The organism is Massilia sp. TSP1-1-2, from assembly GCF_049896185.1.
Taxonomy (GTDB): domain Bacteria; phylum Pseudomonadota; class Gammaproteobacteria; order Burkholderiales; family Burkholderiaceae_D; genus Telluria_A.
In genome coordinates, this window is sequence record NZ_JAFCTU010000004.1 from 115344 (window position 1) to 171228 (window position 55885).

At 64.1% G+C, this 55885-nt stretch carries 55 protein-coding genes and 1 pseudogene (2 of these 56 only partly in view); 31 read left to right on the forward strand and 25 right to left on the reverse strand.

All coding sequences use genetic code 11. From position 1 onward, the window contains the following. The 3 genes from ACP7BV_RS04915 to ACP7BV_RS04925 form a co-directional block, all read left to right on the forward strand. Positions 1-382, forward strand: partial view of a zinc-dependent alcohol dehydrogenase gene (locus ACP7BV_RS04915; protein WP_426102089.1) — the 3' portion only. Its footprint begins 800 nt before the window's first position; 382 of the gene's 1182 nt are visible here — the last part of the coding sequence; its start codon lies beyond the left edge, outside the window; its stop codon occupies positions 380-382. Between the two features lie 11 nt (positions 383-393). Next, complete coding sequence (locus tag ACP7BV_RS04920; protein ID WP_426102091.1) at positions 394-927, forward strand: hypothetical protein; 534 nt, start codon at positions 394-396, stop codon at positions 925-927. 67 nt (positions 928-994) lie between these two features. Next, positions 995-1693, forward strand: coding sequence for an aspartate/glutamate racemase family protein (locus ACP7BV_RS04925; protein WP_426102093.1), 699 nt, complete (start codon positions 995-997; stop codon positions 1691-1693). A gap of 18 nt (positions 1694-1711) precedes the next feature. Here the strand turns inward: ACP7BV_RS04925 and trpS are convergent, their stop codons facing one another. Beyond that, complete coding sequence (gene trpS / locus ACP7BV_RS04930) at positions 1712-2722, reverse strand: tryptophan--tRNA ligase (RefSeq protein WP_426102095.1); 1011 nt, start codon at positions 2720-2722, stop codon at positions 1712-1714. A 31-nt stretch (positions 2723-2753) separates the two neighbouring features. On the opposite strand from trpS, the gene ACP7BV_RS04935 reads away from it, so the two are divergent. Beyond that, a complete protein-coding gene (locus ACP7BV_RS04935; RefSeq protein ID WP_426102097.1) occupies positions 2754-3032 on the forward strand; it encodes a hypothetical protein in 279 nt (92 codons plus the stop codon). Positions 3033-3093: 61 nt separating this feature from the next. After that, complete coding sequence (locus ACP7BV_RS04940) at positions 3094-3507, forward strand: hypothetical protein (RefSeq protein ID WP_426102099.1); 414 nt, start codon at positions 3094-3096, stop codon at positions 3505-3507. Positions 3508-3551: 44 nt separating this feature from the next. Here the strand turns inward: ACP7BV_RS04940 and ACP7BV_RS04945 are convergent, their stop codons facing one another. The 6 genes from ACP7BV_RS04945 to ACP7BV_RS04970 all read right to left on the reverse strand — a co-directional run bounded on the left by ACP7BV_RS04945 (position 3552) and on the right by ACP7BV_RS04970 (position 9298). Next, on the reverse strand, positions 3552-4040 hold the full coding sequence (locus ACP7BV_RS04945) for a phage regulatory CII family protein (RefSeq protein WP_426102101.1): 489 nt from the start codon (positions 4038-4040) through the stop codon (positions 3552-3554). Between the two features lie 889 nt (positions 4041-4929). Further along, positions 4930-5502 carry a hypothetical protein gene (locus ACP7BV_RS04950; protein ID WP_426102103.1) on the reverse strand — a complete coding sequence of 191 codons (573 nt, stop codon included), beginning with the start codon at positions 5500-5502 and terminating at the stop codon, positions 4930-4932. Positions 5503-5597: 95 nt separating this feature from the next. After that, a complete protein-coding gene (locus ACP7BV_RS04955) occupies positions 5598-7088 on the reverse strand; it encodes an ATPase domain-containing protein (protein ID WP_426102105.1) in 1491 nt (496 codons plus the stop codon). Next, positions 7081-7578 (reverse strand): hypothetical protein, encoded by a 498-nt coding sequence (locus ACP7BV_RS04960; RefSeq protein WP_426102107.1) that lies wholly within the window; start codon positions 7576-7578, stop codon positions 7081-7083. The genes ACP7BV_RS04955 and ACP7BV_RS04960 overlap by 8 nt, the downstream gene beginning before the upstream one ends. Positions 7579-7663: 85 nt before the next feature. Continuing rightward, positions 7664-8602, reverse strand: coding sequence for a sensor histidine kinase (locus ACP7BV_RS04965; RefSeq protein ID WP_426102109.1), 939 nt, complete (start codon positions 8600-8602; stop codon positions 7664-7666). Positions 8603-8857: 255 nt separating this feature from the next. Then, positions 8858-9298 carry a hypothetical protein gene (locus ACP7BV_RS04970; protein ID WP_426102111.1) on the reverse strand — a complete coding sequence of 147 codons (441 nt, stop codon included), beginning with the start codon at positions 9296-9298 and terminating at the stop codon, positions 8858-8860. 104 nt (positions 9299-9402) lie between these two features. On the opposite strand from ACP7BV_RS04970, the gene ACP7BV_RS04975 reads away from it, so the two are divergent. Continuing rightward, positions 9403-11484 carry a putative bifunctional diguanylate cyclase/phosphodiesterase gene (locus ACP7BV_RS04975; protein WP_426102113.1) on the forward strand — a complete coding sequence of 694 codons (2082 nt, stop codon included), beginning with the start codon at positions 9403-9405 and terminating at the stop codon, positions 11482-11484. 67 nt (positions 11485-11551) lie between these two features. Here the strand turns inward: ACP7BV_RS04975 and ACP7BV_RS04980 are convergent, their stop codons facing one another. Next, positions 11552-14536: an ATP-binding protein gene (locus ACP7BV_RS04980; RefSeq protein ID WP_426102115.1), complete on the reverse strand. Its 2985-nt coding sequence runs from the start codon at positions 14534-14536 to the stop codon at positions 11552-11554. A 415-nt stretch (positions 14537-14951) separates the two neighbouring features. Between ACP7BV_RS04980 and ACP7BV_RS04985 the strand changes: the two genes are divergently transcribed. The 3 genes from ACP7BV_RS04985 (at position 14952) to ACP7BV_RS04995 (ending at position 17812) form a co-directional block, all read left to right on the forward strand. Then, positions 14952-15641 carry a response regulator gene (locus ACP7BV_RS04985; RefSeq protein ID WP_426102347.1) on the forward strand — a complete coding sequence of 230 codons (690 nt, stop codon included), beginning with the start codon at positions 14952-14954 and terminating at the stop codon, positions 15639-15641. A gap of 521 nt (positions 15642-16162) precedes the next feature. Then, positions 16163-17464 carry a hypothetical protein gene (locus ACP7BV_RS04990; RefSeq protein WP_426102117.1) on the forward strand — a complete coding sequence of 434 codons (1302 nt, stop codon included), beginning with the start codon at positions 16163-16165 and terminating at the stop codon, positions 17462-17464. Between the two features lie 24 nt (positions 17465-17488). Continuing rightward, on the forward strand, positions 17489-17812 hold the full coding sequence (locus ACP7BV_RS04995; protein WP_426102119.1) for a hypothetical protein: 324 nt from the start codon (positions 17489-17491) through the stop codon (positions 17810-17812). Between the two features lie 66 nt (positions 17813-17878). Here the strand turns inward: ACP7BV_RS04995 and ACP7BV_RS05000 are convergent, their stop codons facing one another. Then, positions 17879-18007: a hypothetical protein gene (locus ACP7BV_RS05000; RefSeq protein WP_426102121.1), complete on the reverse strand. Its 129-nt coding sequence runs from the start codon at positions 18005-18007 to the stop codon at positions 17879-17881. A 38-nt stretch (positions 18008-18045) separates the two neighbouring features. On the opposite strand from ACP7BV_RS05000, the gene ACP7BV_RS05005 reads away from it, so the two are divergent. Then, on the forward strand, positions 18046-18510 hold the full coding sequence (locus tag ACP7BV_RS05005; RefSeq protein WP_426102123.1) for a S8 family serine peptidase: 465 nt from the start codon (positions 18046-18048) through the stop codon (positions 18508-18510). Beyond that, entirely contained in the window at positions 18507-19550 is a 1044-nt protein-coding gene (locus ACP7BV_RS05010) for a S8 family serine peptidase (protein ID WP_426102125.1), read from the forward strand. Before ACP7BV_RS05005 ends, ACP7BV_RS05010 begins: the two co-directional genes overlap by 4 nt. Before the next feature lie 110 nt (positions 19551-19660). Here ACP7BV_RS05010 and ACP7BV_RS05015 read toward each other — a convergent pair whose 3' ends face one another. From ACP7BV_RS05015 to ACP7BV_RS05025, 3 genes are all read right to left on the reverse strand, one after another. Continuing rightward, positions 19661-22192, reverse strand: coding sequence for a protein kinase domain-containing protein (locus ACP7BV_RS05015; RefSeq protein WP_426102127.1), 2532 nt, complete (start codon positions 22190-22192; stop codon positions 19661-19663). A 101-nt stretch (positions 22193-22293) separates the two neighbouring features. Continuing rightward, positions 22294-23004, reverse strand: a complete 711-nt coding sequence (locus tag ACP7BV_RS05020; protein ID WP_426102129.1) for a hypothetical protein — start codon at positions 23002-23004, stop codon at positions 22294-22296. 148 nt (positions 23005-23152) lie between these two features. Continuing rightward, a complete protein-coding gene (locus ACP7BV_RS05025; RefSeq protein ID WP_426102131.1) occupies positions 23153-23503 on the reverse strand; it encodes a hypothetical protein in 351 nt (116 codons plus the stop codon). 184 nt (positions 23504-23687) lie between these two features. On the opposite strand from ACP7BV_RS05025, the gene ACP7BV_RS05030 reads away from it, so the two are divergent. Beyond that, positions 23688-24215, forward strand: coding sequence for a hypothetical protein (locus tag ACP7BV_RS05030; RefSeq protein WP_426102133.1), 528 nt, complete (start codon positions 23688-23690; stop codon positions 24213-24215). 231 nt (positions 24216-24446) lie between these two features. Here the strand turns inward: ACP7BV_RS05030 and ACP7BV_RS05035 are convergent, their stop codons facing one another. From ACP7BV_RS05035 to ACP7BV_RS05055, 5 genes are all read right to left on the reverse strand, one after another. Next, complete coding sequence (locus tag ACP7BV_RS05035; protein ID WP_426102135.1) at positions 24447-24680, reverse strand: hypothetical protein; 234 nt, start codon at positions 24678-24680, stop codon at positions 24447-24449. Positions 24681-24711: 31 nt separating this feature from the next. After that, positions 24712-27075 carry a PAS domain S-box protein gene (locus ACP7BV_RS05040; protein ID WP_426102137.1) on the reverse strand — a complete coding sequence of 788 codons (2364 nt, stop codon included), beginning with the start codon at positions 27073-27075 and terminating at the stop codon, positions 24712-24714. 133 nt (positions 27076-27208) lie between these two features. Then, on the reverse strand, positions 27209-27952 hold the full coding sequence (locus ACP7BV_RS05045) for a SapC family protein (protein WP_426102139.1): 744 nt from the start codon (positions 27950-27952) through the stop codon (positions 27209-27211). A 159-nt stretch (positions 27953-28111) separates the two neighbouring features. Continuing rightward, a complete protein-coding gene (locus tag ACP7BV_RS05050; protein ID WP_426102141.1) occupies positions 28112-29500 on the reverse strand; it encodes a M16 family metallopeptidase in 1389 nt (462 codons plus the stop codon). After that, a complete protein-coding gene (locus ACP7BV_RS05055) occupies positions 29500-30813 on the reverse strand; it encodes a M16 family metallopeptidase (protein WP_426102143.1) in 1314 nt (437 codons plus the stop codon). Before ACP7BV_RS05055 ends, ACP7BV_RS05050 begins: the two co-directional genes overlap by 1 nt. Before the next feature lie 170 nt (positions 30814-30983). Between ACP7BV_RS05055 and ACP7BV_RS05060 the strand changes: the two genes are divergently transcribed. From ACP7BV_RS05060 to ACP7BV_RS05080, 5 genes are all read left to right on the forward strand, one after another. Next, positions 30984-31601 (forward strand): LysE family translocator, encoded by a 618-nt coding sequence (locus ACP7BV_RS05060; protein WP_426102145.1) that lies wholly within the window; start codon positions 30984-30986, stop codon positions 31599-31601. A gap of 109 nt (positions 31602-31710) precedes the next feature. Then, complete coding sequence (locus tag ACP7BV_RS05065; RefSeq protein WP_426102149.1) at positions 31711-32712, forward strand: hypothetical protein; 1002 nt, start codon at positions 31711-31713, stop codon at positions 32710-32712. Between the two features lie 136 nt (positions 32713-32848). Then, the gene (gene kaiC, locus ACP7BV_RS05070; protein WP_426102151.1) at positions 32849-34459 is read left to right on the forward strand and encodes a circadian clock protein KaiC; all 1611 of its coding nucleotides are present in this window, start codon (positions 32849-32851) and stop codon (positions 34457-34459) included. Beyond that, positions 34456-34803 carry a circadian clock KaiB family protein gene (locus ACP7BV_RS05075; protein ID WP_426102153.1) on the forward strand — a complete coding sequence of 116 codons (348 nt, stop codon included), beginning with the start codon at positions 34456-34458 and terminating at the stop codon, positions 34801-34803. Before kaiC ends, ACP7BV_RS05075 begins: the two co-directional genes overlap by 4 nt. Continuing rightward, positions 34800-37121, forward strand: a complete 2322-nt coding sequence (locus ACP7BV_RS05080; protein ID WP_426102155.1) for a putative bifunctional diguanylate cyclase/phosphodiesterase — start codon at positions 34800-34802, stop codon at positions 37119-37121. The genes ACP7BV_RS05075 and ACP7BV_RS05080 overlap by 4 nt, the downstream gene beginning before the upstream one ends. A 25-nt stretch (positions 37122-37146) precedes the next feature. On the opposite strand, the gene ACP7BV_RS05085 is transcribed toward ACP7BV_RS05080, so the two are convergent. Beyond that, the gene (locus tag ACP7BV_RS05085) at positions 37147-37293 is read right to left on the reverse strand and encodes a hypothetical protein (protein WP_426102157.1); all 147 of its coding nucleotides are present in this window, start codon (positions 37291-37293) and stop codon (positions 37147-37149) included. Positions 37294-37513: 220 nt separating this feature from the next. Between ACP7BV_RS05085 and ACP7BV_RS05090 the strand changes: the two genes are divergently transcribed. The 3 genes and pseudogenes from ACP7BV_RS05090 to ACP7BV_RS05100 all read left to right on the forward strand — a co-directional run bounded on the left by ACP7BV_RS05090 (position 37514) and on the right by ACP7BV_RS05100 (position 38957). After that, complete coding sequence (locus tag ACP7BV_RS05090) at positions 37514-37702, forward strand: hypothetical protein (protein WP_426102159.1); 189 nt, start codon at positions 37514-37516, stop codon at positions 37700-37702. Positions 37703-37981: 279 nt separating this feature from the next. Beyond that, positions 37982-38470 (forward strand): annotated as a pseudogene (locus tag ACP7BV_RS05095) (alpha/beta hydrolase family protein); the annotation flags it as partial. A gap of 1 nt (position 38471) precedes the next feature. Beyond that, on the forward strand, positions 38472-38957 hold the full coding sequence (locus tag ACP7BV_RS05100) for a hypothetical protein (protein ID WP_426102353.1): 486 nt from the start codon (positions 38472-38474) through the stop codon (positions 38955-38957). On the opposite strand, the gene ACP7BV_RS05105 is transcribed toward ACP7BV_RS05100, so the two are convergent. Both ACP7BV_RS05105 and ACP7BV_RS05110 read right to left on the reverse strand, forming a co-directional pair. Beyond that, positions 38929-40230, reverse strand: coding sequence for an NCS2 family permease (locus tag ACP7BV_RS05105; RefSeq protein ID WP_426102161.1), 1302 nt, complete (start codon positions 40228-40230; stop codon positions 38929-38931). The two genes, ACP7BV_RS05100 and ACP7BV_RS05105, sit on opposite strands and share 29 nt — an antisense overlap. Before the next feature lie 37 nt (positions 40231-40267). Next, complete coding sequence (locus ACP7BV_RS05110; protein WP_426102163.1) at positions 40268-41545, reverse strand: glycerate kinase type-2 family protein; 1278 nt, start codon at positions 41543-41545, stop codon at positions 40268-40270. 100 nt (positions 41546-41645) lie between these two features. Here ACP7BV_RS05110 and ACP7BV_RS05115 point away from each other — a divergent pair, with 100 nt between their 5' ends. From ACP7BV_RS05115 to ACP7BV_RS05140, 6 genes are all read left to right on the forward strand, one after another. Beyond that, positions 41646-42563 (forward strand): LysR substrate-binding domain-containing protein, encoded by a 918-nt coding sequence (locus ACP7BV_RS05115; protein ID WP_426102165.1) that lies wholly within the window; start codon positions 41646-41648, stop codon positions 42561-42563. A gap of 257 nt (positions 42564-42820) precedes the next feature. Then, complete coding sequence (locus tag ACP7BV_RS05120; RefSeq protein WP_426102167.1) at positions 42821-43678, forward strand: c-type cytochrome; 858 nt, start codon at positions 42821-42823, stop codon at positions 43676-43678. Positions 43679-43744: 66 nt separating this feature from the next. Further along, positions 43745-45112 carry a cbb3-type cytochrome c oxidase subunit I gene (locus ACP7BV_RS05125; protein ID WP_426102169.1) on the forward strand — a complete coding sequence of 456 codons (1368 nt, stop codon included), beginning with the start codon at positions 43745-43747 and terminating at the stop codon, positions 45110-45112. 1 nt (position 45113) lies between these two features. Then, positions 45114-45938 carry a CbbQ/NirQ/NorQ/GpvN family protein gene (locus ACP7BV_RS05130; protein ID WP_426102171.1) on the forward strand — a complete coding sequence of 275 codons (825 nt, stop codon included), beginning with the start codon at positions 45114-45116 and terminating at the stop codon, positions 45936-45938. 6 nt (positions 45939-45944) lie between these two features. After that, entirely contained in the window at positions 45945-48017 is a 2073-nt protein-coding gene (locus tag ACP7BV_RS05135; protein ID WP_426102173.1) for a nitric oxide reductase activation protein NorD, read from the forward strand. Between the two features lie 50 nt (positions 48018-48067). Continuing rightward, the gene (locus ACP7BV_RS05140) at positions 48068-48451 is read left to right on the forward strand and encodes an OsmC family protein (protein WP_426102175.1); all 384 of its coding nucleotides are present in this window, start codon (positions 48068-48070) and stop codon (positions 48449-48451) included. Positions 48452-48472: 21 nt separating this feature from the next. Here the strand turns inward: ACP7BV_RS05140 and argP are convergent, their stop codons facing one another. Further along, a complete protein-coding gene (argP, locus tag ACP7BV_RS05145) occupies positions 48473-49360 on the reverse strand; it encodes an HTH-type transcriptional regulator ArgP (RefSeq protein WP_426102177.1) in 888 nt (295 codons plus the stop codon). A 116-nt stretch (positions 49361-49476) separates the two neighbouring features. On the opposite strand from argP, the gene ACP7BV_RS05150 reads away from it, so the two are divergent. Next, positions 49477-50091: a LysE/ArgO family amino acid transporter gene (locus ACP7BV_RS05150; protein ID WP_426102179.1), complete on the forward strand. Its 615-nt coding sequence runs from the start codon at positions 49477-49479 to the stop codon at positions 50089-50091. Positions 50092-50143: 52 nt separating this feature from the next. Then, entirely contained in the window at positions 50144-50890 is a 747-nt protein-coding gene (locus tag ACP7BV_RS05155) for an SDR family oxidoreductase (RefSeq protein WP_426102181.1), read from the forward strand. A 21-nt stretch (positions 50891-50911) separates the two neighbouring features. On the opposite strand, the gene ACP7BV_RS05160 is transcribed toward ACP7BV_RS05155, so the two are convergent. After that, the gene (locus ACP7BV_RS05160; protein ID WP_426102183.1) at positions 50912-51523 is read right to left on the reverse strand and encodes an RNA polymerase sigma factor; all 612 of its coding nucleotides are present in this window, start codon (positions 51521-51523) and stop codon (positions 50912-50914) included. Between the two features lie 234 nt (positions 51524-51757). After that, positions 51758-52393 carry a transporter substrate-binding domain-containing protein gene (locus ACP7BV_RS05165; protein ID WP_426102185.1) on the reverse strand — a complete coding sequence of 212 codons (636 nt, stop codon included), beginning with the start codon at positions 52391-52393 and terminating at the stop codon, positions 51758-51760. Positions 52394-52565: 172 nt separating this feature from the next. On the opposite strand from ACP7BV_RS05165, the gene ACP7BV_RS05170 reads away from it, so the two are divergent. Beyond that, positions 52566-53387 (forward strand): class II glutamine amidotransferase, encoded by an 822-nt coding sequence (locus tag ACP7BV_RS05170; RefSeq protein WP_426102187.1) that lies wholly within the window; start codon positions 52566-52568, stop codon positions 53385-53387. 54 nt (positions 53388-53441) lie between these two features. Beyond that, on the forward strand, positions 53442-53660 hold the full coding sequence (locus tag ACP7BV_RS05175; RefSeq protein WP_426102189.1) for a TOBE domain-containing protein: 219 nt from the start codon (positions 53442-53444) through the stop codon (positions 53658-53660). A gap of 153 nt (positions 53661-53813) precedes the next feature. On the opposite strand, the gene ACP7BV_RS05180 is transcribed toward ACP7BV_RS05175, so the two are convergent. Next, positions 53814-54281 (reverse strand): hypothetical protein, encoded by a 468-nt coding sequence (locus ACP7BV_RS05180; protein WP_426102191.1) that lies wholly within the window; start codon positions 54279-54281, stop codon positions 53814-53816. A 289-nt stretch (positions 54282-54570) separates the two neighbouring features. Between ACP7BV_RS05180 and ACP7BV_RS05185 the strand changes: the two genes are divergently transcribed. After that, positions 54571-54891, forward strand: coding sequence for a DUF883 family protein (locus tag ACP7BV_RS05185; RefSeq protein WP_426102193.1), 321 nt, complete (start codon positions 54571-54573; stop codon positions 54889-54891). Positions 54892-55111: 220 nt separating this feature from the next. On the opposite strand, the gene ACP7BV_RS05190 is transcribed toward ACP7BV_RS05185, so the two are convergent. Beyond that, positions 55112-55885, reverse strand: the 3' portion of a protein-coding gene (locus tag ACP7BV_RS05190) for a GDSL-type esterase/lipase family protein (RefSeq protein ID WP_426102195.1). The gene runs 321 nt beyond the window's last position; 774 of the gene's 1095 nt are visible here — the last part of the coding sequence; the start codon falls outside the window, past its right edge; the stop codon is at positions 55112-55114.

Here is a 55885-nt window from a genome sequence, read left to right on the forward strand (position 1 = left end):
GAGCGGGCGTTACCTCAAGCTGCAGGCCGGCGCCGCCACCGCCCTGCACTGGGCCATCAATTCGGTGCGCAAGGGCGGCAATGTGTCCATCGTGGGCGTGTATGGCCCCACCTTCAACGCCGTGCCCATCGGCAACGCGCTCAACAAGGGACTCACGCTGCGCATGAATCAAGCCAGCGTCAAACGCCACGTACCCCGCCTCATCGAGCACATCCGCGCGGGGCGCATCGATCCCAAGCAAATCATCACGCACCGCGTGCCGCTGGAGGAAGTGGCCGACGCCTATCACATGTTCTCGAGCAAGCTCGACAACTGCATCAAGACCATCCTCGTCACTCCGCCCCTGCGCGAGACGCTGAAGGCGGGCGGCACACTGCACTAACGGAGGCTCGCATGGACAATCCCAACGCACACATCGGCCATACCCACCCCACCCGCCGTTCGCGCGCCGAACTCGAAGCCATCCCCGGCTGGGGAGCCGACCTCGACCGCAAAGACCGTCCCGGCGTGCCCATGGAGCGCACGCCCCGCGTCCATGATGGCAAGCACCGGGAGCAGCTGGAACAGCAACAGCGGAACATCGAAGTGTTCGTCTCCCCGGAGCGGCCCGGCCTGACGCCTCTTTTCGGCACCAGCGTCCCGCCCAGCGGGCTATCCGGACTGATGCGTCGTTTTGCTTACAAGTTGACCGAAAACGATATTCGCCACTGGTTGCTGCTGTTGCTGGCCGACCGCGTCAACGTGATCGAAGGTATCGGCCAGGACCTGGGACGAGGTCACCTTCCCAACCTGCTCGCGGAGATGGGCATCAAGGCCGAGTGGCAGCATAACAAGGCCGGTCTGGTGCGCAAGGCGGCCATTGTCGCCGCCATCGCGGGCGCGGGATACTACTTGCTGCAGCGGCACGACGACAGGGACGCGCGCTGAGCGTGGCAATGGCTTGCTGAAACTGCATGGTGTGTGGCCTAATACTTGTTTTCCTACGGACGGCAGCATGCAGACCAAAACGATCGGCCTGCTCGGCGGCATTGGCTGGGCTTCAACGGCGCAGTATTACCGCATCCTCAACGCCATGACGGCTGAACGCATGGGCGACGCGCACAGCGCCCGCCTCGTCGTGCTGAGCATGAACCAGTTCGACTTTACGTCGCGCGCGGGCGAGGCGTCGCCGCACGCAATCGAGCAATTTTTGATTGAACAGACGCAACGCCTCAAGGCGGCCGGCGCCGATTTTTTCCTGCTATGCGCCAACGGCGCGCACCGCTTCGCGCCGGCCGTCATTGCGCAGGCGGCACTGCCCTTCATCAGCATCGTGGACGAGACCGCCAAGCGGGTGCAGGCGTCGGGCCTGCGCAAAGTCGCTTTGCTGGGCGTGCGGCAGACCATGTCCGGAACGTTTTATCATGCCGCTTTGGCCGCGCGCGGCATCGACATCGTCACGCCCGATGCTGGCGACCAGGACAAACTGCATGAAATCATTTACGCAGAGCTCGTTCACCACCGTATCACGGCAGCCAGCCGGCGCGTTTTCCAGCAGATCATTGGCAAACTGGCCGCCGCGGGAGCGCAAGGCGTCATCTTGGGCTGCACCGAAATACCTCTGCTTATCAGCCAGGCCGACGTTGACATCCCGGTATTTGACACGACCGCCATCCATTGCGAGGCCGCGCATGCGCACGCGTTCGCGCCCTGAAATGCGCGCGGCCTGGTCTTAAAAGTAGCGCAGGCCGAGCGCCGCCCTCACCTCGTCGGCAGTCCTGGCAGCAACGTCGCGCGCCTTGAAGGTGCCATCCTTGAGCATCTGCATGACCGCACCGGGATCTTGGGCAAATGCTTCGCGGCGCGCGCGGATTGGCGCCAGCATCTCTTGCAGCACGCCTTCCAGGCGCTTTTTGACCAGGCTGTCGCCCACGCCGCCGCGCACATAGCGCTCCTTGAGTCCGGCGAGCCCTTCCTGGTCCGGGTCAAAGGCATCGAGGTAGATAAACGCGACGTTGCCCTCCAAATGGCCCGGGTCGTCCACCCGCAGATGCAGCGGATCGGTGTACACCTGCTTGACCGCCGCGCGGATCTCATCGGCGCTGGCGCCGAGGTTAATCGTATTGCCGAGCGACTTGCTCATCTTGGCCTTGCCGTCGATGCCAGGCAGGCGTCCCAGTGCAGGCACCAGGGCCTTGGCCTCGACCAGGATCTCGCGCTGCGCCAGGCGGTTGAATTTGCGGACGATCTCATTGGTTTGCTCGATCATCGGCACTTGGTCGTCGCCCACCGGCACCAGGGTTGCCTTGAAGGCGGTAATGTCGGCCGCCTGGCTGGCCGGGTAAGTCAAAAAGCCGGCGGGAATATCGCGCTCGAAACCGCGCAGGCGAATTTCTTCCTTCACCGTCGGATTGCGCTCCAGGCGCGCCACCGTCACCAGGTTCAGGTAATAAAAAGTCAGTTCGGCCAGCTCCGGTATCTGCGACTGGATCAGGATCGTGGAGATAGCGGGGTCGATGCCCACCGCCAAGTAGTCCAGCGCCACTTCGAGCACATTGCGGTGCACCTTGCCGGTGTCTTCCATATTGTCGGTCAAGGCCTGGGCATCGGCGAGCATGATGAACTGGCGATAGTCGTGCTGGTAGGCCACGCGGTTGCGCAGGCTGCCGACAAAATGGCCGAGGTGGAGCGGGCCGGTCGGGCGGTCGCCGGTCAGGATAATGGGGAGCGTGGCGCGGGTCATGGGGTACCTGTAGTCTGAGCCGGAGCCCACCGTGCAGGCGAAAAAACCGCCGCATGGTCGGGGCGGCGTTGATGAACATCTCGTGGCTATTCACTGGCTCCGCGTTAAGGGCGGCGCCACCAGTTACGGCTCGTACGATGTGGATTTTGATTCGTCATGGCCCACATGGTTTCAAATTGCTGAAGGCTTGTCAAGTGCGCAGCAGCAAGCCGCTTACTCCGCCATGCGGTCGCATCGCAGCCGGCCGGCTCGGATGCGACGGCAATTGTGGCTGCCGATTACCGCCGCAAAGCCCAAAAATCGATGCTAAGCCCATAATATTGTTTGCTATAGTGTCGGCATTATTCATTCACCCGGCAGGAGAATCGAGCATGAACGGAGCAGGCGGGACCAGCGGTGGCATCGGCAAATTTTTACTCGGCCTGATCATGATGTGCGGAGGTTTTTACCTTTTGCTCAACGGCATTGTCGTCAGTTCGAATTTCGGTCTGGGCACGCGCCTGTTCGGCTCGGGCGCGATGGGGCTGACCGGCGGCATGATCCTGATTCCCCTGATCATCGGCATCGGCATGGTGTTTTACAACGCCCGCAGCTACCTGGGCTGGCTGATTGGCATCGCCTCGTTCGGTGCCTTGGTGTTCGGCGTCATTTCCTCGGTCAGCCTGAATTTACGCACGATGACCGCGTTCGAACTGCTGGTCATCCTGACGCTTGCCTTCGGCGGCCTGGGCCTGTTTCTCAATTCGCTGCGCCCATCGCGCGCCCCCCAGCCGCAAGCGCGCTAAGCGCCAATTCCGGCGGCAACCCACCCTTTGGAACGGGGGCGGCTTTAGGGACGCGACTCGGCTTGCATCTTCAGGCGCGCGCGCCACGCGCCCATTGCCGACAGCGCCGAGTGAAACTCGCGCTCGATCAGGTCAGCTTCGGCGATCGTCACCACGCCATCTCTTAACGCGCCCGAGACCGCCTCGGCCACCGCGCCCACCTCGCTCATTACCCTGCATACCGTCTGCGACAGGTCGTCGCGTCCCACGCAGTCGGGCTGCGGCACCAGGAACGCGGCCATCCCGTGACGCATCAGCATCGCGTGCAGCGGCAAGTGCGCATCCTCCACGCCCGCCTTATGACAGTGCTCGACGATGACGGATACCTCTTCAAACGACGGGTAGTGCGACGAAATCGTCGGCGACAGCTTGTTGCGCAGCACGTTGGCGGAGATGCCGATGGTGACCGCCAGCGCTTCCAGCCCGCCCGGATAACGGCGCGCCACGGTGTACAGGGCGTCGTGCTGGTTCATGTCCATATATCTGCGAGTCATGGTGAATCTGTTCCTTTTTTACCGGTGCAGCGCACCATACGTACGGTTATTCTTCTCTCAACTTTTACTTCTACTTAAGAACAACCATGAAGTCCACTCTTTTTGCCCTGCTGCTGGCCACGCTGCTGCCCGCCATGTCCGAGGCGTCAGTTAAGGCTTCGTCGGCGCGTTCGTTCAAGAGCGGATCTTCCTCTCAAAGAGCGGTCGCGACAAGTGGCAGCGCACGCACACAACCGCAAGGCCGGCGCGCCGCCGAGCACGCATGCACTGCCCCGCCGCCAGCGCCAACTTCGATGCCGCCCCCCGCGCCCATTCTCGTGCAGCGCGCGTGAAGCGGACCAGGCTACGTCGTCACCGGCTTTCTGCTCGGGCGCGCCACGTCGAGCGCGCATGCGCACCGCAGCAGCGATTCCGCCGCCTCCCCGAACACGGCCGGGCAACGGGCCCCGTTCGTCAGCATGCTGCTGCCTCTCTTGCCCTGGCTGGCCTTGCTGGCGCTGCTGGCTTGGCTGTGCTGGCGTGTGCGGCACATCCTGCGCCGCGCCCTAGCCTCCACCAGCGCCAATTATTCCTTCAAAAGGTAGGGTCCCGGGCGCCGGCCTGGGCGAACACGACGACACGCTTTGGCGTGAGCAGTTGGCCGACACGCTGCGCCTACATGGAAGAGTTACAGAAAATTTTAGATGCGCTCAGCCGGCGTTTGGCCGATTTTGATTCCCAGGCAAAAAGAGCCGTGCAGGCGCTGGCAACGGCTAATGCCCGCAAATCCGCTCGACCAGGCGGCCGAGATCGACGCCATCCGCCAGTCAGTTCCAAACGGCGGGCGAAAGCACGCTGGAACGCTTGAAGCGGCCCGGCCGTAGCGGCGTGAGGGGGGCGTGAGGGAAGCCTATTCCGTACCGGCCGGTCCCGTCGCCTGCTTCACCGGCGCATCGAGGCGGTATACCGCCACCACCTTGAAGGCGCTCGTCTCGGTCGCCTTCTCGGTGTGGAGCTCGGTACAATCCTCGGCCACCAGGCTGCGCCAGTTGTACACGCCCAGCTTGGAAAACACGGGCGCCGCCTTGGACGTGGCGCCCAGGTCGATGGCGATCATGGCATTGCGCGGCGAACCGGTGTAGTTCACCGACAGCAGCTCAAAGCCGAAAGCGCCCAGCCACGGTTCCCACAAGGCCTTTTCGGTGCCCGCCGTGATCCGGGCGAGCATGTCGGCCAGCGTGATGCCTTTCTTGACGAGCGGGCGGATTGCCGCCAGCGACGGCGCATGGCGCGGATCTGGCGCCAGCTTGCCGGCCCCGCGGGCGGCGATCGCCTTGAGCTCCTTGATGATGGCCGCATCACGCTCCGTATAGTCGCGCATGCGGGCATACAGTTCGCCGTCCAGGAATGGATTGGCGACTTTTTCTTTCTGGGAGCGCGCCAGGGCGCGTTTGGTTGGTGCAGGCTTGTTCGGCGTGGTCATGATCTTGATGGGTAAATGGCAGGGGCGCAGTTTATCACCTTGCGGCGCCGCGCCCCGCCGCGGCGTTCCCACAGCGTTGCCTGCGCGGCTGCACCTCAGCGCGACAGGTACAAATTCTTGCGCGTGCGCGCGGCGCGCCGGCTGCGCACGGGCTGGCCCGACAGGATGCCGGAGAAGCCTGTCAAGCGCCGCCCGATGGTGATGTGCTCGCCGTTGATATCGAAAAAGCGCACGTCCTTGCTGTGCGCGCTACCGCGCACCTTGACCACGGAAACGACCCGCTTGAACTGGCCGTCCAGTTCAATGTAGCGCTGCATGATGATGGCGTCGGCCAGGAACGCATTGCCGTACGAGCTAAATTGCAGCACGGTGTAGCGGTCTTCCAGCTCGGCCGTCATGAGGACGGTGGCCCCCATCCCGGTCAGCACCGCCACCAGCCGGTACAGCGACTCGCGGAAGTTGTCGCGGAAAATGGACGACAGCGCCAGCTCAAAGCCGGACAGGGAATCGATTACCACCCGCGTCGCCTTTTTTTCCTTGATCATGGCCACCAGGTCGTGCAGGATCTCGTCAATCGACAAATCCAGCGTGCGGGTATTGATGATGCCCACCGCGCCAGACTCGACCAGCCGGTTGAGCTTTAAGCTGAGCAGCTGGTTCGGACTCTTTTCAAATGCGGCGATGACGCCCGTTTCGCCCAGGCGCGCCCCTTCGGCCAAAAATTCGGTGGTGAGTACTGTTTTGCCGGAACCGGACGGCCCCACCAGCAGCACCGAATAGCCTTGCGGCACCCCGCCGCCCATCATCTCGTTCAGCTCGGGCACGCCCAGCGACAGGCGCTTGTCGGCGCCAAAGCCGGGCCGCTCCGAGTCCGGTTCCTGCATCATTGCGCGCGGGAACACCTCGACCCCGGTGTCGTCGATGCGAAAGGTATGCGAGCCCAGCCGTTGCGAGCCACCCCGCATTTTCACCACTTGCATCTTGCGCACCATCGAATCGCCGCGCACCAGCTGCGACAGCCACACGATGCCGTCGGCCACGGTAAATACGGGTCCCGATTCAGCTTCGGGCTGCAGGTATTCGCCGATCAAGAACGTGGTCGCCTGCCAGCTCGTCATCTGCATGCCCAACTGCTGCACAAAGTACTGCAGGCCGGCAGCGCCATGGTCGTTGGACGGTGCCGACTGCGCCACCGAACGGAACGAATCGACGAACACCAGGCTCGGCTCGAACTCCTGGACTTCGTCGGCAATGCGCGCAAGCACGCGCTCAAAGTCGCCATCGACCATGTCCGAGGCCAGGTTGACGAACTTGATCGCGCTGTCGATCTTGTCGAAGTCAAAAAACTTGAATTGCTGCTGGTAGCGCAGCATTTTCAGGGGCGGCTCGCCGAGCACGGTAAAAAAGATCGCGCGCGACTGCGGGTTGGCCATGGCAAACATCATCTGGTGGGCCAGCGTGGTCTTGCCGCTGCCGGGCGTGCCGGCGATCAGGTTAAAGGAAAACTCGGGAACGCCGCCGCCCAACAGTTCATCGAAGCCTTGCACGCCGGTTGCCAAACGTTTGATTTCTACCCGCTTATCCATCGTGCTGTTCCTTGCTAATTACGCCTCCGCGCGCGCGGCCGAGTGCGGACTTCAAAATCAACTTCGTCATGTGCGATCCGACCAGCACGGTCAGGATGTCGACCAAGGTGCCAAATAATAGGATGCTGGCGGCCCGTACCCGCTCCGGTTCCTGGCCCGCAAAGCACAGCCGGAACAGTTCGAATTCCGGGTCGGCCGGACGGGCGCGCGGGTCGAATTGCATCCACGGAAAATCGCGTCCCACGCGTTTTGCGGTGCGATACAACAGCGACTCGAAGCCGTCTTCGCCGATGATATTCGACAATGCGTTGGCCAGCGTCTGGAGTAGTTCGATGCTGACATCGACGCTCCCATCCGGGCTGCCGGAAAGGACGCGTTCGATGATCGCGCGCGGTAGTTCTTCGTCTGTCGCCATAGGACCTGCAGAGGTGAGAATAAATAGGTAGTGGTCGTGCCAGCCAATGTTTGTCGAGGCGACGACCGCAATCACGCCGCTGTCGCATCATACCACTTCGTCCCAGGTTGTCGTTCCCCTGTGCGCGCTGCAGCGCCAGGGTAAACCTCATCGCAGCGCCTCATCGCGGGCCTGGCGCGCGCAGCGGCAGCACGACCGTAAACTGGCTGCCGCAGCCGGCCCCGGCACTGTCGACCCGCACCGAGCCGCCATGCAGTTGGGCGATCGAACGCACCAGCGTCAGGCCGATGCCCAGCCCACCCGACCAGGCGTGGGTGCGCTCGTCGCGGCCCTGCTCGAACAGATCAAAAATATGCGGCTGGTCTTCGCGGGCGATGCCTTTTCCCTGGTCGCGCACGGCCACCGCCACGCCGTCCCCGTGCAGCGAGGCGGCCACCACGATGGCCTGGCGCGGCGCCGAAAATTTGCTCGCGTTAAGCAGCAGGTTGGAGAACAACTGCGCCAGTCGCACCGGGTCGCCCTCGAGCGCCAGCGGCGCGGCCGGCAGTTCAACCTGCACTGCTTGCTCGCGCGCGGTCAACGCACTGTGCGCAATGTCGATCGCCCCCTCGATCACCTCGTGCAGCTTGAGCGGGCAAGTGCGCAGCGAAATCTTGCCGGTCGCAATACGGGAGGCGTCGAGCAAGTCGTCGACCAGGCGCACCAGGTGCGCCGCCTGGCGCTCCACGATGGCCAGCAACCTGGGCAGGCGCGGGTGATCGATGACCAGCGTGCGCATGACGCTGTTGGCCACGGCAATGGATGCCATGGGATTGCGCAGCTCATGGGCCAGCATCGACAAAAACTCCGTCTGGCGCTGCGCTGCGGCCTCGGTCGCGGCGCGCGCGTGGTCGGCGTCGCAAGCCGAGCGCACCAGGCGCTCGTTAGCCTGGCGCAGCAAGTTCAGTTCAACGTGCGCGTCGGTCAGATGCTGCTCTTCGTTCAGCAGGCGCCGGTTAAGTTCGGCCAGCACGCCCTTCAGAACCTGGTTTTCAAGGTGCAAGGCCGCGATCGCGTGCTGTGCGTCGAGCGGACCGGCTGCTGCCGCTATCTCATCCATGTTATCCCTGTCCCCTTTGCGCGGGATGCGTGCGAACCGCAGAAAAACCCCCGGCGACGGAGCCGGAAAGCGCGCTGTACAGCACTAACCTGGAATATGTTACTTGAAAGTTTCCTTCCAAAACTTTAATAATCGCTCGCAATTCGCCTCCAAACAACAGCGACCAACTAGCACGCCTTTGTTGCCCGAATTGACCGCAAGTTACAAGCAAGCCGGGATGAACTGACCGATAATGCGCGCGCAAGTATCCGTGCGCTAATGCTCGCTTTGCGGCAAAGGAAATTCGAAACACACACTGCTCACGGCAAGGACCGGGACCGCGTGCGTATCCCATTTCCGGCTGTAGTCGGACAGCGCGATCAAGCCTTCGATGTCGATCAGGATTTCAAACGCGGCGCCGCCCTTGAACATTTCGAGCAGCAGCGCAAAGCGCTGCGCCGACTGGTTCACCGCGACGCTGCATTGGGCGCGCTCGCCGGCGGCGGCGTAGCTGAGCGTAAACGGTTGCGGCGTGCACGCGCTGGTGATCGTCATCACCCAGCGCGCATCGTGCAGCGCTTGCGCGTCGGCCGTGTAGATCTGCGCGTCGCCCGTGGCGTGCATCTGGACGGTGATGGCCGGCGCGTGTTCGATTACCGCGCTGTGCCTGAGGGACAACTGAACCGGGCCTGTCTCGAAACTCAATCTGGTCGGCATGGCGACTTTCCTGATGGCTCGCATGGCGCGATCTTACCATCGGCGTCGGAACCGATCCTGCATTGGCGTGTCCAAGTGAGTGGCAAGCAGAAAAAGGACCGGGTATGACGCTGGCGCGCTTCATCCACGAACAGATTGATGCCATTCTCGAAGACTGGGTTGCTTTTGCACGCGAGGTTCCATCAGCCCACAACTTCGACCTTGCGGTTTTGCGTGACCACGCGGCGGGCATTTTGGCCGCCATCGCCGCCGACCTTGATCACCTCCAGAGCGACGTGCAGCAGGAACAAAAATCAAAGGGTCTGGGGCCGTTAGGGCCGGTCCCAAGTGAAGCCAAAATTCACGGCTCCAACCGGCTGCTCGACGGCTTTAGCGTCAACGATACGGTCTCCGAATTTCGGGCACTGCGCGCTAGCGTGCTACGTCGCTGGAGCGCAGCGCCCGGCGATGTCGCCGGATCAGGCTGTATCGAGCTGACACGCTTTAATGAAGCCGTCGACCAGGCATTGACCGAGTCGCTGGCCGGTTTTTCTGACGACAAGGCGCGCAGCACACGCCTGTTCGACGCGCTGCTGTCGGTCTCGCCCGACCTGAGCTTCATTGTCGGCCTTGACGGCGTGCTTATCTACGGTAACCCGGCCCTTGCGCACGCCTTTGGCTCGCCGCTCAGCGCCCTGACGGGCAAACCGTTCGCGCGCGGCGCGGGCAGCGCCGGCTTCTTCCGGGATGTGCGTCTGGCGGCGCAAACAAAAGCGCCAGCACGCGGCGAACTACTGCGCAAGCACGAAGGTCGCGACCTCGTCTACGAATACCTGCTCGCGCCGGTCGAAGACGAGCAGGGCGGGGTCGAGGCCGTGGCCGGCAGCGCGCGCGACATCACCGAGCGTAAGGCAGCCGAAGATAAAAACCGCATCAGCGCGCACTACGACAACCTGACCGCCCTGCCCAACCGTTACCTGTTCGGCGACCGGCTCGACCAGGAAATCAAGCGCGCCGGACGCATCGGCTTGCCGCTGGCGCTGCTATTCATCGACCTGGACGGCTTCAAGCAGGTGAACGACGACCTCGGCCACGAAGCGGGCGACGACTTGCTGCGCCAGAGCGCGCAGCGGATCGGTCGCTGCGTGCGCGGCACCGACACCGTGGCCCGCTATGGCGGCGACGAATTCACCGCCTTGCTTACCGACATCACCAATTTACCGCACGTGGACATCCTGGCCCAGAACATCCTCGACGAACTGGCGCGCCCGTTCACGCTCGGCACCCGCAGCGTGACCATCTCCGGCTCGATCGGCATTGCGCTCTACCCGCGCGACGCCATCACCGCCGAAGAACTGGTGCGCCATGCCGACAAGGCCATGTATGCCGTCAAGCACGACGGGCGCAGCAGTTTCGCCTTTTTTACGCCCGAGATGCGCGCTGCGGCCAACGGGCGCATGAAGCTGATCGCCGAATTGCGCCAAGCCATGCCGCTGGGCCAGTTGCGCGTGTATTACCAGCCAATTGTCGAGCTCACGCACGGCCTCATCATCGGCGCCGAAGCCCAGGTGCGCTGGCAGCATCCGGTACTGGGATTGCTCGCCGCCGAGCAGTTTTTTGGCCTGGCCGAAGAAGCCGGGCTGGCCGGCCCGATCGACGAATGGGTGCTGGCCGACGCGCTGGCCCGCGCCCAGGAATGGCGCGCGCAGCGGGGCACGCAACTGCTGGTCAGCATCAACAAGTCGCGCGTGGCCGGCTCAGGCCTGGCCGGCGGCGCCCACTGGGAAGCCATTCTCGCCACGCTGGCGCGCGCGCCCTTCCCCGTGGCCCTAGAAATTACCGAAGCGGCGCTGCTCGACACGCGCAGCATGGTTGGCCAGCTCACGGCCGCCGGCGTCCAGCTGTGCCTGGACGATTTCGGCACGGGGCGCTCGTCGATGAGCAGCCTGACCATGGTGCCGCTGACCGGGCTGAAAATCGATCCGTCGCTGGTGCACCGGCTCGACCAGGAAGCGCCGCGCGCGCTGGCCGCCGGCATTATCGTGGCCGCGCACGGCCTGGGCGTGAAAGTGATTGCCGAGTGCGTTGAAAGTGCGGGGCAAGCTGAACAGCTGCGCAGCATCAGTTGCGATTACGCGCAAGGATTCTATTTTTCCGAAGCGCTGGCGTCGGCCAAGTTCGCCGAACTGCTGAAGCGCAGCGCGTAAATGGCGCCGCAGTCCCCCGGCATCATTTTTCGAAAGAACCGTTCTGCGCCAGGGGGCCGCTGAAAAACTATGATGCCTGCAGCAGCGGCGCGGCCCGGTGCGTGATCGCCGCGAGCACCTTTTCCAGTAAGGGCAGGTTGAGTGGCTTGACAAAATAATGATCGAACCCGGCCGCCATGGCTTCGGCCCGGTCATACTCGCCTCCGTAACCCGTGTTGGCAATGAGGGTCGCGTTGGCATTGTGCGCAAACCGGCGCAGGCGGCGCGCCAGCTCGTTGCCGTCCACGCCAGGCAAACCGATGTCGAGTATATACACGTCATAAGCAGTGCTGGCAGCGCGTTCCAGCACCGCCTTGGCCGAATACTCGACGCGCACTTGGTGCCCGAACGTTTCCAGCCACATGCCAAGGATGTTGGCGGCATCGGCGTTGTCGTCGACAATGAGCATGCGCAGCGGCGCAATCGTGGCGGCCTGGCCAGGCCGCTCCGGCGCGGGGGTGCCGGCTGGCGCATCCATCGCCGGCAACAGCACCGTGAAGGCCGAGCCGCGTCCGGCCCCATCGCTCTGGGCGCGCACGGCGCCGCCATGCAGCGTCACCAGGCGCTGCACCAGCGCCAGGCCCAGTCCCAGCCCGCCCTGCGAGCGGTCCGACGAACGCTTTTCTTGCGAAAACAGCTCGAACACATGGGGCAGCAAGTCGGCATTCATGCCGACCCCGTCGTCGCGTACCGTCATGGCCACTTCGCCGCCGGCCTGCCGCACTTCGACCTGGATGTACCCCTTGGCGGGCGTGTACTTGGCCGCGTTTTGCAACAGGTTCGTCAGAATCTGGACCAGCCGCTTGCGGTCGCCCATCACCATCGCCGGCACGCCCGGGTTGTCGATCGACAGGCGGTGAGAGCGCTCCTGCATCATCGGCATGACCTGCTCCACCGCTTCGCCCACGATGCTCCAGATATCCTGGGCCGAGCGCTCCAGCGTGACCAGGCCGGAGGTGACGCGCGAGACGTCGAGCAAGTCGTTGATCAGGCTGGTCATGTGATCGGCCTGGCGCGCGATCACGGCGCCCATGCGCTGCACCTGCTTGCCGTCGCCGTGAACCATGTCGAGCAGCTGGGCGGCGGCGCGGATGGGCGCGAGCGGGTTGCGCAGCTCATGCGCGAGCATCGCCAGAAATTCATCCTTGCGCACATTGGCGTCCTGCAGCGCCTGTTGCGCGTTTTTCAAGCCCGTCACGTCGATGGCCACGCTGCGCACCGTACGCGCCACGCCGCTCTCGTCGGCGATGAATTTGCCGTGAATTTGCAGCCACAGCGGTTCGTCGACGCCGGCGCGCTTGATGCGCACCACTTCCTCGTAACTGCCGCAATGCGCTTCGGCCGCCTCCCCGGCGCGCGTGAGGCGCTCGAGGTCTTCTTCCCAGACCGACTTCCAGACGTCGCCAATGCTGGCCCAGGTGCCGCCGAATACTTCCCGCGTATTTTGCGAAAACGTGATCTGTTCGGTGACCAGGTCCCAGTCCCAGATCGCCATGCGCGCCGCGACCATGCCTTCGCCCATCCGCTCGCGCGTGGTATCGAGCGCCTCCTTGGCCAGGTGCCGTTCGGTGGTGTCGCTGCCCTCGACAAAAATGCCGGTGACGGCGCCATTGGCGTCAACGATCGGCTGGAACACGAAGTCGACATACACCAGCCTGGCCGGCTCGCTGGCGCGCGCTTGCATCAGCAGCGGCACATCGTGCGCGGCGCGCGGGGTGGCGCTGGCGTAGGCGGCGTCGAGCAGCTCGAAATAGCCCTGCCCTTCGACTTCGGGCAGCGCGTCGCGCACGGCCAGGCCGAGCAGCGCGCGCTCGCCGACCACGCTCATATAAGCGGCGTTGACGAATTCATACACATGCGCGGGGCCGCTGAGCATGGCCATGAAGCCGGGCGCCTGCTCGAACAGCGAACGCAGGCGCTCGCTTTTGGCGCTGCGCGCAAAGGTCAAGGCGCGTTCGGCCTCGCGCTGGCGCTCTTGCGCATCGGCGTGCTCCATCGCGTTCCAGATGCGCTCGGCGATATCGCGCACCAGCGGGATGTGGCTGGGCGACCATTGACACGGGGCGTCCTGGTGCAGCGTCAAGATGGCGACCAGGGCGCCCGCCTTGATCACGGGCACCTTCATGCAGGCGCGCGTTTGCAAACCGGCATACGCGGCGGCATGCGAGGCCGTGCGCGGGTCGGCTTGAACGTCGGCAATCGTGACGACCTCGGCCGCGCAGAGGGCAGCGCTCACGGCCGGGCCGTAGGCGTCGATGGCGCCGCCCACTCCCGCCAGGCTGGGCACGCGCTCGGCTTCCCATGAATGACGCGTGACAAACCGGCTGCCGCCGGCGTCAACTTCGGCGTAATCGATCTGCGACACGGGCAAATAATCGCTGAGCAAATGAAACGCGGCGCTCGCGATCGCGTCCGAGTCGGTCAGGCCGCGCAAGGTGTCGGCGATCTGCAACTGGAGCGTGCGATTGCGCTCGCTTTCTTCGCGCCGCGCAATTTCGTCGGTCAGGCGCTGGTTGATCGCTTCGAGCGCGACCCTGGCGCGGTGTTCGGCGCTGACGTCGCTGCAAATGACCAGCACGCCGCAGACGCCGCCCTCGTCGCGGATCGGGCTGTAGCCATAGTTCCACCAGACGTCTTCGCGCGCGCCGCGCCGGGTGACGGGAATGAGTTGGTCTTCGTGCCAGGTGGCCGGGCCGCCGGCCATGATAGCGTCCACTTGCGGGCCGGTCACGGACCAGATTTCACCCCAGGCTTCCCTGCCGCTCTGGCCCAGCATGCCAGGGTGGCGCTCCGGCCCCAGTGTATCGCGATAGCTCTCGTTATAGAACTGCACCAGTTGCGGCCCCCACCACACCAGCATGGGCTGGTGCGACGCCAGGATCAGGTGCAAGGTGTGCTTGAGCGTGTCGGGCCAGGCGCCGGGTGCGCCCAGCGCCGTGGCCGCCCAGTTTTTTTCGCGCATCAAGGCGCCGAGTTCACCACCCTGAGCGAGAAATTCCGGGGTTAATTTCATGTAGTTTTTTCCACCGGCGCTACTGTACTGACAACTGCCTGGGACGCCGAATCCGCAAACGCTGCTGCTTTGGCGACCCGCCCCGCTGCGCCGGGCGCGCCCACTAACCTGCTTTCCAACAGTATTGCTCCTTACCGCTCGCGTGTATGCCGGGTACCGAACACAGTGCGCGCGACGTGGGCGTTTTCACCGAAAATTGAAGAAAAGGGAGCGGGCGTACAAATTCGCTGGACATTTTTGCGGCAGTGCAGCATTATTAGGTCGTCTCCTCCAACTTCTACCAAGAATTGGATTTGCCTGCCCTTCGGGGCAGGCTTTTTTTTGCCCGTCGCATGTCGCCGCGTATCAGGCCGCCAACAGGAGCGCGGTGACAGGCGCCGTGTCGCGCCACGGCGCCCTTTGCTATCATGGTGAAATGAACAATGTGCTGCTCATCGACGACGACGTGGAACTGGTGGAGATGCTGCGCGACTACCTGACCCGGGAAGGTTTTGGGATGGGCATGGCGTACGATGGCGCAAGCGGCGCCGCGCTGGCGCTCGGCGGGCAATTTTGCATTGCCATCGTCGACGTGATGATGACGCGCATGAACGGCATTCAAACGCTGCGCCTGATCCGCGAAAAAAGCCGCTTGCCCATCCTGATGCTGACCGGGCGCGGCGACGACACCGACCGCATCCTGGGGCTGGAACTGGGCGCCGACGACTATGTCACCAAGCCGTGCACGCCACGCGAACTGACGGCGCGCATCCGCGCCATCTTGCGGCGCGCCCATCCGCCGCCGGACAACAGCAGCGGTCCGGTCACGCTGGCGGTGGGCAAGCTGCTCATGGTGCCGTCGCTGCGCCGCGCTTCCTGGAACGGCGCCATGCTCGCGCTCACCAGCACCGAATTCAACCTGCTCGAAGTGCTGGCCATGCATCCGGGCCGCCCCGTGAGCAAGAATGAACTGTCCGAGCTGGGCCTTGGCCGGCCGCTGGCGCGCTTCGACCGCAACATCGACGTTCATCTGTCGAGCCTGCGCCACAAGCTCGGCCTGCTCGACGATGGCCGCTCCTGCCTGCTCACCGTGTATCGCCAGGGCTACCAGTTGATCAGCGAGTAGCCACGCCAGTGACGAGTGCAAGCAGCTGGTCGTGCCCGGGGCCGGCGCCAAGGACGTGCTGAGCTCCGGCGGCCGCGCCTGGACCTTGGCATTACCCTGCCCGTGCCGGCCCCAAAATAAAGTCTGAACTCTGCGCCCTGCCGCGCGCCTAACTGGACACGGGCGCCGGCAAACGGGCCGGCGCCACCAGACGGGGCATGCCATGGGCGGCAAACTGCATCGCTGTGCAATAACCATGCTGCTGGCCATCCTGGCCGGCGCGCTCGCCGTCGCCCGGGGGGCGCCGGTCAGCCTACCGGCCTACGGGGTCGACGTCACGCAAAGCTCGGTGTCGGGCCTGTCGGCAGGCGCCTATATGGCGGTCCAGATGCACGTGGCGCACTCGTCGATCATGCAAGGGGTGGGCGTGTTCGCCGGCGGCCCTTACCACTGCGCCGAGGGCAATGTCTTCATCGCCCAGACGCGCTGCATGAGTCCCAACCTCTTTTTCCCGGCGCCTACGGCGGGCGACATCGCGCGCTTTGCCCAGCTCACGCGCGCGCGCCGCCGCCGGCCTGATCGACAACCCGGCCAATCTGGCGCGCCAAAAGGCCTGGATCTTCGTCGGCACCGACGACGACGTGGTGCGCCCGGCCGTGGTCGACACCCTGAGCGCCTACTACGCCAACTTCATGCCGGCCCAGAACATCGTCTACCGCCATGACATCGAGACCTTCCATAACCAGGTTGTGCTCGAAGGCGACCGCCGCGTGCAGCCTTGCGCCTACAAGAACAACGCCATCTTGCGCGACGCCTACGTCAACGACTGCGACTATGACGCCGCGGGCGAACTGTTGCAGCATATCTACGGGCCGCTCGCGCCGCGCAACGGCGGCGTGCTGTCGGGCAGCTTCATCGCATTTAACCAGAATGAATTCATCGCCGGCGCGCGCAGCGCAGGCATGGACGACAGCGGCTGGGCCTACGTGCCGGCCAGCTGCGCGCAGGGCGCGCAATGCCGGGGGCACGTGGCCTTTCACGGCTGCTTTCAGTATGCACAGTATGTCGATGACGCCTATGTGCGCAACAGCGGCCTGAATCAATGGGCCGACAGCAACAGGTTGATCGTGCTGTATCCGCAGACGGTAAGTATTGCGCTACGCAACCCGAATGGCTGCTTCGATTGGTGGGGCTATACCTCGCCCGACACTTACGACACGCGCAACGGCGTTCAGATCGCGCCCGTCAAGCGCATGCTCGACCGCCTGGCCGCGCCCCGCACGGGGGCCGGCGGCGGCGGCGCCGGCGAGGTACACCAGCTGGTCTTTGCCAGCAATGCCGCCGACGACGGCTACGTCAAGGCGCGCGCCGGCGGCGGCGCTGCCGAAACGGGCGTTTTTTCCAGCCTGGCCACTGGCCGGGGCAGCGACGGCAAATTTAATCGCGCCGTGCTCTCGTTCGACACCAGCGCCATTCCCGCCGGCGCTACGGTCGTGCGCGCCGTGCTGCGCGTAACCCATCACTGGCGCTTTGGCTACCCGTGGGACGACGCCGCGGCCGGCCCGATCACGATCGACGTGGCGCGCGGCGTCTTTGGCGCGCGCGCCAGCGCCGAGCCGGCCGACTGGGGGGTATCACCCACGGCCGCGGCAGTGGCCAGCATCGCCCGGTTCACCGGCGCCGGCCTGTCGGGTCCATTTAGCGCGGCCGGCCTGGCGGCGCTCAACCAGGGCAGCGGCGCCATCACTCAACTGCGGCTGCAATTTTCCGACAAGCAGAGCGCACCGGGCTATGTACGCATCGCCGACGGTGCGCTCGCCACGCTGAGCGTTGACTACCGCTAGCGCAACCATCACCAGGGAGCAAACATGACCGACACCACATTTTTCTGGCAGGGCGGACGCAAGATCGCGGTGCGCAAGGACGACGCCGACATCACGATCCGGGCCGCCACCGCCGAACAGGCGCAGCAGGCGGCGGCGCGCGCCGGCGTCAATCTGCTGCAAGTGCAAAGCGTGGCGCCCGGACTGGTGCGCGCCACCGTGCCCGGGCCGGAGCGCGAACGGGTCGGTCGACGCCATGCGCGCGGCCCGCCATGTCGTGCACCACGTCTACCGCGACCGCGAAAGCGGCGAGACCGAATACCTCATCACCGAGAGCTTTTTCATCAAGTTCAAGCCCGACACGCCTGACGAGCGCAGCAGTGCCTATTTGCAGGACCGGCACCTGGTGCGTGAGCGCGACCTGGGCAACCTGACTTACCTGGTGCGCGTGACCGACGCCACCGGCAGCAATCCGATCGGCGCGGCCAACGCCGCCGCGACTGACGCCGACATCGAGTACGCCGAGCCGAACATCATCCGCCCGTTGACCAGGTTCGCCTTCATTCCCGCCGACGAGCGTTTCGCCCAGCAGTGGCATTTGCATGCGCCGGCCAGCGTCGCGCCCGACCTGGTGGCCGGGGGCCGGGATTTTCGCGCCGGACGCGTGGGACAGCACGCTGGGACGGCGCGACATCGTGGTGGCCGTCGCCGACGACGGCTTCGACCTGACCCACCCCGACTTCCAGGGCCAGGACAAGGTGCGCGCGCGCCTGAACGCGGTGCTGGGCGGCGATGCCGACAATGCGTCGATCGCCTGGAACGACGACGTGCAGCCGCGCGCCGGCAACTACCATGGCACGCCCTGCCTGGGCGTGGCCGTGGCCGAAGGCAATGGCAGCGGCGTGATCGGCGTGGCGCCCGGCTGCGCGCTGGTGGCCGTGCGCTTTCCGCTGGGCGCCATGTCGGACGCCCATTTCATCGTCATGTTCGACAAGATCTCGACGCTGGCTGACGTGCTCTCGTGCTCTCGTGCTCATGGGGCGTCGGTCCCGCCGACGCCCCCATGAGCCGCGCGCTGCATGATGCCATGGCCAGGCTGGCGCGCAGTGGCGGGCGGCGCGGCAAGGGCCTGGTGTTTTGCATTGCGGCGGGCAACAGCAATTGTCCGGTGGCCGACCTGGACAATACGCTCGCCTACCGCTACCGCGACCACGACGGCGCCCTGCGCAGCTACCGCGGCCCGATCGATCGCTGGGTCGCCGCCCACCCGGACGTGATCACCGTCAGCGCCAGCACTTCGCGCAAGACGCGCGCCCCCTATTCGTCCTGGGGGCGCCAGATCAGCGTGTGCGCACCGTCCGACAACTGGGACAACCTGGGTCTGTCCACGCCGCCCGGGCGCGGCATTACTACCACCGACAACGAAGGCGCAGGTCCAGGGTCTGACTTTACGCCCGACTCGCGCTTTACGGGACGCTTTGGCGGCACCTCGAGCGCCACGCCGACGGTGGCCGGCGTGTGCGCTCTGGTGCTCTCGGCCAATGCACAACTGTCCGCGCTGCAGGTCAAGACCCTGGTGCAAGGCACGGCCGACAAGGACCTGTCGCTGGCTACCGACACCGCCGTTAACCGAGCGGGCGACTTCAACGCCGACGGCTTCAGCCTGTGGTTCGGTTACGGCAAGGTCAACGCGGCGCGCGCGGTGCGCCAGGCCTTGGCCGGCGCGGCCGACACGCGCCGCATCGACCTTGGGCAAGAGCCCAACCTGGCTATTCCCGACGCGGGCGCGCCGGTGGCCAGCGCCATCGACGTCAACGACGACGGGCGCATCGGCGACATCCGCCTGCAGGTGGACATCCGCCACACCTATATTGGCGACCTGCGTATCGAGCTCATTGCGCCCGACAACAGCGCCGTGCTGCTGCATAACCATGCCGGCGGAGCGGCGCACAACCTGGTGCGCGCCTATACGCCGCAAGACACGCCCGGCCTGCGCGCACTGCTCGGGCGCCCGATCCGTGGGCGCTGGCAGCTGAACGTGCGCGACGACGCCGGCTTCGATGTGGGACGGCTCGCCGCGTGGCGACTGGCCGCGCGCGTGACGTAGCAGCCAGTGACGTAGCAGCCAGTGACGTAGCAGCCAGTGACGTAGCGGCCAAGGACGTAGCAGCCAGTGACGTAGCAGCAAATGACGAGCCGCCAGTCACGGCACGCGCATCAGTCGTCAGGCAGCTCGCGCGCTCGTCGGCCGCTGCGTTTTTCGCGCTCGCGCTGGCGCAGCACGTCGATCATCACATTGAAGGTGCGCGCCAGGCGGCCGATCTCGTCTGCGCTGGTGACCTTGATGTTGGCGCCCTCGTAGTCGCCTTCCTTGAGCGCGTTGGCGGCCGCAGTCAGGCGCGCAATCGGGCGCACGATGCTGCGCGCGAACAGCACCGCGAGCACCAGGAACAGCACGCCGACCAGCACCACGCTGAACAAAACATTTTGGAACAGCTTGCGCAACGGCGCTTCGAACACGCGGCGCGATTCGCTCACGCCCACCACCCAGTCGTGGCCCTTGACCGGCGCAAAGCCTGCGTGTTCTTCCTCGTCCGACAGCGTCGACACGTAAGTGACGCTGCCGGGCGCCGTGGCGCCCACCAGCGTGCGCGCCAGCTGTGGCATGTGGACGCTGTCGATGTGCTCGCGCGCAAAACGCTTGTCGGCCACGATCCGCTTCTGGGTTGGCGCCGACAGCACGCCCAGGCTGCGATACAGGTTCTTTTCGTCTGGATAGTAGATCAGGATGCCGTCGCCGTCGATCATGAAGGGCACCCGGTCGGTCCCGGCGGTAATCCCCTGCAAAATGTCGGCAATGCTGCTCGCCTTGATGCGCAGGACCACCACGCCCAGCACCTTGTCGGCGCTGTCGACAATCGGATTGGCGTAAAACATGCCCCGCTTGCCGTCGCTCGCGCCGACCAGGATGCCGGTGCGCGCGGCGCGCCCCTTGACCGCCTCTTTAAAATACTCGCGAAAGCCATAGTTGTTGCCTTCGACATTGGGCCCGCTGGCCGCGAGCGCCAGGCCATCGGGGTTCATCAGGAAAATGAGGGCAACGTCGGGGTGGGTCCGGATCAGGTTGCCCATCTTGGCCAGTACCACCTGCTTGCGCGCCGCGTCCGCGCGCCGCAGGTAGTCGATGAATTCGGCCTCGGTGGCCGCGTAGTTGGCCAGGTTCTGGCTATCCTCGACCAGTTGCGCCACCTGGCCGGCGCTGCTGGCGGCAATGCGCTGCAGATTGCGCATTTCGCTGGCCGACACCGCCTTCACCGAACCGTTCAAGTTGTAGTAGGCCGTCATCAGCATCGGCAGCAGCGCGGCGAGCACCATCGCGATCGTCATCTTCAGCACCAGCGGCCAGGAGATCGGATGGGTCACCGCGCGGCCCAGCCGCACGGCGCGCCGCTTGAGCAAGCGCGGCGAGTCGAGCAAGGCGCGCCAGCTCGCGTTGCCCATGCCGATGTCGGCGTCGGTGTCGGTGTTGGTGTCGGTGTCGTCTTCACGCAGCGCGTCGCGCAGCGCCAGGCTGCCCGCGTGGGCGGCGAACAGCTGGCGCGAAAACGCTTGCAGGTTCTGCGGACGGGCCGCAGGGTCGAGCGCCAAGGCCCAGTCGACGGCGCCCAGGAACGCGCCGCTGTAGCGGCCCTGCCCCGCTTCGAGCGCGCTGACCATGGTGGCCGCGCCGCGCTCGCGCTGCGGGGCGGCGGGCGGCTTGGCCCCGGTAACCATCCAGTACAGCGTGGCGCCGAGCGCATAGATGTCGGTCCACGGCCCTTGCGCCGCACCGCCGTACTGCTCGGGCGGCGCGTAGCCGGGCGTGACGACGTCGGCCAGCGTGTCAGCTTGGCCGGCCGCCAGGCGCGCCGCGCCGAAGTCGAGCAGCACCAGGCTGCCGTCGTCCTTGCGCCAGTAGATGTTGTCGGGTTTGACGTCGCGGTGCAAAAAGCCGGCCTGGTGCACCACGGCCAAGCCGTCAAGCAAGGGCTGCAGCAGGCCGAGCAACTCGCTTTCGGCGGTGGCCCTGCACTGCGGCCACCATTGCTTGAGGCTCTGGCCGCGCTCGTATTCGAGCACCATATAAGCGGTGCGGTTGGCTTCGAAAAATCGCGCCACGCGCACGATGTTCGGGTGGCGGAAGGTGGCCAGCGTGCGCGCCTCGACCAGGAAATTATCCAGCCCGTCCTGGTACAGGGTCCCGACTTCGGGGCAGCGCGGCGACACCGACTTGTCGCCCGAGCGCTGCGCCAGTTCGCCCGGCAGGTATTCCTTGATTGCGACCTTGGCGTTCAGGTGCACGTCGGTGGCGAGGTAGGTCACGCCAAAGCCGCCCTGGCCCAGCACGGCGTCGATGCGGTACTCGGCCAGGTGAAAGCCAGGCGCGAGAACCAGGGCGGTTTCGGACGTGGCCGCTTTGCCGGGCGTGGGCTTGCGCGGGTAGAGCACGGTGGCGTCGTCGATGGCCGGGCCAGGGCGGTGCAGGACGGTGGAGTCGTCGTCCAGCGGCGCGCCGGGCATCGGCAACGGCGCCCGGCGCGGTGCAGGCGCAGGCGCAGCCAGGCTGAGCGTGTGGACCGCGCGCAAGCGCCGTTCCATGGCGACGATCTTTTCCAGGGCGGCCACGCGCCGTTCGAGGACGGCAGCGCGTGTGGCAGCCTGTGCCCGCAGCGCCTGGTCCGGTCCGTCGACTGTTTCGCTGTCCGCCATGGAGAACCTTATCAAAAAGTACAGGCGGATGCTAGCATGACGCGCTCTGCCTTTGGCGATTTTCCCGCGTCCGGCGCCAAAACTGGCGGAGCCGTTCCTCGCTATTTACCCAGTAACAGAAGGCTCTGGGTCCATTGGGGCGCCCACGCAAACAGAAAATCATGCGTCTCGAACGCGCGGTTCAGGCGCGAGATGGGCACCCGGTGCACCTCGTTCAATCCAAGCGCGAGCGTGACGGGATTCCACAGCGCCTTGTTCCTCGATTGTTTCGCGCTGCCCTTCACGCGCGCGCCATCGTCCCCGAAAATGCCGCCCGCCTCGGCCAGGGCGCGCTCCAGATCGATCCTGACCATGCCGGCAAAGGCGAGCAAGACCTGTGCACCGCTGATGCCATCGCGCGATTCCCGGGCTGGCTCGACTTTGACCGGCTGCGCTTCGGCGGCGCGCTTGCATTGCGCGGCGAGGCGCTCCAGGTCTTTCTTGAGGAAGCGCAGCTCGTGCAGCGCGCGCCGAAAGCCGGGCGGCGGCAACGTGGCGACAATCTTGTAGGCATCCTTGGTCATGGTGATCAGCACATCGTCGCTGCCCGCAGCCAGGCGGGCAATATCCTGCTCGAAAAAGATCGGCGCGGCGTACCCGCCGTTGGCGTCGCCAAACAAGGCGGCATGCGCGGCATCAAAGTCGAGCCAGACGTAGGGCGTGACGCCATGCTCGAGCAGGCGGGCCAGGCTCCACGGCGAGCCGGTCTGGTGAGCCAGCCAGGCGCTGGCCTGTTCAACGGTGGCCCGGAAAGGGAGTTCGGAAATCGTCATGGCGTGTCTTTCGCTAGGCAAACAGCCGACACTCTGCCCTAGTTGGGCCGATTTGGAAAGGGCGCGCCCCCGGGCCGGCGCTGGCAGCCGGTCGGGCTCGACGATGCCGGACCGGTCATGTCCATTCCCGGCTCGCTTTCTTCACGTCTTAGGCAAACAGGTCGATGGTGCGGCCCAGCGGCGACGACTTGGCTGCCTGGGAAACGCTGCCGGCGGACGAGGCGAGCGATGCAGCCGGCTCGGTTTTGCCCGTTGCCAGCAGCGCCTGGCGCCGTTCGCCGGCCTGGTCGGAGTGCGCGATGCGCTGTTCAACCTGGCTGATCTTGCCGCGGATGGCGTCGATTGCCGCCTTGCCCTGTGGCGTTTGGGCGGTGGCGCAATTGATGCATTCGGATAGTTGCTGCTGCAATCGCTGCAGTTGCGCCAGCAAGGCGGCAGCCACCGGGGCGACGTCGGCGATATCGGTGGCGCCAGCAGTGGATCCGGCAAGGGGCGACATGTCTTTCTTTCGGCGGGCAGTGCAAGCAAGCGCGACTGCGGTGGTTCATCTTAGCACCGGGCGCAAACGAGCGACGCGCATGCCTTTGCGGCAATCGGACGCTTTCCAATGAGCAGTGGAGCGAGGGGGTAAAAACCGGGCGATAATGGTGCGATTAGGAAACTTGGCAGCGATAGAGGATGAAATGAAATATTTAATGGCGTTTGCCGTGCTCGCGCTGGTCTCCCGGCTCGGTTTTGCCACTGGAAACGTGGCGGTGGCGCACCACAAGCTGCTGACGTGGCCGGGAATGAACCCGGTGCAGTTTGGCTGTTACGTCGAAAAGACCTTTGGCGTCAGGGACAAGCGTTTTAACTGCAGCGCCAAGCCTTACGTCGCCGGTGGCAACCCGTGCACGGCTGCCGACGCGTATGAAGAAGGTCCTGCCTTTCCGGATGCGGCTGCGGCGAAGATCCACCCCGACATCAAGACCATCGACCTGAGCTGGGAGCACGGCGACCTGCAGCAAATTTCGGTCGATTTCAAGCGCAAACTGAGCCGCAAGGAGATCGCCACGATTCTATCGTTGCCGGAAAACTTCGAAGTGCCGCAGGAAAAGATGAAGTTTATCCGCATCTACATCCAGGAATGCAGCAGCGATGGCAGTTGCCTGGGCATTCAGATGTTCGACCATCAGGGTGCGGGCGACATCGATTGCGGCGATGTGAAGTGAGGCCGGTGCATGGGGCCCGCTGACGATGGTGGTGAGAACTAAGGCCATCGGCTCTATGGGTACCCGCGTGCGCGAGTACGCTATTGTTCTCGATTTCGGTTCGCAAACTTCGCGATTTCTGTCGGGCCGACCGAAACGGGTTTTACTGCACCCTCGTGCGCGAGGACGATGTTAATGAAAATATTGGTGAAATACACAGCGCGGTCCTTGTACCATGGGACCGCAGCCACGCTACTCCGGCGTCGACGGATCGGCGTCGCCCCCCGGATGCGCCAGCGCCTGTTGCTCCAGCTCGGCGTCGGAGACCAGCGGTACGCCTTCGGCCGGCGCTATTTCTGGTGCGAACGGCTGGCCCGTCGCGCTATCTGCCGCCGGCGGCGGGTTGGCCAAATCCAGCACCGATTCAATGGCGTGTTCGATCTGGACGGTGAGGTCATCGTCTTGCGGGTGCGTATTGCTGGTCATGGTGGCGCCTTTGTTGGGGTTAGTCATTTGACTATGCCCTATTTCTGCCAAACGAGGCAACACGCGTGCATCCGCCCTGCTTTAAAGCGATTTTTTCCAGCAGCGCCAGCAATTTGCGGGTGTCGACCGGTTTGATGAAATGGTGGTCGAAACCGGCTTCGGCCGTATTGCGACGATCGCTTTCCTGGCCATAGCCAGTGATGGCGACCAGCACGCAGGCCCCTGTGCGCGGATGCTGGCGCAGGCGCCGGGCCAGCTCGTTGCCATCCATTTCAGGCAGGCCGATGTCGAGCAGGCAGGCGTCAAAGGTTTGCCGCTCGATGCATGCCAGCGCGTGGTCGGCGCCATGGACCACCGTCACCGCGTGGTCCGACGCTTCGAGCAGCATGCCGAGCATCAGGGCCGCGTCGACATTGTCGTCGACCAGCAGCACCCGCAAGGGCACGTGCTGTTTCTCGTCAAGCGGCAAGCCTTCGCAGGCTGCATCCGGCCCGCCCCGCAGCGCCAGGCGCGGCAGCGCGACGCGAAACGTACTGCCCTGCCCCGCTCCGGCGCTGTAGCAGCTCACCGAGCCGCCGTGCAGCTCGACCAGGTTCTTGACCAGCGCCAGGCCCAGGCCCAGCCCGCCGGAAGAGCGGTCCGGCGTGTGCTCGGCCTGGGTGAACAGGTCGAACACACGGGCGGCCAGCTGGCGCTCGATGCCGATGCCATTGTCGCTGACCGTCAGCAGCACCATGTCCTGGTCGACTTCGGTACGCAGCACAATGGCGCCGCCGGCCGGCGTGTACTTGGCCGCATTGTTAAGCAGGTTGGAGACGATCTGCACCAGGCGCTTGTTGTCGCCCATTACGGTCGTGACGGCCGGCGTCAGGTGCAGGGCCAGCGCGTGCTGCTTGTTGCGGATTAGCGGGCTGGCCTGTTCGACGGCGTCGGTAACGATATGGCGCATGTCGAGCGCCACCTTGTCGAGCGTGACCAGGCCGCGCGTGACGCGCGAGACATCGAGCAGGTCGTCCACCAGGTGGGTCATGTGCGACACCTGGCGGCTGATGATTTCGCTGGTCTGGCGCACCCGCGCGGCATCCGACTTGCCCAGCTTGAGCAGTTCGGCGGCAGCGCCAATCGGGGCCAGAGGATTGCGCAGCTCGTGCGCCAGCATGGCCAGGAATTCATCCTTGCGGCGGTCGGCGTCGCGCAGGTTTTCTTCGGCTTGCTTGCGCTCGCTGATGTCGGCAATCGTCCCCACCAGGTAGGCGCCGGCGTTGGGCCGCGGCTGGCTGCGCCCGTACAGCTCAACCCAGCGCACCTGGCCGTCGCGCCGAAGAATGCGCCCCTCAAACTTGAAGCGGCGGTCTTCGGCCAGCGTGACCGAGACCGCATGCTCGAAGGCGGCAATGTCGTCCGGGTGCAGGAAAGTGGCGGCAAATTGCGCGGCGTCGACCGGGCCGCTGGAAGTGGGAATGCCCAGAATCTGGTAGCCGCGTGCGTTTTCCCACGTAACATTGCCCGTTTCCGGCTCCCACGCCCACAGGCCCAGTTCGGCGGCGTCGGTTGCCACGCGCAATCGCTCGGCACTCGATTGCAGCGCTTTCTGGTTTTGCTTGCGCTCGGTGATATCGGCAAAGGTGACGACCGCGCCCGCTTGCCCGCCCTCGCCGGCCATGGGCGCCACCGCGTAAGAGACGGCAATGGCGCGCCCATCCTTGTGCCAGAACACTTCGTCCTCGATGCGCACGGCGGCGCCTTCCCGCACCGCCTTTGCCAGCCGGCATTCTTCCCACGGATAGGCGCTGCCGTCGGCATGGTGATGGTGCACCACGCTGTGCAACTGGCGCCCGATCAGTTCAGCCGGCTCATAGCCGAGCATCTGGGCACCGGCGCGGTTGATGAAGGTGCAGATATGGCCCGGCCCGATGCCATAGATGCCCTCGCTGGACGACTCGAGCAGCAGTGAAAACCGCTCATGGCTGGCGCGCAGTTCGTCATTGGCGCGGCGCACTTCGGTGACGTCGCGCGAAATCGCCAGGATTTTCTCGACCTGCCCGCCGGCACCGAGCACCGGCGTGACGATCACGTCCCACCATTTGGGCGTCGCTTTGGCGGTCGGACAGTAGGCTTCGAAGCGGCCGGTGCGCCCGGCGCGCGCGTCGGCCAGCGCAGTGCAGATGGCGCCGCTGGACGCTTGCGGCCACAGGCTTGCCCACGCCCGCCCGGCAACGCTGCTGAAATCGTCAATTTCCATCAGGCACTGACCATTTTTATTCATCGACAACACGCAGCCGTCGGGATCGAGCATCTTGACGCAATCGTTGCTGCTTTCAAAGATCGCAGTGCCGATGTCGGTCACGGTGACGGTCGCGCCGGTGTCAGCGCCGTGCGGGATGGGATCGAGCATGGAAATGGGTGTTTCCTGTAGAGCAAATGGCGTGGCGGACGGCACGCTCGTCTGTTGCGCAGATTGTACGGTATTGACGCGCCCGTTCGATTGGATGAGCCCGGCTACCGACCGTGACGAACCATGACCTGCTTCAGCTTTGCGGCGAATGGCGTTCCTCCATGCGCACGGCCAAGTGGGGAATTTGCTTGAGCGACAACAGATGGGCATGCGCCAGGGCCATGTCGCCGCTGCGCACCATGGCCAGCACGGTGGCGTCGTCAAGCGTGGCCAGCTTTTCTGCATCGATGATGACGACGCCTTCCACCACCAGCTTATTGCCATTTCGCAAGACCTCGAACGAACGCGCCGTCAGCAGGCCGAGGGTGGACAGGCGTTCGGCAAAAGCGTTGGTGTTGAGCATTTCGGCGTGAAAATGTTGCAAGAAGTCGATGGCGGCAGCCAGCAGTGGCGTTTCCTTGCCTTGCGTGTCGAACAGGGGCTGTCCTGCCGCTTCGTTCAGGCCGGCAAATGCTTCGTCGATGCAAACGGTCATCTCCGGCTCGCCGTCGCCGCCACCGCCGGACAGCACAAAGGGATAACGGCGCACAAAGGCTGGCACATAGCTGCCCGCATCCCATTTACCGGCCGCATCGACAAACAGATTTTCGGCGTTGTTCAAACCCACCATGGCGGCCAGCGTGTACGGCCCGCCATCATTGCCGACAAACACAAGCGGATAGCTTGCTGCCGCGTCGATCAGTTCCGTGCTGGCGAGCAGCAGCGAATTGGTATGCGCCGCGAAAAGGTAATTGCTCTTGCCTGTGTCGAGCTTGAGGTTGCGATGGTGTTTACGATTGAGCGCGGCCGGCCGCTGATAAAAGTTCGTCGATGACACGTTGATTTTTCTTAGACATTACGTAGATCGGAAACGACATTCTCCAAGGTAACGTGAACTAAGCCCGGAAACAACTGTTTTCCGCAAATAAGCCAGCACCAAGCGCCACGGCCACCCCGGGGTCAGTTCCCCCATTGCGATGGGAACTGGTTGGGGGGTTTATTGTGCGGGCTGGAAGCCGTCGGCGTTGATGTCGAGCTCGGTGACTTCGCCGTACTTGGCAGCCACCTTGCGGATGTCGACAGCCTTGCCGATCAAAACCATTTGCAACTTGTCGCGCGGGAAGTGCTTGTCGATCAACACCTTGGCGCGCGCCGGGGTCAGGCTGTCGACGTCTTTGCCGAAGTTGTCGATCTGCTCGCGCCCCACGTTCGAGACGTACATCTCGCCCAGCAGCGTAGCGAGCTGCTGGCTTGTTTCAAAGCGCGATGGAAACTGGCCCTTGACGTAGGCTTTGGCCGAGTCGAGCGTGGCCGCGTCGATTCCCTTGTCCCACAGCCGCTGGTACGTCTTGAGCGCAAGCGCCAGCGCCGGCTCGGTGCTGGGCGAGGCGGTAAAGCTCGAGATGCCGAACGTGCCCGTTTGCGACAGCGTGCCGAACTCGCTGCGCGCACCATAGGTCAAACCCGAATTGACGCGCAATTCGTCGTTCAGCCATGAGGTAAAGCGCCCGCCCAGCACGGTATTGAGCACTTGCAGGGGCACATAATCCGGGTCGTTGCGGGCAATGCCGGCGCCGCCGATCAAAAATGTCGTCTCGGTGGCGTCAGCTTTATTGATTAGCCATACGCGCGCCTTGTCGGCCTTGACCTTGCCGTTTTGCTGGGCGGCAGGTGCGGCGCCGCTCGCCGTCCACTGGCCAAACAGTGCGCTGATTCGCGCGCGCATCTCGGCCGTCTTGAAGTCGCCCACCACGATGATGGCGGCATTGTCGGGACGATAGTAGCGCCGCTGGAACTCCTGCACGTCCTGGCGCGTGATGGCGCTCATGCTGGCAACGGTGCCGGCCGGCGGGTTGGCGTAGGCGCCATCGCCAAACAGCATGCCCCGGTAGTACGACTTGACGACATTGCGCGGCGCTTCCTTCGCTTGCTTCAAGCCCAGTACCTTGCGTTCGCGCAGCTTGTCGAGTTCGGCGGCGTCCAGGCGCGGCTGCTGCACGATGTCGGCCAGCATCGGCAGCAAGAGCGCGGCGTCGTCGCGGGCGAAACTGGCAACCAGCGCCGATTGCTCTTCATTGCTGGCACCGCCCAGGGTGGCGCCATGAAAATCGAACACTTGGTCGATGGTCGCCTTGGCGTGTTTGCTGCTGCCAAGCAGCAAGGCGTCGCCGGCCAGGTTGGCCAGGCCGCGCTTGCCGGCATCATTGACCGCACCTGCCTTGAGCACAGCGCTCACCGCGATCAGCGGCGCTTCGTGGCGCTCCATCAGGTACACGGTCAGGCCGTTGGGCAGGCGCGTGGTCTCGAACGGGGGCAGGCGGAACTCGGCCGCGCCGGTGCCGGCGCTGGCGGCGACCAGGCTCACGGCAACTAGGTGCTTGATCATCAATCCTCCTTGGCAGCGAGCACGCCAACGGTGCGCTGCGATTTGGTCAGGTAGGTGGCGGCGACACGCTTCAGGTCGGCCACGGTCAACTTGCGGGATTGCTCGGGCGCGTCGAACATTTTTTTGTAGTCGCCAAAGAACACTTCATAGTTGCCCAGCTGCTGGGCTTTGCCGTTGATCGTTTCTTGATTGCGATAAATGCCCACCAGCTTTTGGTTTTTGACCTTCTGCAACTCGTCCTCGGTGACGCCCTTGTTGATCACCCGGGAAACTTCGTCCAGCATTGCTTTTTCAAGCTGGGCCGGCGTGACCTTGGCCCCGGCCACGGCAAACAGGTACAGCAAGCCCGGATCGAAACCGTCGATGCCGTCGGCGCCAACCGTCGTTGCCAATTGCTGGTCGACCAACGCCCTGTACAGGCGCGACGACTTGCCGTCCACCAAAATGCTTTGCAGTACGTTGAGGGCGTAATAGTCGGCGTAACCAATCGGCGGCACCTTGTAGGCAATCATCAGATTGGGCGAGGTGACCGACGCCTTGGCCACGAATACGCGCCGTTCGCCCTTTTGCGGCGGCTCGACGGTGCGCACGGGAGGCGGCAGCGCGCGCTTGGCGATCTGGCCGAAATACTTGCTTGCCAGTGCCTGCACCTGGTCGGCCTTGACGTCGCCCACCACGACGGCCACGGCGTTATTGGCGGAATAATACACATTGAAGTAGCGCTTCAAGTCGTCCAGCGTCCAGGCCTTGATGTCCGACTCGTGCCCGATCACGGGCCACGAGTACGGGTGGGCCTGGAAAGCGACGCCGTTGATTTCTTCCTGCAACAGGCGCACGTTGGAGTTTTCCAGGCCGGTGCTGCGCTCGGACAGCACCACGCCGCGCTCGCTCTCGACGACCTTGGGATCGATGGCCAGGTTGGCGATGCGGTCGCTCTCCAGCGCAAAAATGGTTTCCAGCGATGCCGCCGGGAACCAGTCCTGGTACACCGTCACATCGTTGCTGGTGTAAGCGTTGTTGCTGCCGCCCTTCGCTTCCATCACCCGGTCGAACTGCTTGGGCCCGTAGTGTTTCGAGCCGTTGAACATCATGTGCTCAAAAAAGTGCGACAGCCCCGTGGTGCCCGGCGCCTCGTTGCGCGAGCCGACTTTCCAGAACGTGTACATATTCGCATTGGGAATGGTGCTGCTAACAAGCACGATGAACTTCATCCCGTTGGGCAAGGTGAACGTCTTTACTTCGCTGGCGCTGAGCGCGTGCGCGCCACTAGCCGCACCGAGCAGCAAGACGGCGGCCATGATTTTCCACTTCATGTTCTTCCCTTCAAAAAACCTGTTTTGAATGCAATGGCAAAGAATACGGTATCCGGCAAGGGATGGATAGTGCGGGATAGTGCGGGATAGCGCGCAGCAAAACGGCGTTGGCAGGCAGATACACGGGCTGTCGCGTTACACTGGTGACAATCGGCTGCCACTTTGACACCATGAACTTGCCCACGCTCGCCCTCTTTATTCCCGCCTGCCTCGCCCTGAACATGGCGCCCGGGCCGAACAACCTGCTCTCGCTGGGCAACGCCACGCACTACGGCTTTACCCGCTCATGCGCGGCCGGCCGCGGTCGTCTGGCGGCGTTTGCACTCATGCTGCTGCTCACTTCGGCCGGGCTGTCGGTGCTCTTCAACGCCTCCGTCATGCTGTTCATGGCGATCAAGGTGCTCGGCGCGCTGTACCTGTTCTACCTTGCCTTCCAGCTATGGACCAGCCAGCCGGTGCCAACTAACGGCGTGCAGTTGCCGGCCAAGGGATTGGCGGCGCTGGCCCGGCAAGAGTTTTTTGTGGCGGCGGGCAATCCAAAGGCAATCCTGATCTTCACCGCTTTTCTGCCGCAGTTCGTCAACCCGGCCGCGCCCACCGGCATGCAGTTCGCCGTGCTCGGCGCCTTGTTCCTGCTGCTTGAATTGCTCGCCATTGCTGCCTACGCCTACATGGGCGTCTCCCTGCGCCGCTGGTTTGCCCACGCTCGCGGACAGCGCATTTTCAACCGCAGTTGCGCGGCGCTGCTGGCCGCCGCCGGCACTGGGCTGCTCGCCGCGCGCCGCTAAACGGCGCCGCTCAAGCCACCGGTTTTGCTTACCATTTTCAATTGAACCAGGCCCCAACAGGCGTATGCTGAAGTTTCACATCAGAAATACGCCTTGTTCAGGAGCCATCATGTCCGTCGATCTGTCCAAACTTGCTTCGCAAATAGCCCTGTTCAAGGGCCAAGGCGTCACGTCGCTGTTCGACAAGCCGAGTTCCTCCTGGGAATTTGACCCGCTCGGGCGCGCCGCTGGCGATGCGCGCTTTTCCAACGGACTGGGTAACGCCCTGTTCGAGCGCGGCGGCGCGTCAGATAACAGCGGCGATCCGCTTGCCGGCATGCCCTCGTTCGGCAATTTGATGGACCAGTTCAGCGCGTCGCTGCGCCAGGACCAGTTGCCAACCTCAACGACGCCCACGGCGCTCGACGCGGCCGGCAACTTCAGCCGCCCCGGCCAGAACATGGTGACGGTGCTCAACCGCGTCGAAGTGACCTTCAAGGCGCAGTTTTCGGAACTGGGGGAAATGCGCCACAGCCTGGTGAGCGAACAGGCGGCGGCCAAACAACTGGGCGCACTGGGCCCCGGCAGCAGCGCAGCCGATATCAAGGCCGAACTCACCCGTTTCGTGAGCAGCTACAACGCCGGCGTGAACCGTTTTGCGCCGGCAGTGGACAAGGGCGGCATCCTGGAAGGCAGCTGGGAAGCCGGGCGCGCCCGCTTTGCCACCCGGCGCGATATCGGCTATAGCTTGAACGGCGCCGACGTCGGCATCAAGGGCGACCTGGCCCAGCTGGGCATCACGACCGATCCCAAGACCGGCCTGGCCGCCATCGACGACGCCAGGCTCGACGGCGCCTTGACCCGTGACCGGGGCCATGTGCTGGCCTCCGTTACCGCGTTCGCCAATACCTTCGTGACGACGGTTGATTTTCTTAATGCCAAGGACCACGGCCAGCAGCGGCAAATGGCCAACCTCGACCGCGCCGTGCACTGGATTGGCGAGCACAAGGCGGCCGTGCAAAAGGAATTCGGCGCCGGCGCGGCAGCCACGCCGAACGCGGCCTTCGCCAAGGCGGCGGCCCATTATGACGAGATGGCTCGGCTCGACGGGCCACCGGTCAAGCCGGCCTGACGCGCGGCGCTGCGGCGCTGCCCGCAGTCCGTTTTTTTGCGCGGCTGTCCGAACTTCGTCTGCACCCAAAAGTCATACTTTGTCAAGGTTCCACGTTTTAAGGTGTGGTCATGTATCCAGTCGTGTTTGTTCCCAAATGCAACTAAGTAAAGCAAAGACAGGCATTATTGGCCTGGATGAACTGACCGGTGGCGGTCTGCCCAAGGGCCGTCCAACGCTCGTGTGCGGACCTGCCGGATGCGGCAAGACGCTGTTGGGAATGGAGTTTCTGGTGCGCGGTGCGCTTGAATTTGGCGAACCGGGCGTCTTTATGGCGTTCGAGGAAACCGTCGCCGACCTCACCACCAACGTCGCTTCGCTCGGGTTCGACTTGGACGACCTGGTCGCCCGGCGTATGCTGGCAGTCGATTTCGTACGCGTGGCGCGCAGCGAACTGGAACAATGCGGCGAATACGACCTCGAAGGCCTGTTCGTCCGGCTCGCTTTCGCCATCGACAGCATCGGCGCCAAGCGGGTCGTGCTGGACACGGTGGAAGCGCTGTTTCTGGGCCTGCACGACCCTGCCATCTTGCGCGCCGAGCTGCAACGCCTGTTTCGCTGGCTCAAGGACAAGGGCGTCACGGCCATTGTTACCGGCGAGCGAGGCGATCAGGCCGGCAGCTTGACGCGCCAGGGACTGGAGGAATACGTGTCCGACTGCGTCATCGTGCTCGACAACCCTGTCACCAACCTGATTTCATCGCGCCGGCTACGCGTGGTCAAGTATCGCGGTTCTACCCACGGCAATAACGAATACCCGTTCCTGATCGACAGTAACGGCATTTCGTTGCTGCCAATCACATCGCTGGGGCTGGAGCACGAGGCCAGTGTCGAACGGGTGCCCAGTGGCGTGGCAGGTCTGGACGACATGCTCGGCGGGGACGGCTATTACCGCGGCAGCAGCGTGCTGGTGTCGGGCACGGCTGGCACTGGCAAGAGCAGCTTCGCTGCCCATTTCGCCGCCGCCTGCCGTCGCGGCGCGCGCGTGCTGTACTTCGCGTTTGAAGAGTCGCCCGCCCAGATCATGCGCAACATGGCCGCAATCGGCCTGGACCTGCGCCCGGCCTTCGACGGCGCAATGCTGCGCTTCCATGCGTCGCGTCCTACCCTGACCGGGCTTGAAATGCATTTGGCTATCATGTTCCGTCAAATAGCATTGTTCGATCCGCAGGTCGTCATTGTCGATCCGCTCAACAGCTTCGTCAACGCCGGCAATGCCAACGACGTCAAGCTGATGCTGCTACGCCTGGTGGACTCGCTCAAGCGCCAGCAGATCACGGGGTTTTTTACCAGCCTGACCGCCGGCGGGAAAGCGCTTGAGCAGACCGACATCGACATTTCCTCGCTGATCGATACCTGGCTGCTGGTGCGCGACCTTGAGAGCGGCGGCGAACGCAATCGGGCACTATCGATTTTGAAATCGCGCGGCATGGCCCATTCGAATCAGATCCGCACGTTTTTCCTTACCGCCGACGGCATCGCCTTGAACGCCGACCAGCGTCAGCGCGACCAAGATATTGCCCGCATGCAGAGCGAACTGAATAGCAAAAGGGCTGCGATGGAATCGACCCTGTCCGCCATCCGCGCCGACTTCGCGCTCCAGGAGGCCGCAGCGTTAAGCGCAATCGAGCAAGAACTGGTTAGTCAGGATAACTTGGCTACCATCCACCGCCAGCGGGTCCACCTGCGCACGGACGGCCGCCCATGAACCAGATCGGCAGTGACAATGCCGGGCGCAGCGATGCCGATGCCGCCTCCGTCCCAGATGCTGACCAATGGACGCTGCGTCTGTACGTCGCCGGCCGCGGTCCGCGTTCGCTACGCGCGGTGGCAAATATTCACAAGATTTGTGCTGACAGGCTTGACGGGCGCTACCGGCTCGAAGTGATTGACCTGTATCAGCAGCCGCAGCTCGCACAGGGCGAGCAAATCGTCGCCCTGCCGTCGCTCATCAAGCGCCTGCCCCAGCCGCTGCAGATGATCATCGGCGACATGTCCAACGCGGACCATATCGTGCTTGGGCTGGGCTTGCAGGAGAGAGAAGCATTATGAAAGCAAGCAAGTCACGCTTTGGCACGCGTAAGCCAGTCGGCGCCGGGCTGGCCCTTGACGGCGTGCCCGGCGCCGGCAACGGCACCGTCCACCTGAGCGCGGGGCAGCTCAGGCAGACCGTGCGCGCCATTCGCAATGGCAAGGTCGATGCGCTGTTCGTGTCCGGACGCCAAGGCGAATGGATGTTCACGCTCAGCGGCGCCGACCACGCTTACCGCGTGCTCATTGAAGACATGTCCGAAGGGGCGCTGACGCTGACCGCCGACGGTATCGTCACGTATGCCAACCGGCGCTTCGCCGAACTGCTTGAGGTGCCGCTGCATCAAGTAATCGGTTCGCGCATCGAGGCATGGTTCGCAAGCGACAGCCACCGAGCCCTGCACGCGCTGTTGGCCGACGGCCTGGGCACCAAGCGCAGCGTTGAACTCGACCTGCTGACCGCCGCCAGGCGGCGTGTTCCGGTGATGTTATCGAGTAGCCCATTGATCCTCGAGGGCATGCCGAACGCGATCTGCATGGTCGCCACCGACCTGACCGGGCAAAAGCGCAGCGAGGCGGCGATTGAAGCGCGCCAGAGCCTGCTTAAAGCACTTGAAGAGCAGCAGCGCACCGAAGAAGACCTGCGCCAGAGTCTGGAAACCTTGCGTTTGCATGACAGCGCTTTGGGCGCCATTTCCCAAGGGGTAGTCATCACCGATCCGCAACATCGCATCACTTACGTCAACCGCGCGTTTGAAAACATGACCGGCTACACCAGCGCCGAGGTGCTGGGCCGTGCGTCGAGCATTCTCCAGGGGCCCGATACCAACGGCGAAACACTGCGCGACAAGGACGAGGCGCTGCGCACGTCGCACGCGTTTCACTGCGAGTTGCTGTGTTATCGCAAGGATGGCAGCACCTTCTGGAACGAACAGTCGATCACACCCGTGTTCGACACGGACGGCGTGGCGGCCCAGTTCGTGCGGGTGTTGCGCGATATTACCCAGCGTAAAAAAGGCGAGAATGAAATCCGCCGCCTGGCCCACTATGACCAACTGACAGGTTTGCCCAATCGCAGCCTGTTCCGCGACCAGCTGGCGCGGGAAATTAAACGCTCCACGCGCACTGGCTTGCCGATCGCGCTGTTTTTCATCGACCTCGACGGTTTCAAGGAAGTGAACGACCGGCTGGGCCACGACGCCGGCGACCAGCTGCTGCAGCTGGCCGCCCAGCGGATCAGCGTCAGCGTGCGCGAGACCGACATGGTAGCGCGCATCGGCGGCGACGAGTTCACCGTCATCCTTAGCGGCATCAATACGCTGGTCAACGTCGAACTGATCGCGCGCGAAATCATTGACGAACTGGCCAGACCCTACCTTGTTTGCGGCAAGGACATCCAGATTTCCGCCAGCGTGGGCATTACTTTGTTTCCGCAGGATGCCAACACGGCCGAAGACCTGATCAAAAATGCGGACCAGTCGATGTACGAAGCAAAAAAAGCGGGACGCGGCCAATTTAACTTTTTCACCAGCGCCATGCAGGAGGCTGCCTGGGCGCGCCTGAAGACACTCGACGCGCTGCGCTTTGCGCTGCCGCTGCGCCAATTGTCGGTGTATTACCAGCCCATTGTCGAACTCGTCAGCGGGCGCATCTTGAAGGCAGAAGCCCTGGTGCGCTGGCATCATCCGCAAAATGGTCTGGTGTTTCCCGACGAATTCATCAGTTTGGCGGAGGAAACCGGATTAATTGGCGGCATTGACGAGTGGGTGCTGGGCGAAGCGCTGGCCGATGCGAACGCATGGCGTCTGATGTTCGGCGAATCCATACAAATCAGCGTCAACCGTTCGCCAATTGAATTCATGAGCAAGGAACCGATGAAAGTACTCGACACCCATTTCGCCTCGCTTGGCTTGGCACAGATCTCGTTTGAAATTACCGAGGGCATCTTGCTGTGCGACTCGCCGTGCGTAATGGAGCGGCTCAGCAATTTAACAGCGGCCGGCGTTCAGCTAGCCATTGATGACTTCGGCACTGGCCATTCGTCGATGGCGTACCTAAAAAAATTTCATGTGAACTACCTCAAGATTGATCAGTCTTTTGTACGCGACATGACCACCAACGAAGACAGCCGCACAATCGTCGAAACGATCATCATGATGGCCCATAAGCTGGGCTTGAAAGTCATCGCCGAAGGGGTTGAAACGGCCGAGCAGCGCGACTGGCTGCGCGAGGCCACTTGCGACTTTGCGCAAGGCTATCTGTTTTCGCAAGCAGTATCGGCGCCGGAATTTGAGAAGTTGCTCAGGCAAGACAAGCTGTTGCACACGCTGCCGGCCTAAGCGACACCTCGCGACGCCGAGCGCGTCATGATCGGATGAGCGCAAGCTTGACCAGTTGCCAGCCCAGTTCGCGTCGGATTTCATCGGGCGTTGGCGGCGGCTTGGGATCGTGGGAGCGGCGTTGCAAATAGGCGCGCACTTGCTGCTTGGATGGGTGCGTCGTGTTAGCCATGACAACCCTCGCTTTCCGTTGGGTTTTGTTCAGCCTGACTGGGTCCAGGAGCACCGCCCTTGCCGCGCTCAACTTCAGTATCGAATTTCCTTCAGCACACATACTGTCCAAACGCAATATATGCCGTTTTAGTGACTGGCATGGCGCATCGTGCAAAGTGATTGAAAATGTTATTGACCGATGTTATGGTGTGCTACCTCACCATATCACAAGGATCTTTATGAAGCCCGTGCTGCACGCCCTGAAGCCACTCGCGTTGCTGTTTGCCCTGTCTGCCCTGCACGCCAATGCCCACGCAGGCGTGCTCAAGGAGCACCCCGGGAACTGGCTGGGTGAATTGAACATTCCGCAGGGCCCGACGCTAAAAAGCGGCCTCGAGATCTTCACCCGGGCCGACGGCTCGACCTAGGCCAGCTATGCAAGTCCGGACCAGGGCAGCTACGACATTCCCGTCGCCCGCATCAGCGAGGACGGCAATACCGCAGAGCTCGACCTGACTTTTGCCCAGATGACCTTGACCTGGGTTGACGATCACTTCGAGGGCGAGTGGAAGCAAGGCGGCGAAACCTATCTTGTCGACAAGCTAACGCCAGTGGCGCAGTTCCCCAACAAAACCCGGCCGCAAACGCCTGTCGCGCCCTTCCCCTACCTGGAACAAACGTTATCGATTCCAAGCAATGACGGTGTGATGCTGGGCGCCACGCTTTCTTTGCCGCGCACAAGCAAGCCGACGCTGGTGATCCTGGTGCACGGCAGCGGGCCGCAAACGCGCAACGAAGAAAACGCGGGGCACCGCACGTTTGCCGTACTGGCCGACCATCTGGCGCGCCGGGGCATCGCCGTGCTGCGCTTCGACAAACGCGGCATTTCGCGCTCCACCGGCGACTTTGCCAACCACACCCAGGCGCAACTGACCGAGGATGTGCATGCCGTCGTCGACGCGATGCGCGCGCGCAAGCAGTTCGGGAAAGTCGGCTTGATCGGGCATAGCGAAGGCCCGATGATCGCCGCCGCAATCGCTGCCGCCTACCCGCAATCGGTCGACTTCCTCGTCTCGCTGGCCGGGGTTGGACTGCCCGGCAAACAATTGATCGTCTTGCAAGACCGGCTGGCGGCCAAGGACCGGGGCGCCACTCCCGCCGAGCAGGATCGCCTGGCAGCCTACGTCGGCACGTTTTATGACATCGTCAATCGCCAACACCGACCCCGCAGCGCGGATCGCGGCGCTCAAGGCGATGCGCAGTGCCCTGCCGGCGTCGGACCAGGAATTGATCACGAAATACAAGATGACCAACGGTACGCTTTCACTCTCGATGGCAGGCGAACCGGCGCTGCGCGTGATCCTGATGGCCAATCCAGACGACAACTGGCGCGCCGTCAAGGTACCCGTGCTGGCCTTGAACGGCAGCATCGACCACCAAGTGCCGGTCGAGAGCCTGGCCGGCATTGTTGCCTCGCTCAAGGCGGGCGGCAACCGTCACGTGGAATCGGCCATACTGCCGTCGATAAACCACGCCCTGCAAACGGCGCTGACCGGCGCGGAACCCGAATATGGGACGATTGACGAAACCGTCGCGCCCGTGGTGCTGGATCGGGTCGCCGCGTTCGTCGGCAAGCAGCGCCCGGCGCGCGCACCTACCCGGCGCCCAGGTAAGCGAACTTGAACAGGAACACGGCGGCAATGACCCAGACGACCAGCCGCACTTCGCGCGCGCGCCCCGTCAGCAGCTTGAGCGCCGCGTAGGAAATGAAGCCGAACGCCACGCCCGTGGCAATTGAATAGGTGAACGGCATCGTCAGCGCGGCAATGGCGGCGGGAACGCTTTCGGTGCTGTCGCTCCAGTCGATGTCGGCCAGTTCGCGCAGCATCAGGCAAGCCACGTACAGCAGCGCGGGCGCGGTGGCATAGGCCGGCACCACGGAGGCGAGCGGCGAAATGAACAGGCAGGCCAGGAACAGCAAGGCGACCGCAACCGCAGTCAAGCCCGTACGCCCGCCCGCCTGCACGCCGGCGGCGCTTTCAATGTACGCCGTCGTGCTCGAGGTGCCCAGCACGGCCCCGGCGGCAATGGCCACGCTGTCGGCCAGCAGCGCCTTGTTCAGCCGTTCCATCTTGCCGTTGACCAGCAGGCCGGCACGGCTGGCAACACCCATCAGGGTGCCGGTCGCGTCGAACAGTTCCACCAGAAAGAACACCAGCACCACGTTGAGGATGCCGACCGACAGCGCGCCCATGATGTCGAGCTTGAACAGCGTGGCGTCGATCAGGGGAATGGGCGCCACCACGCCGTTGAACTTGTTGCCGGCAAAGAAAAAACTGAGCACCGTCACCAGCAGGATGCCGATCAAGATCGCCCCCTTGACGCGCAGTTTGTCGAGCGCGACGATGATGAAAAAGCCGGCAATGGCCAGCAAGGCGCTGGCCTGGTGCAGATCGCCCACGCCCACCAGCGTGGCCGGATTGGCCACCACGATGCCGGCGCTGCGCAGCGCGATCAGGCCCAGGAACATGCCGATGCCCACCGTGATGGCGGTGCGGATGGCGCGCGGAATGCCGTTGACGATCATTTCACGCAGTTTGAAGACGCTCACCAGAATGAACAGGCAGCCCGAAATGAACACCGCACCGAGCGCCACCTGCCACGGCAGCCCCATGCCCTTCACGACCACGTAGGCAAAATAGGCGTTCAAGCCCATGCCGGGCGCCAGCGCAATCGGGTAATTGGCATACAGGCCCATGATCAGCGTGCCCAGCGCGGCGGCCAGGCAGGTGGCGACAAATACCGCATCCTTGGGCATGCCGGCGTCGCCCAGGATCGATGGGTTGACGAAGATAATGTAAGCCATCGTCAGGAAGGTCGTCAGGCCGGCCAGCAGTTCGGTCCGCACGTCCGTGCCGTTTTCCTTCAGCTTGAAAAAATGTTCCAGTATCGACATGCCGCTCTCCTGTGCGCTCTTCTGTAGTAGGCAGAGCTTACAGCACCAGCAGCGCGCGCAGGTCGTTCACATTGGTGCGCGTGGCGCCGGTCACCACCAGGTCGCCCAGCGCAGCAAAAAAGGTGTAGGCGTCATTGTTTTCCAGCAGCGAGCGCCCATCCAGGCCGAGCGCGGCGGCGCGCTCCAGCGTATCGGGCCCGCACACGGCCCCGGCATTGTCCTCGGAGCCATCGATGCCGTCGGTGTCGCAGGCAATCGCGTACACCCCGCGCGCGCCGTCCAGGGCTAGCGCCAGGCTCAGCAAATACTCGGCGTTGCGCCCGCCGCGGCCCGTGCCGCGCACGGTCACCGTGGTTTCGCCGCCCGACAAAATCACGCACGGCCGCGCGAGTTGGAGCGCGACCGGGCGCGCGACCCGGCGCGCGAGGACGGCATGTTCGAGCGCCACCGCGCGCGCCTCGCCCTCGATCGCGTCAGACAAGATGAGGGGCGTGATGCCGGCAGCGCGCGCGAACGCGGCAGCGGCCGCCAGTGCATCCTTGGCCGCCGCGATCACCTGCACGCTATTGCGTTCAAAGCCAGGCGCGCCCGGCTTGGGCGTCTCGCCGGCACCGGATTCAAGATGCGCGCGCACCTCGGGCGGGGTAGCGATCCCGTATTCGCGCAGCACGGCCAGCGCATCGGCGCAAGTGGTCGGGTCAGGCAGCGTGGGGCCGCTGGCGATGGTGCCCGGGTCGTCGCCCGGGACATCGGAAACGAGCAGCGTGACCACGCGCGCCGGCGCGCAGGCCAGCGCCAGGCGCCCGCCCTTGATCGCCGACAGGTGCTTGCGCACGCAATTGATTGCCGCAATCGGCGCGCCGCTCTTGAGCAGCGCGCGGTTGATGGCTTGCTTGTGTTCGAGCGTGACGCCGGGCGCGGGCAGCGCCAGCAGCGACGAGCCGCCGCCCGACACCAGGCACAGCACCAGGTCATGTTCGGTCAGCGCGCCGGCCAGCGCCAGCATGCGCGCCGCCGCGTTCCTGCCTGCCGCGTCCGGCACCGGGTGGGCCGCCTCCACCACCTCGATCGTCTGGCACGGCGCGCCATGGCCGTAGCGCGTGACGACCAGGCCGGACAAGGCGCCCTGCCAGTGCAGTTCCACACTGCGCGCCATGGCGGCGGCGGCCTTGCCCGCGCCCAGCACCAGCGTGCGGCCCTGCTCGGGCGGCCGCGGTAAATGGGGCGGCAGGCAGCGCGCCGCGCCGACCGCGTCCACGGCCGCGCCAAACAAGCCTTGCAGGAATGCGCGCGCGTCTTGGGCGTTCATGTTCATGGGCCAACCTCGCAAAAAAACCTACTGTATAAACGAAGCTGCTCCCCGTCAACCTGGAATGCATGACATGGCATCGCGATTTTGTATTGTAGAATTTGCCATGTTAAAACTCAGCCTCGATGCCTTGCTCACCGTCGACACGATCGCGCGCCGCGGTTCGTTCGCCGCCGCTGCCAAGGAACTGTTCCGCGTCCCCTCGACCATTTCCTACACCGTCACCAAGCTGGAGGAAGACCTGGGCGTCAAGCTGTTTGAACGCTTCGGGCCGCGCGTGGCGCTCACCAGCGCCGGCGAAGAATTGCTCAAGGAAGGCCGCTACCTGCTCAAGGCGGCCAGCGACCTGGAAGCGCGCGTGCGGCGCGTGGCATGCGGCTGGGAAACCGAACTGACCATCGCAATCGATTCGATGCTCTCGCCCGCAGGCCTGCTGGGCGACATTGCCGCGTTCTACGACATTGCCGACCAGACCCGCCTGCGCATCGGCAAGGAAGAGCTGTCCGGCACCTGGGAAGCGCTGCTCGAGCGGCGCGCCGACCTGTTGATCGGCGCGGCGGGCGCCGGCCCGTCCGGCGGCGGTTACACTGCCGAGCCGATGGGCACGGTGTCGTTCGTCTTTGTCGTGGCCCCAGACCATCGGCTGGCGGGCGTGACCCACCCCCTCGGCAAAGCCGACCTGAGCCACCACCGCGCGATATCCGTGGCCGACTCGGCGCGCCTGCTGCAACCACGCACCGTTGGCCTGCTGTTCGGCCAGGACACGCTGGCCGTGCCCGACATGTTGACCAAATACCAGTTCCAGCGCGCCGGCATCGGCTTCGGCTTTTTACCGGAGAACTGGGTGCGCGACGACATCGCGCGCGGCCTACTGGTGGAAAAGGCGGTCGAAGAAAGCAAGCCCGATGAAACGCTGTACCTGGCGTGGCGCAGTGGCGAAACGGGCGCTGCGCTCACTTGGTGGAAGGAGCGCCTGCGGGCCGACAATCCGCTGGCGCGCATGCTGGCCTCGACGCATGTTTGAACGCCATGCGCCTTTAAGCGCGCCGTAGCGCGATCATTTTCTGTTGTTCATGCTCACCGCACGATTGAAAACGGCGCCGAAAAAAAATGCGCAAGTGATAAGCTTGACCCGGATTCTCATGGAGGTCGCATGCAACGATGGTCCGTTTCGATCAAGCTGTTTGCCTACGTGGTGGTGGCGCTGATGCTGGCAGCCATGGCCTACGCCGCCTTTACGGCCGCTAAATATTGGCCTGCAATCAGCGTGTAGCGGGCTCCATGAACAAACGTCAAGCACGCCTGTTTGCGATCGGATCGTCGCTGCTGGCCGTCGTCGCTTTCATTGGTCTGACCATCGACAGCCACCGCCAGTTCGGCAAGCTGACCAACGCGGACAAGATCACCGCCGAGGTCAGCCGGGGAAAGGATGTGTGGCACAACAACAATTGCATCAACTGCCACACCGTGTTTGGCGAAGGTGCGTACTACGCGCCTGACCTGACCAAGATCACCAAGCTGCGCGGCAACGCTTATCTGACGGCCTACATGCGCGACCCGTCCAAGTTCTACGACGAAACGCGGCACCGGCGTTTGATGCCCAAGCAAGACTTGAGCGAACGCGACATCAGCGACCTGATCGCCTTTCTCGATTGGATCAGCAATGTCGACAACCAGAACTGGCCGCCGCGCCCGCTGCTGGTCACCGGATCGACTTTCCCCGGCACCGATCTTGGCGTGGGCCAGAGCACTGCAGTGGCACAGGCCGGCGCACCGCCGGCGGCGCGGCCGGTCAAAGGCGGCGACAATCCGATTGCGCTTGGCGAACGGGTGTTTCGCAGTGCCACCCCGGCCTGCGCCGCCTGTCACTCGATCGCGCCCGGGGTGAACATGGCCGGCCCTTCGCTTGCCGGTCTGGTCGCGCGCACCGAGGCCATGCTCGCGGGCGGCGCCTACAAGGGCAAGGCGACCGACGTTGCCGGCTATATCGCCGAATCGGTGCGCAATCCCAGCGCCCACCTAATCTCCGGCGCCATGTATTCGGCCAATGGCGTCTCGTTCATGCCCGACACCTATGGCAAGTCCCTGACGCCGGGGCAGATCGAGCAGTTGACCGCTTACCTGACTTCCCTGAAATAACCCGAACCGCAAGCGCCATGGCCCCGCCATGCCGGTTGTAACCGATGCCCCTGCTGGAGTCTTGCCATGAGATACAAGTCGCAATCCGTCGCCTACTGGTATTTTGCCGTGGCCCTTGCCCTGTTCGGCTTGCAGCTGGTGTTCGGCCTGCTGTCCGCCACCAAGTACCTGGGACCGGATCCCCTGCTGTATATCCTGCCTTTCGACGTCACCAAGGTGATCCACACCAACCTCTTGATCGTCTGGGTGCTGGCCGGGTTCATGGGCGCGACCTACTGGATGGTGCCGGACGAGTCGCGCACCGAACTGCACAGCACCAAGCTGGCTTACATCCAGCTTGTTTTGTGGGTGCTGATGGGGGTAACCGCCATCATCGGTTACCTGTTTCGCTTTGGCACCGGCAACAAGCTGCTGGAACAGCCGCTGCCGCACAAGATCGTCATCGTCATCGTGATGCTGATGTTCCTCTATAACATTGGCATGACGATCCGCAAGGCGGGCCGCCTGACCACCTCCGAAGGCGTGCTGATCGGCGGCCTGGGCCTGGCCGCGCTGCTGTATCTGCCCGCCTTGCTGCACTATGAAAACTATACCGTGTCGATCTACTACCGCTGGTGGACCATCCATTTGTGGGTGGAAGGCGTATGGGAAATGATCCAGGGCGGCTTTCTGGCCTACCTGCTGATCCGGCTTTCCGGCGCCGACCGCGAAGTGATGGAAAAGTGGCTGTATGTAATCGTCGGCCTGGTGTTCATCGCCGGCGTGCTGGGTACGGCCCACCACTACTATTGGGTGGGCGTGCCGAGCTATTGGCTGCCACTGGGCGGCTTTTTCAGCGCGCTTGAACCGCTGGCGCTGATCGGCATGGCCATCTTTGCGTACTCCACCATCCGCCGTTCCGGCATGGCGCACCCCAACAAGCTGGCCCTGCACTGGACGGTGGGCAGCGCCGTGTTTACGCTGTTTGGCGCCGGCCTGCTGGGCCTGGCCCATACTTTTCCGTCAGTGAACAAGTGGACCCATGGCACCTTGATTACCGCCATGCACGGGCACGCCGCCTTTTACGGCGCGTATGCCATGATCGTGCTGGCCATGATTACCTACGCCGCGCCATCGCTCACGCGCCGCCCCGAAGAGGGCACTGCCATGGGCTACTGGTCGTTCTGGCTGCAGCTGGGCGGCATGTTCGGCATGACGCTCTCGTTTGCCACGGCGGGCATCGGCCAGGTCTACCTGGAGCGCATCATGGGCCTTGGTTTTCTCGACACCCAACTGAAAATCCAGATCCACTTCGTCATGCTGATCATCACCGGCTCCATTTTTGCCGTCGGGGTCGCCTTGTTCATCATCGATTTCTTCCGCCACGCGCCACGGTTCGAGGTGTCGACCGAACCGGAACCGGCCTTGCGTCCGGTCCAGGCCAGGGGCGCCTGACTTGAACGATCGCATCGACCCCGACCTCGACCTCGACCTCGCAGCGCGCGCCGAAGCGCCGTATTACCTGCCCAGCGGCGGCGAAGTAGCCCTGTTCGAACAGTGCCATGCGCGCCAGCTGGCCGTCATGCTCAAAGGGCCGACCGGCTGCGGCAAGACCCGCTTTGTCGAGTACATGGCCTGGCGCCTGGACCGGCCGTTGATTACCATCTCTTGCCATGACGACTTGAGCGCGAGCGACCTGGTCGGGCGCTTCCTGATCGGCGCCCAGGGCACCGAATGGCACGACGGCCCGCTCACGCGCGCAGTGCGCGAAGGGGCAATTTGCTACCTCGACGAAGTGGTGGAAGCGCGCCAGGACACGGTGGTGGTGATCCATCCGCTGAGCGACCACCGGCGCATGCTGCCGATTGACAAGACCGGCGAACTGCTGCCTGCCGCGCCCGGTTTTCAGCTGGTGGTTTCCTACAACCCGGGCTACCAGCGCATGCTCAAGGACATGAAGCCGAGCACGCGCCAGCGTTTCGTCGCACTCGACTTTGCGTTTCCATCGCAAGAGCAGGAAACGGCCATCGTCGAGCGTGAAGGCGGCGCCCCATACAGCCTGGCGCACGCGCTGGTGACACTCGGGCGGCGCCTGCGCACCCTGCAAGACCGCGGCCTGGCCGAAGTGCCCAGCACGCGCCTGCTGATTGCCGCGGCGCGCCTTGCAAGCAGCGGGATTGCCGTGCACCAGGCCTGCTACGCGGCGATCGTGGCGCCGCTGTCGGACGAGCCTTCGCTGGTCGCCGCCATGCGCGACCTGGTCGACGCCAGCTTCGTCTAGCCGGCCATGGCCGAGGCGGAAGACGTTATTACCGATGCGGCGCGCCACGCCACGGTTTTCGTACGCGCCATGTGGCAGCGCCATCGCGCCTCGGCATCCGCATCTGCACCGCGCCCGCTTGCGCTGCATGACATGGCCGCGCGCCTCGACCTGCTTGCCAGCGCCGTGTTCGGCCGCAATTTTACCGTGCGCGTGGCGCAGACACCCGCGCCGCCGACCTGGCTCAACAAGCTGTTTCTGCGCGGCCAGGCGCCGGCCCAGGGCGCCGCCTTGCCCTGCACGGACGGATACAGCATCTGGCTGCCGGCCAGCTTTGGCGCGGACTTGAACGACGCGGTGGCAACCCAGCGTTACCGGGTCGTGATGCTGCAGCAAGCCATGCGCGCCGTGCGTGGCAGCGCCCTGCACTGTCCGTTTGATGCTTCCCCCTTGCTGCAAGCACTGTTTCTGGTGCTCGAAGCGCGCGCGGCCGACGATGCGCTGGTGCGCCTGCTGCCCGGCATGGCCGCGCCACTTGCGGCCACGCGCGCCCGCGCGCTGCGCGAGCGGCCACCGTTGTCGGCCTTTGCGCCTGCGCTGCAGGTGCTTGAACGGCTGGTGCGCGCCGTGCTGAACGCCGCGCCCGGGGCACCCTTGCCGAGCGCCAGCGTACCCGGTCTCGACACCGGCGGCTTGCGCCTTCCTGCCACGGCGGGCGAGGTGCTGGACCAGGCCCGACAACTGCATCGCATGTTGGGCGCGTCGGTAGGCAGCGTGCGCGGACGCGTGCTATTTATCGATTGCTGGAGCGGCCAGTTGCGAGCGGCGCCAGGCGCGCCCGCGCAAACCGGACTTGCGGAGCACGCCGAGGACGCCGCAGGGGGCGCGCCGCGCGCCGCCCGTCTGGCGCGTCGTCCAACTGTTCGCCCGCCAGGCGAGGACGAAGACGAAGACGGGCCGCCAGGCCCATCCATGGTGCAGACTGCGCAGCCGCACGAGCAGGCCGAAGACCCGATGGGTTTGCAGCGCCCGACCGACCGCGATGCCACCAGCGCCGCCCAAGACTTTGCCGACTCGCTGGCCGAACTGCCGGAGGCGCGCCTGGTCAGTTCGCCCGCACCGCCGAAAGAAGTGCTGCTGTCGGACGATCCGCCCGAAGCGGCTGTCCGCCAGGCCGGGGCCGGCGCCGGCGCCGCGCAAGCTGACGCCGAGCAGCGCCACTATCCCGAATGGGATTATCGCAGCCAGGCTTACCGCGAACCCGGCGCCACTGTGCTGCTGTCGAGCGCGGCGCCGGGGCCACGGCAATGGGTGGAGCAGATTCTGGCCGAGCGCGGCGCCATGCTGCGCGAGATCCGGCGCCGTTTCGAGCTGTTGCGCGCGCAGAGCACGCGCCTGCGCAAGCAGCTCGACGGCGCCGAGATCGACATGCAAGCCTGGGCCGACAGCCAGGCGGACTTGCGCGCCGGGCTGCCGCTGGCGCAGCGCCTGTACCAGTCGGAGCGGCGCGCACGGCGCGACATGGCCGTCATGCTGCTGGTGGACGTGAGCGGCTCCACCGATGGCTGGATTGCACAGAACCGGCGCGTGATCGATATCGAGCGCGAGGCGCTGCTGCTGGTGTGCATCGCGCTCGACGGCATGGACGAACGCTTTTGCGTGCAGGCATTCTCGGGCCAGGGGCCGCAGGGCGTGGTGGTGCGCAAAATCAAGGACTTCGGCGAGCGCTATGACAGCACGGTAGCGCAGCGCATTGCCGGCCTTGAGCCGGAAAAATATACCCGCGCCGGGGCCGCCATTCGCCATGCGTCTGCCGTGCTGATGGCCGAGCCGGCCGAGCATCGGCTGCTGTTGCTGCTCTCGGACGGCAAGCCGAACGATGTGGACGAGTATGAAGGGCGCTACGGCGTCGAAGACATGCGCCAGAGCGTGACCGAGGCGCGCCTGCAAGGCATTGCGCCGTTTTGCCTGACGGTCGACCGGCAAGCGGCAAACTACCTGCCGCTGGTGTTCGGGCCGCAGCACTATGCGCTGCTGCCGCGCCCGGAACTGCTGCCGCTGATCTTGCTCGACTGGCTGCGCAAGCTGATGAGGCCTTGACAGCGCGTACATGTTGGATAATAGGTCAATATCCCGACCAGGAGCTGGACATGGAAATCAAGGTTCATCGCGGCGCCGGCAAGCTGCAGCACGTCATCGAGATCGGAGCGCACCAGGTGCTCACCGACGAACCGGTGGAGTTTGGCGGCGAAGATACCGGCCCCGCCCCGCACGACTTGCTGGCCGCGTCGCTTGGCGCCTGCACCGCGCTGACCGTCACGCTGTATGCGCGCCACAAGCAATTCGACTTGCAGGATGTCCAGGTCCGCGTAGAGCACGAGCAACAGGACGGCGCCTACGTCTTCACGCGGCACATCCATTACGTGGGCCAGCTGGACGACGCACAGCGGGCGCGCATGACGGCGGTGGCGAACAAGTGCCCGATCCATAAGCTGTTGTCCGGCAAATTTGCGATCGTCACTGAGGAAGAATAAAGGTAAAACTCGCCTTGACGGTCATTGCAGCAAGACTGCGCGGGCGGCGGCGACCACCTGCGCGCTGAGGCGCTCGAGCTTGGGCGACTGTACGCGCCAGGAATGCCAGTACAGCATCACGTCAGTCGGTTTGTCGGGCGCCAGGTCGACCAGTTTGCCCTCCTCCACGTCGTTTGCATACTGCTGCTCGGGAATCATGCCGTAGCCCAGCCCCAACCGCACCGCGTTGGCGAAGGCATCGCTGGCAGGCATGTAATGACAGGGGTAACTTCCCGGCGGCAAGCCCAGCTCGCGCAGCAAAAAGTCCGATTGCAGTGTGTCCTTGCGGTCGAACACCATCAGCGGGGCCACGCGCGCCGCTTCGCGCTGCAAGCCGTCGGGAAACCAGGTCCGTGCGAAGGCGGGACTGGCCAGCAATCGGTAGCGCATCACGCCCAGCGTCTGCACCTCGCAGCCGCGCAGCGGCTCGGCGTGGCTGGACACGCCGGCCAGCGCCAACCCCTGCGCGAGCAAGGTGTAGGTGTGGTCCTGGTCGTCGAGCATGATGTCGAGCAGGATGTATTCGCGGATCAGGAAGTCGGCCAGGCCCGGCAGCAGCCAGGTGGCCAGCGTGTCGTTGTTGACTGCCAGCGCCACGCTGAGCGGGCGCGCCGCGTTCTCGCCGCTGTCGGCGATGAATTCGTCTTCCAGCAGGCGCGCCCGGCGCAGATATTGCACCAGGCGCTGGCCGGCGGCCGTCGCCCGGCACGGCTTGCTGCGGATGATCAGCGGCATGCCCAGCTCGCTCTCCATCGCGCTGACCCGCTGCGACACGGCCGACGCGGTCAGGTGCAGCCGCACGGCCGCCTGTTCGAAACTGCCGCTGTCGATCACGGCCAGCAGCGCTTCCCCCTTGCGAGCATCGAGCATGCCATGCCTCCAACATTAACGAATCTTAATTATACTGAGATAAATTAAATTGCCTATGTTTGCCGCCTGCTGGACGGCAAAATGACTGTCATTGACCACGCTGACAGGCAGACACCATGTTCGACCTCACCATTTTCCTGAACGGCTCCGGCGTCGCCGCAGGCCTGATCATGGCCATCGGCGCCCAGAATATCCACGTGCTGCGCACCGGCATCCGGCGCCAGCACGTGGGCTTGACCATCGTCACCTGCATCTTGATCGACGCCGTCCTGATCGCCTTGGGCGTGGCCGGCGCCGGTACGTTGATCCAGTCCTCGCCCACGCTGCTGTCGGTGGCCAAATGGGGCGGCGCCGCGTTCCTGCTGTGGTACGGCTTGCGCAGCTGGCGCGCCGTGTTCGCCGACGGCGCCATGCAGGTGGCGCTCGACCAGGTGCGCACCACGCGCCGCCAAGCCTTGCTGCAGGTGCTGGCGCTGTCGCTGCTCAACCCCCACGTCTACCTCGACACGGTGGTGTTGCTGGGTGCAATCGGCGCCGCCTTTCCCGCCCCCGGGCGGCCATCCTTCGTGGCGGGGGCGGTCTGTTCGTCGGCAATCTGGTTCACGTCGCTAGGCTACGGCGCGACCCGCCTGTCGCGCCTGTTCGCCAAGCCGCTTGCCTGGAAGTGGATCGACGGCATCGCCGGCACCATCATGCTGGCCTTGTCGGCCTCGCTGGCGGCCGGCGCCTGATGCTGCTTGACTCCAAACACCCATTGGGCCCTGGCCGGTATAGACTGACGCCATGCAAAAAATTATCCTTATCACGGGCGCGGGGCGCGGCATCGGCGCCGCCTGTGCGCTGCTGGCCGCCAGGCGCGGCTACCAAGTGTGCGTCAATTACCGGACCGACCATGCCGCCGCCGCGGCCGTGGTGGCCGCCATCGCGCAGGGGGGCGGCGAAGCGATGGCCGTGCAGGCTGACGTAGCCGACGAAAGCGCCGTGGAAAACCTGTTTGCCCGGCTCGACGAGCGCTTCGGCACGCTGAGCGCATTGATCAACAATGCCGGCATGCTGTCGCGCCAGATGCGGGTCGACCAGATGGATAGCGCGCGCATCAACCGCATCCTGGCCACCAACGTCACCGGCAGCTTTTTGTGCGCGCGCCAGGCGGTGCTGCGCATGTCAACCCGGCATGGCGGCGCGGGCGGCGCCATCGTGAATATATCGTCGCGCGCCGCGGTGCTGGGCTCGGCCGGCGAATATGTCGACTACGCCGCGTCCAAGGCGGCCGTCGATGCCTTGACCACGGGTTTGTCGCGCGAAGTGGCGCACGAAGGCATCCGCGTCAACGGCGTGCGCCCCGGCCTGATCGACACCGCCATGCATGCCAGCGGCGGCGAACCGGGCCGCGTCGCGCGCCTGCAAGCGTCGGTGCCCATGCAGCGCGGCGGCCAGCCGGGCGAAGTAGCGCAGGCCGCCTTGTGGCTGCTATCAAGCGAAGCGTCGTACACGACGGGCACCTTCATCGACGTCTCGGGCGGGCGCTGAGCGGCATCTCGTCGCCCGTAGTCACGCTGCGCGCGCGCCGCATGCGCTTGCCATGGCATGCGACGACTGCTCAAGGTGGCGCCGGATCTGCCGGCAGCCGCGCCTGATCCAGGTTTTCGCCGTACCCAGCGGGATGGTCATTTCCATGGCCACTTCGTGGTGCGTCATGTCATGAAAAAAAGCCAGTTCGATCGCCTGACGCGATAGCATGCCCAGCGTCGCAATGCCGGCGGCGAGCTGGCGCTCGCGCTCGGCTTGCTCGGCGGCCTCGCACGGCCCGCCCGCCAGGTCGATGCTGGCCGAGGCGGCGTCGTGGCTGTCGTGATCGGTCAGGTGTTCACGGCGCGCGTTGGCGCGCACGCAATCGATGGCCTTGTTGCGCACGATCGTGCTCATCCATGTCATGGGCGCCGCGCGTGCGCAGTCAAAACGGCGTGCATCGCGCCAGATGGCCAGAAAGCTCTCTTGCACCACTTCTTCGGCAATGTCGCGCGACTGGACGATGCGGCCGGCAAAACGCAGCAGGCGGCGCGACGACAAGGCATGCAGCTGGCCAAAGGCGCGCGCGTCGCCGCCGCCGACACGGCGCAGTAACGCGACAAGTTGATCCGGTTGGGCTTCACGGGGCAGCATGCTCTTCTCTCGATCCAGGTTTAACGCGTAAGTTGAGGTCGGCTGACCTTGCCGGCCAGCTCGTCCACTTATACGTGCGTTTTACCCGAATCGAACGTGCGATAACGAACACTCAACAAGGAATACAGCGCCCTGCCGAACAAGTGTTGGTTTTAATGTTGATTCAATGACCAGAGCCGTGCGGCTTGCCAAAGCCCACCGCCCTTTTTGCGCTATTTCGCGATGGCCGTTCGCTCAACGCGCACGCGCCCAGCTGGCGTGGATGCGGGCCAGTTCGCCATTGTTTCTGAGCGTAAAGAGCGCCCTGTCGAGCAACTGGCGCGCCCCCAGGGGCGTCTTGCGGCTGACATGAAAATAGATCGGCTCTTCCTTGACGACCCAGTTGCTGTCGTCAACCTGCAGGCCCAGCGTGCGCAGCTGCGCCGCGTAGGCTGCGCTGCGCGGCGTGTTGATCAGCGGCTTGAGGCGCAGCTCGGCCATGCTCGAAACCGTCGTCCTGTCGCCGCGGCGCGCGGCAAGCCGGTGCTTGACGGTGTACAGGGGCGGGCCGGCGATGACGGCAATCTGGCGCCGCCGTTCGCTCTCGAGCAGGGCGCGGGCGCCATCGATAGCGCCGCTGGCAAGGCCCTGTTTGAGGAAAGGCAAGGAGCGCGTTTCCAGCTCGCGCGCGAAGCGCAGCCCTGGTTCCACTTTTTCAATCGCGGCCAGGATATCGGGACACAGGCCCGTCATTTTGCCGCTGCCCACGATCCACTTGGGTGGAATACTTTCCTGCGCCAGCACGCGCAAGGTGATCGGCGCGGCTTGGGCGTGGGCCAGAGCGGCGATGACTGCCAGTGCACAGACTGGGAGCCTGACAAGTGGATGCATGATGTTCCCCGGGGAGCGTTTTGATTGTAGGCCTGCGAAAAAATAAATACCAGAACAAAACACGCGACGGTGAGGCAGCAACGCGGTTTTTGCTATATCCATTCTCGAAAACATTCGTTCACCTGCAAGGCGGCCCGCACTAGACTCGGTGCAAAGGTCAACAAGGAACACCATGTGCCAGCTTCTCGGAATGAACAGCAGCAAACCTGCCGCGCTGGGCTTCAGCTTTGGCGGCTTCGCCCAGCGCGGCGGGCGCACAGGCGAACACAAGGATGGCTGGGGCATCGCTTACCATGACCCGGACCGTTGCCACTTGATTACCGACCAGCTCGCCTCTTCGGACTCGCCGCTGGCCCGCCAAGTAAGCCAGGCGCCCCAGCGCTCGCGCAATGTGCTGGCGCACATCCGCAAGGCGACCCAGGGCTTGCCATCGCCCGACAACAGCCATCCGTTTACCCGCCTGCTGTGGGGCCGCACCTGGTCGTTCGCCCACAATGGCAACTTGGAAGCGTTTCATCCGCTGTTGGATGGCGCCTTTCGCAGCATCGGGCAAACCGACAGCGAACGCGCCTTTTGCTTTTTGCTGACGCGACTGCAGGCCAGGTTTCCCGCTCGCGCACCGGGACGCGCCGACTTGTTCGCCGCTATTGCCGACATCGCAGCGAGCGTTGCCCGCTACGGCAGCTTTAATTTTTTGCTGTCCGATGGCGAGGTGTTTTTCGCGCACTGTTCCACGCACTTGCATTATGTGGTGCGCGAATATCCGTTTCGCCGCGCACACCTGATCGATTGCAATGTGGCGATCAATTTCGGCCAGCACAACCATCTGGACGACCGCATGAGCGTCATCGCCACCACCCCGCTGACCACCGGCGAAGCGTGGCACGCCTTCGCGCCGGGCGAACTGAAAATGTTCGCGCACGGCGCGCCCTGCGCGGTCGGCGACGCGGCGGCGACCGCGCCCGCATGCATGGGCCTAGCGATCAGTTACTAAGCGACCAACGCAGCTACGCAACAACCCGACAACACCACAACTTAGGAGTCACACATGGCTATTACGCACATCAATGTCCGCAACCAGTTTCGCGGCACCATCAAGGAAATCATTTTCGGCTCGGTCGTCTCCGAGGTCGATGTCGAGACCGCGCACGGCATCGTGACCTCGGTTATCACGACCCGCTCCATCAACGACCTGGGCTTGAAGGTCGGCACCGAAGTTATCGCGCTGGTTAAATCGACCGAGGTGTCGATCGCCAAAGTGCAGTAGCGGACCGGCAGATTCGAGCGTTGTGCAATTTCTCAAGCAAGGTTGCTCTACTAAGGATTGCTCAGCGAAGGATTGCTCAGCGAAGGATTGCTCAGCGAAGGATTGCTCAGCTAAGGGTTGCACAGCCAAGGTTGCTCAGCTAAGGTTGCTCAGCTAAGGGTTATTCAACTGGTAGCGGCGGTAATCGTAGCTGGCGCGGTAGGTGGGCAAGGCCCGCCAGTAGCGTTCGACCAATGCGGGATGCTCGGCGTAGAACTGGCGCGAGACCATCAGGTACACGGGCGTGTGCTCGAACACCTTCCTGGTGCGCTCGATCTGCCCTGGATACTGGCGTGCGATCAATTGATCGGCCTTTTCCATCATCGCGACCACGCCGTCAACCCTGCCGGCGGCCAGCTTGGCAAAGGGAGGATCGAGCGCCTTGGCGCCGTCGTCGTAGGCCGCGCCAAGCTGCTTGAAGCGCTCGATCACATACATGAAGCCGGACTGCACGCCCAGGCGCTTTTCGCCCAAGCCTTGAAAACGCACGCCATCCCAGTCCAGCGGCGAGCGGGGGCGGCGGTAGACGGAGTACGTCATCACGCCCATGGCCTTGCTGGCGTCGACAGTGCCACCTGTCATCGGGAACGCTGACCGGCGACGCGCTCGACAGAAGCGGCAGCAGCGCCAGCAACGCCGTGACATGTCGTTTCCAGACAGCCAACATTTCCAACTCCCGATTGCACATTGATGCCGAAGCGTAACATGCCGCTGGCAGGTCTTCGGGAAAATTGGCTAAAAGCTAACCCCGTCCGTACGCTAGCGTACAGATCGCAGATCCCGCAAGAACTATGCTCTCTTACGGAACGAAAAACCTGTGGTGCGCTACGCGGGTCGCTCGATTAAAGATGTGCCACCAAGGAGAATTACCATGTTCAATTCAAACAAATCTGTCAGCAATGCAAGCCGCGAAATGCAGTCGATGATCAGCGAAGCCGAGCAAATGCTTAACGATGCCAAGACCGCGACGGGCGACAAGGCCGGCGAACTGCAAAAGCGCGGCATGCAATTGCTCTCGTCAAGCATCTCGAAGGCGCACGAACTTGAACGCATCGCGATCGATTCAGTGCGCGACATCGCCACCTCGACCGACAATATGGTCCATGCCAACCCATGGCGCTCGGTCGCCGGCGCAGGCTTGATCGGCGCCGGCCTCGGCCTGGTGTTGGGCATGGCGCTAGCGCGCGAGTAAAGCGAACCGGCAGCTTGCTGCCGCGTTCTAGCCGGGTGAAGTCCGTTAGCAGTGGATTATCTGCGATGCGATTTGTTCCCGGCCACAAGCGCCCCGCGGGGCGCTTTTTCATTGGAAAGGCTCGAAGCTGTACTACTCGCCCCGAATCCAAAAAACCCTCGGCCTACCATGACGTGGTGATGAAATTTACGGCGGACACAACCCTCCTGTCGGGCGCCGCTCACAGCACCGTGAGCGTGTCGATATTGGCCAGGCCGGCGCCGGTGGACTTCAGGCTGATCACGTTGGCCGTCGCCCCCTTGAGCGTGACCGTCACATCTTTGATGACCCAGCCGGTCCACGAACCGGAAGGGTTAAAGCTGATGCTGGTGGCGATGCCGTTCACGACCAGCTGCCCGCTCCTTGCCGCCGAGCTGCCATTGGCATAGCGGATGCGCAAGGTGCGCGTGCCGCCGCCCTTGCCGATGACACCATTGATCGTCATGACCCCGCCACTTGCCGGGAAACTGACGTAACCCCGCCCCTGCCAGCCGCCATAAGCGCGCGCGCGCGCGGTGCCGGCGCCGCTCAGCACGCCCGCTTCGGCCGGATAAGGGACAGCGCCAATGAAGCTGCGGATGCCGAGCCTGTTCTCCTCGATGCCCTGCGCGACCAGACGCGCGATCTGGGTGGCGCCGTATTCCTGGAAGTGCGTGATGTCATGTACGCCGTTGGGAAATACCGGATACTGGCCCGCCTCCAGCCATAGAAATACATCGGTGGTGGCCGGCACGCCAATGCCGTTGTAGAACGCGATGCTCTTGGCGTTCAGGTCGATCAGCGGCACGCTTTTTTCTGTGGCGAGTTGCTTCATGGCGGTGCTGCGATCGACAAAGTCGTTCAGAAAGTGAGCGCTGCTGTCGTAACGACGGCGCCCCATCGGCGTGACCAGCACCGGAATCGCCCCGTACTGGCGCGACAGGTCGATATACATGGCGAGGTAGGTCTTGTAGCT

Coding starts and splice junctions, on each gene's coding strand:
- ACP7BV_RS04920 (WP_426102091.1), top strand. CDS start 394: ATGGACAATCCCAACGCACACATCGGCCATACCCACCCCACCCGCCGT.
- ACP7BV_RS04925 (WP_426102093.1), top strand. CDS start 995: ATGCAGACCAAAACGATCGGCCTGCTCGGCGGCATTGGCTGGGCTTCA.
- trpS (WP_426102095.1), bottom strand. CDS start 2,722: ATGACCCGCGCCACGCTCCCCATTATCCTGACCGGCGACCGCCCGACC.
- ACP7BV_RS04940 (WP_426102099.1), top strand. CDS start 3,094: ATGAACGGAGCAGGCGGGACCAGCGGTGGCATCGGCAAATTTTTACTC.
- ACP7BV_RS04945 (WP_426102101.1), bottom strand. CDS start 4,040: ATGACTCGCAGATATATGGACATGAACCAGCACGACGCCCTGTACACC.
- ACP7BV_RS04950 (WP_426102103.1), bottom strand. CDS start 5,502: ATGACCACGCCGAACAAGCCTGCACCAACCAAACGCGCCCTGGCGCGC.
- ACP7BV_RS04955 (WP_426102105.1), bottom strand. CDS start 7,088: ATGGATAAGCGGGTAGAAATCAAACGTTTGGCAACCGGCGTGCAAGGC.
- ACP7BV_RS04965 (WP_426102109.1), bottom strand. CDS start 8,602: ATGGATGAGATAGCGGCAGCAGCCGGTCCGCTCGACGCACAGCACGCG.
- ACP7BV_RS04970 (WP_426102111.1), bottom strand. CDS start 9,298: ATGCCGACCAGATTGAGTTTCGAGACAGGCCCGGTTCAGTTGTCCCTC.
- ACP7BV_RS04975 (WP_426102113.1), top strand. CDS start 9,403: ATGACGCTGGCGCGCTTCATCCACGAACAGATTGATGCCATTCTCGAA.
- ACP7BV_RS04980 (WP_426102115.1), bottom strand. CDS start 14,536: ATGAAATTAACCCCGGAATTTCTCGCTCAGGGTGGTGAACTCGGCGCC.
- ACP7BV_RS04985 (WP_426102347.1), top strand. CDS start 14,952: ATGAACAATGTGCTGCTCATCGACGACGACGTGGAACTGGTGGAGATG.
- ACP7BV_RS04995 (WP_426102119.1), top strand. CDS start 17,489: ATGACCGACACCACATTTTTCTGGCAGGGCGGACGCAAGATCGCGGTG.
- ACP7BV_RS05000 (WP_426102121.1), bottom strand. CDS start 18,007: ATGAAGGCGAACCTGGTCAACGGGCGGATGATGTTCGGCTCGGCGTAC.
- ACP7BV_RS05005 (WP_426102123.1), top strand. CDS start 18,046: ATGCGCCGGCCAGCGTCGCGCCCGACCTGGTGGCCGGGGGCCGGGATT.
- ACP7BV_RS05010 (WP_426102125.1), top strand. CDS start 18,507: ATGAGCCGCGCGCTGCATGATGCCATGGCCAGGCTGGCGCGCAGTGGC.
- ACP7BV_RS05015 (WP_426102127.1), bottom strand. CDS start 22,192: ATGGCGGACAGCGAAACAGTCGACGGACCGGACCAGGCGCTGCGGGCA.
- ACP7BV_RS05020 (WP_426102129.1), bottom strand. CDS start 23,004: ATGACGATTTCCGAACTCCCTTTCCGGGCCACCGTTGAACAGGCCAGC.
- ACP7BV_RS05025 (WP_426102131.1), bottom strand. CDS start 23,503: ATGTCGCCCCTTGCCGGATCCACTGCTGGCGCCACCGATATCGCCGAC.
- ACP7BV_RS05030 (WP_426102133.1), top strand. CDS start 23,688: ATGAAATATTTAATGGCGTTTGCCGTGCTCGCGCTGGTCTCCCGGCTC.
- ACP7BV_RS05035 (WP_426102135.1), bottom strand. CDS start 24,680: ATGACCAGCAATACGCACCCGCAAGACGATGACCTCACCGTCCAGATC.
- ACP7BV_RS05040 (WP_426102137.1), bottom strand. CDS start 27,075: ATGCTCGATCCCATCCCGCACGGCGCTGACACCGGCGCGACCGTCACC.
- ACP7BV_RS05050 (WP_426102141.1), bottom strand. CDS start 29,500: ATGATCAAGCACCTAGTTGCCGTGAGCCTGGTCGCCGCCAGCGCCGGC.
- ACP7BV_RS05055 (WP_426102143.1), bottom strand. CDS start 30,813: ATGAAGTGGAAAATCATGGCCGCCGTCTTGCTGCTCGGTGCGGCTAGT.
- ACP7BV_RS05060 (WP_426102145.1), top strand. CDS start 30,984: ATGAACTTGCCCACGCTCGCCCTCTTTATTCCCGCCTGCCTCGCCCTG.
- ACP7BV_RS05065 (WP_426102149.1), top strand. CDS start 31,711: ATGTCCGTCGATCTGTCCAAACTTGCTTCGCAAATAGCCCTGTTCAAG.
- kaiC (WP_426102151.1), top strand. CDS start 32,849: ATGCAACTAAGTAAAGCAAAGACAGGCATTATTGGCCTGGATGAACTG.
- ACP7BV_RS05075 (WP_426102153.1), top strand. CDS start 34,456: ATGAACCAGATCGGCAGTGACAATGCCGGGCGCAGCGATGCCGATGCC.
- ACP7BV_RS05080 (WP_426102155.1), top strand. CDS start 34,800: ATGAAAGCAAGCAAGTCACGCTTTGGCACGCGTAAGCCAGTCGGCGCC.
- ACP7BV_RS05085 (WP_426102157.1), bottom strand. CDS start 37,293: ATGGCTAACACGACGCACCCATCCAAGCAGCAAGTGCGCGCCTATTTG.
- ACP7BV_RS05090 (WP_426102159.1), top strand. CDS start 37,514: ATGAAGCCCGTGCTGCACGCCCTGAAGCCACTCGCGTTGCTGTTTGCC.
- ACP7BV_RS05100 (WP_426102353.1), top strand. CDS start 38,472: ATGACATCGTCAATCGCCAACACCGACCCCGCAGCGCGGATCGCGGCG.
- ACP7BV_RS05105 (WP_426102161.1), bottom strand. CDS start 40,230: ATGTCGATACTGGAACATTTTTTCAAGCTGAAGGAAAACGGCACGGAC.
- ACP7BV_RS05110 (WP_426102163.1), bottom strand. CDS start 41,545: ATGAACATGAACGCCCAAGACGCGCGCGCATTCCTGCAAGGCTTGTTT.
- ACP7BV_RS05115 (WP_426102165.1), top strand. CDS start 41,646: ATGTTAAAACTCAGCCTCGATGCCTTGCTCACCGTCGACACGATCGCG.
- ACP7BV_RS05120 (WP_426102167.1), top strand. CDS start 42,821: ATGAACAAACGTCAAGCACGCCTGTTTGCGATCGGATCGTCGCTGCTG.
- ACP7BV_RS05125 (WP_426102169.1), top strand. CDS start 43,745: ATGAGATACAAGTCGCAATCCGTCGCCTACTGGTATTTTGCCGTGGCC.
- ACP7BV_RS05135 (WP_426102173.1), top strand. CDS start 45,945: ATGGCCGAGGCGGAAGACGTTATTACCGATGCGGCGCGCCACGCCACG.
- ACP7BV_RS05140 (WP_426102175.1), top strand. CDS start 48,068: ATGGAAATCAAGGTTCATCGCGGCGCCGGCAAGCTGCAGCACGTCATC.
- argP (WP_426102177.1), bottom strand. CDS start 49,360: ATGCTCGATGCTCGCAAGGGGGAAGCGCTGCTGGCCGTGATCGACAGC.
- ACP7BV_RS05150 (WP_426102179.1), top strand. CDS start 49,477: ATGTTCGACCTCACCATTTTCCTGAACGGCTCCGGCGTCGCCGCAGGC.
- ACP7BV_RS05155 (WP_426102181.1), top strand. CDS start 50,144: ATGCAAAAAATTATCCTTATCACGGGCGCGGGGCGCGGCATCGGCGCC.
- ACP7BV_RS05160 (WP_426102183.1), bottom strand. CDS start 51,523: ATGCTGCCCCGTGAAGCCCAACCGGATCAACTTGTCGCGTTACTGCGC.
- ACP7BV_RS05165 (WP_426102185.1), bottom strand. CDS start 52,393: ATGCATCCACTTGTCAGGCTCCCAGTCTGTGCACTGGCAGTCATCGCC.
- ACP7BV_RS05170 (WP_426102187.1), top strand. CDS start 52,566: ATGTGCCAGCTTCTCGGAATGAACAGCAGCAAACCTGCCGCGCTGGGC.
- ACP7BV_RS05175 (WP_426102189.1), top strand. CDS start 53,442: ATGGCTATTACGCACATCAATGTCCGCAACCAGTTTCGCGGCACCATC.
- ACP7BV_RS05180 (WP_426102191.1), bottom strand. CDS start 54,281: ATGACAGGTGGCACTGTCGACGCCAGCAAGGCCATGGGCGTGATGACG.
- ACP7BV_RS05185 (WP_426102193.1), top strand. CDS start 54,571: ATGTTCAATTCAAACAAATCTGTCAGCAATGCAAGCCGCGAAATGCAG.